We start from the raw sequence: 57,671 nt of genomic DNA, 5'->3' as shown, positions 1-57,671 counted from the left end.
TCAGCAATTCCTTTTTTAGATTCTCCCAGTTTGTGATAAAGTAGACCTCGGGTTGTTTTTAAATCTCTTCCACCCTTTATATTTCCTTTGTCATATTGAAAAGCTTTTTCGATATTTTCAAATGCTTTTTCATACTTGCCTTCATCACTCAATAACCTGGCAAGTGCCCAATATGCTTGGGCATGATCTGGTTTTTCTTTTATAATTTTCTCTAAATAATAGCGCGCTAAATCATACGACTTTCGTTTTTGCAACAATGTTGCAAAGTTGTATAAAATGCGATAATCAGTGGGCGCGTTCTTAATTGCTTTAAAATAATAATTATAGGCAAAACCTTCCATTTCGAGACTTGCATATACACTTCCCATTCGATCGTAAAGTTTACTTCGAAAGACTGCGGTTTTCTTTTGAGCAGAATCTGACTCTGTTACTTTTTTGTTTTTCGGATCTTTGTCGATGGCAAATTCAACCTTTTTTAAATCTTCAATTGCCAAAGTATTATTACCAAGACTCACTCCTAAAACACCTCGATTATACAAATCGTTAATACTCGTTGGATTAAAATTCGTTCTTGCATTAATATCCGTCAGCATTTTTAAGGCTTTTTTGACTGATTCTTCGCGGTCTTTATTAAACGGAAGTTTATGATCTGTTCTGCCCGTCATTTTTCCGTGTGCAAAATTCCAGGTTACAAGTTTTTCGCCTTGATAATTATACTGAAAACAATCACCGTCTTTTAATCCGTCTTTATCAAAATAGAAAACTTCGTTGATCTTTCCGCTTGGATAATAGGTTTTAGAACTGTCTTGCTTTTTATCTGCACCGAACCAAATTTCGACCGAAACTACTTTATCATCATAATAATAGCGCGTAACATTATCTGCGGCCTCTTTTTGTTTTTCCTGAGCCAGCAAGAAAAAAGGCCAAATGAGTACAACAAAAAAGATTTTTTTTGACATGTTTTGTTTCAATTGAATGCGAATTTACAAAAACCGATTTCGATCGTCTTTTTTAAACGAATAAGTTTTTCCGTCAAATTTCAGTTTTTGGAATTCTTTTTTGACTTTTAGGTCGCTTTTTTGCTGAATGTCGTTTTCTAAATCTTCTTCGGCCGCGTCTTCATAAGTATAGATTTTTGAAACTAATAAATCATAAAAACCGCTTGTTTGCGAGGCAGAAAGACTTATCCCGGTTTCTAAGGTTTCTATTTGATACGTTCCTCCTCCGTTTGAATCTCCGTTTGCGGAGCGAATTGGGTATTCGTATAAAACTTTCCTGATTCTGTTTCCATCAAAAGTGACAATAGTAAATTTTTCTTCAGAATACATTACAACTCTGCTGTTTGAATATACTTCTGTGCTAAAAGCTATGGCCGGAGTTTTGTCATTCAACTGTAATACATTATTCAAAATATATGTTTTTGCAACTCTTAAACCTTCATTTTCGTAATAACCGAGATTTTTATCGGTTTCTTCTGCCAGAATTTTTCCGTCTTCATTATTAACAAAAACGAATTTTCTTTCGTAGTAATTGCCTAAATCTTCTTCGCCCGACTTTGTTTTGTTTTTCTTAATAACACAAATCACAAAAAAGGTTGTTTCGTTGTTGTAGCGAATTGAACTTACATCTTCAATTTTAATATTGGAATATTTGATGTTTAGGTTTTCGGCGGTTTTTTTGAGCAGGCTCAAATTGAGTTCTTCGGAAGGAACAATGTCTTCACTTTTTCTAAAAAGAAGCTGTTCTGCTGGTTTTGGGTTTTCAGACTGAACGGCTAACGATGGGGCGTTTTCGTCAATGATCTGTTTTTCATTTTTTCCACAGGAATATAGAAATAGAAAAATGCCACTGAGAATTAAGTAGGTTTTAATTTTCATTGGTGTTGATTTTAAAATTAGGGGCTATCAAATATAAAATATTCTTAGTTAGCTTTTTAAATAAAATCAAAAATTTAATAAAATTGGTAAATTATTTATATTCTACTAACAATTCTCTTAATTCATTGCTTTTTAAAAACACAGCAAATCGTCCTGCCAAAAGCAGCATATCTCTTTCTTCTGGTCTGATTCGGAGTTTTGTTTCAATGTGTGAGGTGTATTCATACATTAACAGAGTTTCTCCGGCTGTAAATTCTGAAAATTTATCTTTTTGAAGTGTTGCAGCGATTATCTCACCGTCTTTGTTTTTTCTGAATGCGCTTTCACCGAATTTGTTTACAATATCTGTTTTAAATTCATTATATAATTTAAACCAGCCGGCAGCGTCGTCATTTGTGGTTTTTAATTCTGTTATCAGTTCTTCGTACTTTTCATCTTTTTGCATTTTTTGCAAATGATTTCGAATAGTAGTAAAACCTATAACCTGGTAGTTTTTTACCGGAATTTTATAGCGCTCAAAAGTGTTTTCTACGTCTCTGTCAAAAGTTATGTATCGGGTTTGAACAGTATAAAGTGAAGCAGTTTCAAAAAGGGAAAGCAGTCCAATTTTCGTATCGTTGATATATGGTGTTTTTTTACCTTGTCCGAGACAATCAATAAAAAGCGCTTTTTTGTTTTTATCATCAACAGTAGTATCGGCATGGAGCAACTCAACCAAAGTTTTATAACCTGTATTATCTGAAGCGCCTCCGTCAATAATACATAAAATTTTATCCTGATTTTTAATCCCGAATTTCACCTTTGGGAGAACGCCCGGAAAAGCAGAACTTGCCGTAATTCCGTAAGTTACCGGAAAATTGTAACCGTCGTTTATTTTGTTTTGATTCAAAACAAGATCAGCTTTATTGGGCGCAAGTGATTCATCTATAGCTAATCCTTTGATGATATGCGGCATAAACGGAATGCGTTCGCCGTTATTAAAAGCGGTTCCGTTGGCAACAAACATAGGCAGCGAAGGTTGTGATTTGCTTTCCTTTGGAACAAAAAAATCAGACAAAAGCATTTGAGTATCAAATTTATCTTTGTTGTAAGGATTCGTCACATCGTATTGCAAAATATCGGCATCAATGCGTTGTGACATCGATATTTTATCGCCTTTTTCATTTCGGCTGTTGTTTAAAAGCGATAAAATATTGGCCGATTTATCTACATAATCTTTGAAGGCATCGGCTTTTGAAAAGTAAAATTCGTTGAAGGAACAATTATCATGATGCAGTTTGTTTTTTAAAACGGTTAAATAATATCCCGCCGAAAAACAACCTCCAGAAACGGTTGAATAATAATCGATTTCATTTAAAAAATTGCGCTGGAGATAATTTTCGTCAATTTCTTCAAGTCCGAGAAGAACGCCCATACTAAAAAACTGTGCACGCGAGCCTCCGCCAGAAATCCCGATTCCGAGTGCAATATGCGGGTTTTGAAACTTTTGATCTCTTTCCTGAACCGATTTATAATCCGATAAAGAAACCGCAGGAATCGAACTGTAATTAATCTCTGAAAAAAGGTTGATTTTATTTTGGGAAAATCCTTTGTCTAAAAAAACAAGAAACAACATTACCAGCTGCAGTCTTTTAATTTTCATGCTAAATTCTTTTAATTAATATTGTTTATTCAACATTAAACAATCTGAGTATATACGAGAATTCGTAGAGAATATACGGAACTAAATTTAAACCAATTAATTCAGAAAGAAGTGTTTACGTGGAAAAAAGTTTATTCCACAAAGCTGCACGGAGATTTTTCGCAGAGATTCGCAAAGAATATTTAAAGTAGTGTGAATTAATCTCGCAAAGTCGCGAAGTCGCAGAGAAATAAAACTTTGCGACTTCGCGACTTTGCGAGATTAAAACATAAAACCTTAGCGAATCTCTGCGAATAAACTTTGTGAATCTTTGCGGCAGAAAAAACTACGCACGTTTAATCTCGTGCCCAACATATTCCTCCAGATCCGCAAACATTTCGTCTACAGAAAGGACTTCAAAATCGGGATGATTTTTTAAGAAATTGGCGTTTAGTTCGGCAAGGTTTTCTTCTAATTCAAAAAAAGTGTCATTGTTCAATGAATCACGAATTGGATTTACGCCTTCTAATTTCGCTTTCAGGAATTTTCCGAGCTTGATATTACTTATTAGTTTCACTTTTTTGCTTTGCTCCAGAAATAATTCTAAATGTTTTTCGGCACCAATTAGAGCCAGACCTTCTTCGATAAGTTCGTTTAATTCTTTGTTCCAGCCTGAATTGTAGACAAATTGCGAAAAATTCCCTTCTGTATATTGTGAATAGTAATAATCGAGATAATAACTCGTCAATGCATCTTCATGAATAAATTCGTCGTCTACACCTTCTTCTCGCATTAAATTGATTACCGAAATATTAGAGTGAATAACATCTTGCGGATTTTCACTTTTCATTGCTGTTTCAGAAACTATTATTCTACCGAATTCCTCCATTTGGGTTTTGTTTTGAGATTTGTTTTTGCTGAGATCAAGATCTTCGCCGTTCTTTTTTTCATTCATTTTAGCTGTTAAAGCCTTTAATCTTTTGGCCTGAGCTTCTTTTTCTTCTCGAAGCTTCGCCTTTTTTCTGTTCAGCAACTTAGTGTGCAAGGCCTTATTTTTGGTATTTTTTTCGGGTCCCTTTGCCATGATTTAGATTATTTAATTTTCAAAATAAAAAAAGCAGTAAATACAAATTTACTGCTTTTCTTAAAGACTATATTATTCTCTGGAATTTTTCAACACTAAAACTACTTTGATTTCGGGATAATGGCTGCATAGAATTCGATAAAATCAAATGGGAAAACCTTCGGCATGATAAATGTAATAATGTGATTTTTAACATTTAACCAAAAACCACCAAAACTATGAAAACCACTATTTGCAAAAGTTTACTTCTTTCTCTTTTAATTACCAATATCTGGTCAGTCGTTATGTTTTTTATTTATTATTTTGATAACCCCGTTCTTTTTAGTGGCTTTAAAACACTTTTTATCTACATATGGAGTTGCTGGATTAGCTCGGGATTGGGTCTATTGATTTTTTTACTTTCATTTTTAAGAATTTGGAAATCAAATCAATCAAAAGTTTTTCTGCTAATACTTATTGACTGGTTTAATATTTTCTTTTCAATATTGCTTGTCGTAACTGTTTGTTTCGAAATAATTAGACATGAAGCTATAACTGGGTTTTATCTTTTTACTAATTTTATTCTTTCAATTCTAATTTTCGCTCGTGCAAGAAGAATAATCAGAACAACTATATGAACTTCCCAAAAAACATAACTCTATTTTTCCTTTTAGGAATTCTCTCCATTTTAGCAGGAATAATTTATGCCATAATCCTGATAACAGGAAATTCGGCACAAGATGGTTTATTGGGAATTTATATTTTAATGGGTTTGATCCCTGTTTTTCTGGTTATATTGATTGATCGATTATTGGTTAGAAAGTTTGGAAATCAAAAAGTCAATAAAGCTCAATTCTCTTTTCTGTTATTTATTATACTTTTATGGATTGTTAGAGCTATTGCGAATTTGTTCGTTTAAATTATGAGGAAAACAGTTTTATTAATTACGATCGGGTGTCTTTTCTTCGGTTGCAAAAAAGAAGAAACAACAGAATTTCCATTTGACAGTTTGGTTTTATCTTCTTCAAATTTAGCTGAGATTAATTCAATAAAATTTACAAGGAGTGATACCGTGTATTTTCAAAGGACTTATCCTGATCCTCCACAAAATTTCTATGCAATAATTTCAAATGATAAAAAAATTGAACTAAACCAGTATCTTCAAAATCTAAACCTAAACAAATATAAGCCTCTATATTATGATGAAAATCTCGACGATGGTCAGGGTTATTTAATTCAGGTTAGAACTAAAGACACAAACAGATCGGTTTTTATATATGGTCAAGATGCTCCTAAAGAACTTTATAATTACATTGATTCGTTAATTGCTTTAAGAGAAGATTTGAATTTTATAACAACAAAACAAATTATTGACTTTGGTGATTTAAGTTCAATTCTTCCGATACCACCTCCACCTTTAAAAGAGAACTAACAAATATGACCCCAACCTTCTTCCCAACCCAGGAAAAATTTAGAGAATGGTTAGAAAAGCATTATCAAAAAGAAACCGAACTTATTGTTGGTTTCTATAGAGTGAGCTCCAAAAAACCATCTATGACCTGGTCAGAATCTGTAGATCAGGCACTTTGTTTTGGCTGGATTGACGGCATTCGAAGAGCTATTGACGAGGAAAGTTATACGATTAGATTTACGCCAAGAAAAAAGTCGAGTATTTGGAGTGTTATAAACATTAAAAAAGTCGAAGTGCTCACAAAAGCCGGATTGATGAAAGAAGCCGGAATAAAAGCTTTCGAACACAGATCTGAAGAAAGATCTAAAATTTACTCGCATGAAAATGAAGCGTATGTTCTCGACCCTGAGTTCGAAAAGCAATTTAAAGCTAATGAAACAGCTTGGGAATATTTCAACAATCAGGCGCCATCCTACAAAAAAGTAATAATTCACGTAATTATGAGCGCCAAACAAGAAAAAACCAAACTTGCAAGATTAGAAAAAGCAATAAAATTTAGCGCTGAAGGAAAGCGAATGTTGTAAAATAATGAAAGTCTATTTTACCAGCAGTTCAACCCGAAATTTTGAATCCTGAAGGTGAACTTCTTTTAATAAAACAACTATAAAAATGGGTATTTTTCCTGTAGGTTAATTACAATAATAAACCGTAATTTTATTGCCTCAAAAAAAATAAAAGAAATAAAGAATGGAAGGAAGAAAAGCATTAGAATATTACGTTTTAGATGTATTTTCAAACGAAAGTTACAAGGGGAATCCACTTTCTGTGGTTTTTACCGATGGTAATTTAAAATTAGAAACCTATAAGGATATTTCTAAAGAATTTGGCTATTCTGAAACCTCTTTCGTCTATTATTCTACAACCGAAAAAGCGCTGACTGTTCGTTCGTTTACTCCAACCGGAATTGAAATCGACGGCGCAGGACATAATTTATTAGGCGCTGTCTGCGGTGCTTTACTAAAAGGAATGCCCATTTTTGAAGAGCAAAACGAAAGTGAACCTTTTGTAATTATGAAACGTTCCCCAATTCCGTTAACGGTGAGTTTTGATCCTGTTACTTTTTATCCTGTTGTTCAAATGCATCAAAAATCGGCAGTTATCAAACAGGAAATTCCAACTTATAGAATTGCGGTAGCTCTCGGTTTAAAAATTGAAGACTTAGATGTGAATTCTTTTGTGCCAACAATAGTTAAAACAGAAGTTGCACACACAATGGTTCCCATAAAAAACAGTCGATTACTTAATAGCTGTGTTCCAGATAATCAACTCTTAATCGAAATCTCAAAAGAATATAATTTTGAAGGTTTTTATTGTTTCACCATTGCCGATGAAGGTCAGGAACATATAGTCGAAACGAGATTTTTTAACCCAATAATCGGGATATACGAAGATCCGGCAACGGGAACAGCTGCAGGCCCGTTAATTGGCTTTTTAACACAAAAGAAATTCACTAAATCTGAGAAAGAGTATAAAATTCTTCAAGGCGTAAAATTAAAACAAGCATCAATGATTGAAGTTATGAACCGTGAAGAAGATATTTTAGTAGGCGGTTCTTCGATTATTACGATGAAAGGGGAATTGTATATTTAAACTATCACATTTGATGGTATAGCTTCATATTATGGATAAGAAAAAACGAAAAGAACTATCAAAGCAACGTGAGAAAGAAGAACTAATCGAATTCAGACAAAGCCTTCCTATTAATGAAAATATATTCCCAAAGTTATTTGATTTTTTAGATGACGAATTAAAACATGGATGTGATCATAGTTCAGTGATTACAAAAACATTTTTACAAAAAACCGGAGTTTCAAATATAACTGAAGTCATTGAATGGTTATCCGAAAATGGTGGTTATTGCGATTGTGAAATTTTAGCAAATGTTGAAGATTCGTTTGATTATCTTAATCCGCCTAAAATTAATTCTATTGTTAAAAAAGATATTCAAAAACAAAAAATCAATAGTTTAAAAACTGATTTTGGTTTTTGTATCGAAAAAGTTCCTTCACCGTGGAATCTAATAGAAATAACCTCAACAAACAGCAAAGAATACCAATTTCAAATAGGAAAAAACAATAATTGCACAGTTAGTTTACAAACTCATTTCTCTTCTTTTCAATATGATAATGACGAACAGTGGATAAATCTCTGGATAAATGAAACTGAACTAAATTATAATCTTGAAGACTTAGCTATCGAACGTATTCAATTAGGTAATTATTCTGCAATTATTACAAAAAACAAAAATTGGACTCCAGTTAAAATTTGGTGCACAAACAGAGACAATCCACAATGGTTACTAAAAATGAATACTGAATTAAGCAGACATAAAGGTGACATTAAAGAATTAGAAAAACTATTGAATAACATTATATAAATAAAAAAAGCGACATTAAATGTCGCTTTTTTTATATCAATTCGATAATTCGAATTATTAGTTCGTTTTCATTGGCGGTAAATCAAACGCAACAGAATCATGTTCGAAATTGTTTCTGTGTCCTCCATCGCAAAATGGTTTGTTATTAGATAATCCGCAACGGCAAAGCCCAAGTGCAGATCTTCCTTGTAAACCGTAAAGTACTCCTTCTGGATCCATGATTTCAAAATCACCTTCTATTTTGATCGATCCGTTTTTATTGATGATTAATTTTGTCTTGCTCATAAACTTGTTTTTTTGTTTTTTTTCGGAAAGCAAAGATTGCGAAATAAATCTTGAAGATTTTACTGGTAATGCTAGTTTAAACTGGTTCTATTTTATTGAATTTTACCACAGAGAGTTTTCGCAGAGATTCGCGGAGTTTTTTATTTTTTGAATCTCGCAAAGTCGCAGAGACGCAAAGCTTTGTTTCACGAAGATTGCGCAGATTTAAGTAAAAATCATTTTAATCCTTTTAATCTGTGGCTAAAATTAAAAAACTTTGCGTCTCTGCGACTTTGCGAGATTATTTCGCCACAACAACAAAAATCTTTGCGAATCTCGGCGAAAACTCTCGGCGAATCTCGGCGTAATAACAAAATCTCAATTCTATTGCTTATTTTTGCACTCAATAAAATTGAGTTATGATACAAAATCCAAAGAGATATACTATTACTGCGGCATTGCCTTATACAAACGGACCAATCCATATTGGCCATTTGGCGGGGGTTTACGTGCCTGCAGATATATATTCGAGATATTTGCGTTTGCAAAATAAAGATGTTGCTTTTATCTGCGGAAGCGATGAACACGGTGTTGCAATTTCGATGAAAGCAAAAAAAGAAGGAATTACACCACAAGAAGTTATAGATAAATATGACGGAATTATTCGCAAATCATTTTCTGATTTCGGAATTTCATTTGATAATTATTCCAGAACTTCGGCAAAAGTCCATCATGATACAGCATCGGAATTCTTTAGGACTTTGTATGATAAAGGCGATTTTATTGAAGAAGTAACAGAACAATTGTACGATGCAAAAGCGAATCAGTTTTTAGCAGATCGTTTTGTGGTTGGAACTTGCCCAAGATGCGGTAATGATGGAGCTTATGGAGATCAATGTGAAAATTGCGGATCGACTTTGAATGCGACTGATTTAATTAATCCGAAATCGACAATTACCGGAGAAACTCCAATTTTAAAAGAAACAAAACACTGGTTTTTACCTTTAGACCGTTATTCTGATTTTTTAACAGAATGGATTTTAGTTGGACATAAAAACGACTGGAAACCGAACGTTTACGGACAAGTTAAATCATGGATCGACGGCGGACTTGAGCCTCGTGCCGTAACGCGTGACCTTGATTGGGGAATTGATGTTCCGGTTGAAGGTGCCGAAGGAAAAAAATTATATGTTTGGTTTGATGCGCCTATCGGATACATTTCGTCTACGAAAGAATGGGCGGCAGAAAAAGGAAAAGACTGGGAACCGTATTGGAAAGATAAAGACACGAAACTGGTTCACTTTATTGGGAAAGACAATATTGTTTTTCACTGTATCATTTTCCCTGCAATGCTTAAAGCCGAAGGAAGCTATATTTTACCAGATAACGTTCCGGCAAATGAGTTCCTGAATTTAGAAGGAAACAAACTTTCGACTTCTAAAAACTGGGCAGTTTGGCTGCACGAATATTTAGAAGATTTCCCAGAGAAACAAGATGTTTTGCGTTACGCATTAACATCAAACGCTCCCGAAACAAAAGATAACGATTTTACATGGAAAGATTTCCAAGCTAGAAATAACAATGAATTAGTTGCCATTTTTGGAAACTTCATTAATCGTGTTGTGGTTTTAACTAACAAATATTACGAAGGTGTTATTCCAACCCCAAATGAGTTTTCAGAAATTGACGAAGCAACTTTAGCAGAATTAAAAGCGTATCCGGCGGTTATTTCAAGTTCTGTTGAGCGTTACAGATTCCGTGAAGCTTTAGGTGAATTGATGAATGTTGCCCGTTTAGGAAACAAATATCTTGCTGATGAAGAGCCTTGGAAAGTAATGAAAGATGATCCGGAACGTGTAAAAACTCAAATGTATGTTGCACTTCAAATCGCTGCTGCATTAAGCGTTTTATCTGAACCTTTCTTGCCTTTTACAGCAAATAAACTTTCGAAAATTTTAAATATCAAAGATTTAAGTTGGAATTTGGAATTTGAAGATTGGAATTTATATCCTGAAGGACACAAAATTGGTGAAGCAGAATTGCTTTTCGCAAAAATAGAAGACGAAGAAATACAAAAACAAATAGATAAATTGGAAGCTACAAAAACCGCTAACCTTGCCGAAAACAAACAAGCTGAACCGCAAAAAGATTTAATTCAGTTTGATGATTTTGCCAAAATGGACATTCGTATCGGAACTATTCTGGAGGCCGAAAAAATGCCAAAAGCAAACAAACTTTTGGTTCTTAAAGTTGATACCGGAATTGACGTTCGTACAATTGTTTCGGGAATTGCTGAGAGTTTTTCTCCAGAAGAAATCATAGGAAAACGCGTTTCTGTTTTAGCTAATTTAGCACCAAGAGCTTTACGCGGAGTTGAAAGCCAAGGAATGATTTTGATGACAACAAATGCCGAAGGAAAATTGGTTTTTGTAAATCCTGATGCTGATGCGCCAAATGGAGCGACAGTAAATTAATTTAATTTATTTCAACAATAACTCAATGAAAGTTATCTACCTAAAATATGTGGCAGATAACTTTCTTTATTTAAATATCATTCAATAAATAATTATAATTTTGAGTACATCAAGTAATATTATGGATTTGAATTTTCTAAATACACCTCAAAATATCTCCGATTCATCCGAAAAAGAACTTTATAAAATTTCTAATGATCAAGAAATAGCAATTGAAAAGAGCCGAATAGAGATTGAAAATGGATGTTTTCATAAAAATGAAGATGTGATTTCTGAAATGCGAGAATGGTTAAAAAAGAAATAGTTTGGTCTTCTTTGCTGTGGTAAATTAAATTCTAAAATTATATATGAAAAAAACTATCCTTTTTATTTTATTTCTAACAATAACAAATTCACATGCACAGCAAAATATCTTTGGTGTTCCACAGAATTCAGCAACTACTCAAAGCAAAATGGATATTGCAAAAAAATATACAGATCAAGCTTACATTGCTTACGCAGATGGAAATATTGAAAAGTCAAAATATTTTATTGATCAATCTCAAAAAGATGGATTTAAAAGCGGTGATTTTTATTATTTACTTGGTGCATATATGTACAGAACAAATGAATTAAAAGCAGCAAAACGTTATTGGAATATTGCTTATAAAGAAGGCGGATGTTGGGAATGTAAGGAATATTTGGAAAAATTAAAAAACAAAGAACCTTTAGAAAATATACTATTAGCAAATGCAAAAAATTATGTCGAAAAATTAAATGCAAAAAATTAACAATACATAAGATATTATTTTTTGAAAGAAATAACTTTCTTTTTTGTTTGATTTTTTAAAACATTTTGTAAGTTTGTTCTGCAAAAAATACACTATAGGATTTATTTAGGAACTTTCTAATAAAAGTTAACATAAGCGAATCCCTCGTCATGATGTCCCTGAGGAAACAATGGGAAAACCTATCCCTATGGGGTATTTTTTGCACATCTAAAACGAGGGATTCGTGCGTTTAATATTTTCAGGTTTATGCAAAAAAGAGAAAATGAAAAAACAACAGAAACAGCTGTAATGACAGCAATGGCAAAATTCCTTTCAGACCTTTGGTCTGTAGATGATTTTAGAGATCAACACGAATGTTTGTCTGAAATTTTCGAGACAATTCTGTTAACTGAAATGGGCGATGATCAAGATCTGAGAATCAGAATGATAAACTCCATTCGAACCAGTAAAATGTTAGCAGAAACGCTCGGCTCTTTTTCTGATACGGAAATTAACAATGCCTGCAGGAAAATCATGAATGCATAATACCACACAAAAACAAATTTAATCCTCATTTTTAAGTTTAATAAAAATGTGTCGTTAGGCACAAAATATCGGTAGCCACTAATTTGAATATTTGTTGGCGTGCCGTAGGTACGCAATGGTTAATGTTGTTGCGTACCAACGGCACGCTGGATTTATTCCAATTTATTTTTTCTACCGATATTTTGTGCCTAACGGCACATTTTTCCTTGATTCGTTTTATTAAAAATGTGATCTTCGCCAAAAATAAATAATACTTATCCATGGTCAAAAAATTCCTATTTGTTTCTTTACTTTTAAATACTTTCATTTCCTTTTCACAAGATATTGTAAAAGAATTTGATTTTAAATTAGAAAAGAAGAGAGATTTTTTTCAGGTGGTTAACGAATCTGAAAAAGAAGTTATTCTGTTTTTAAATGATAAGGAAAAGGTTTCAGCAATTAGATTTGATAAAACTTTTTCGATCAAAGATTCATTGTCTGCGTCAAGACCGGAAAAAAAGTATGAAGAAATTATTGGATACACCCAAAATAAGGATAATTACTTTGTTTTTTGGGGATCTGAAGACAGAAAAGAAATTAACGCACAATCTTTTAATTTTACATCTAAAAAAACCGAAACAAAACCAATTCATTTAGAATTAAAAAAGGAAAAAATAGTTAAGGAACTTACGATTAACAATCGGTTTTACCTGATTACTATTGTAAAAAACACAGGTATTTTAAAATTTTATATCTCTGATAATAATGGAAATCTAAATGAAAAAACGCTAGACTTATCTCATTTAGAATTCAAAAACATATTTAATCATACTGAAAATTTATATACCGTTTTAACTGATGAATATTCAGAACCCAATTTTCAAACTATAGCCAATGACAGTCCGCCATCATTAGCACTGAGTTCTAAAAGATATAAAATTTACACCTATAATCCTGATGAAATTATTTTCACTATGGATAATAATACAAACGCAACACAGGTTTTAAGAATTAATATTCAGGATTTTACATCAAATCTAAAATCGATTGAACAGCAAAAAACAGCTAAGGGAGAATATGGTGCGATATCGTTTAGATCGAATTCTTTTTTAATTGACAATAAATCCTCCAGATAAAGACTAATTCGTACGTTTTGTTTTTTACGATTAGCGATCTAAATGGTAATAAGATTAATGAATATAAAGTTTTGCATGATGAGGAAATAGGATTTAAAAATTCTGATTTTTTTCAACAAAAGAATGGCTTATTGATACAAAACGATGGTTTTCTTATCAGCACAAAACCTATTAAAAATTCCGAACAGTTTCTTAGGAAAATTAATGACTCACCAAGCATATCATGTTATAATTTAAATGGTGTTTATTATACTATTATAGGAAGTTCTCAAGATATATCCCGCGGTGGCGGCGGAATGACGGGAATGGGAATGTCTACCGGAGGAATGGGCGCTGGAATGAGTTTTGTTCCATATCAAAGATGTTATACTGTAGAAAATCTAATTTCTTATAAAGATAAATTTGTGGTTTATACGAATTGCCTGTTCGATTCTAGTTTTAATCATCTCAATGGTGAAATGAGGGCTTCGGCTTTTGATAAGGCCAGAACTTTCGTAGAAGAGAACGAAGAAATCAAAGAAAGTGTTTCAATATTTACTACAAGTCTCTATAAAGATTTAATACTTTTTAAGTTGAATAGCACTTTGTACTTAGGAAATTACAGCAAGAAAAATAAAAAATATCAGATTTTTAGTTTCTCTGAATAATTAAATACGTATTCGGTTCAATTAAAATCTGAGCTTTCAAATCAACAATTTGAATAGCAAACCAAAATAATATGAAAATCACCAAACCACGATTGGCTTTAATCTGCGGAATACTTTGTATTTCTGTCTTTCCAATATTAATAAAACTAAAACTAGCGCCAGGATTAATTTCGGCTTTTTACCGAATGTTTTTTGCAGTTGTTTTGCTTTTGCCATATGTTGTTTTAAGTAAAAACTTTAAACTTCCAAGTTTGAAATTTGCACTTTTGGCGATGCTTTGCGGTGTTTTATTTTCTTCGGATGTTGCAGTTTGGAATATTGCTATTCAGGATTCGAGTGCAACTCAGGCTTCTTTGTTAACTAATTTATCTCCGGTTTGGGTTGGAATTGGTTCATTTTTGTTTCTGAAATCAAAACCAGCGACAAACTTTTGGATTGGAACAATTGTTTCTTTATTTGGAATGGTGACTTTAGTTGGATTTGAGTTTTTTATTGATCTCAATTTCAATCAGGCTTTTCTGTTTGCCGTTTTATCCGGAATCTTATATTCGATTTATCTTTTGGTGAGTAAAAATGTACTTTCTCAAGTAGATGTTTTATCGTTTATGACCATTAGCTTAACTGCATCAAGTATATATTTAGGAATTCTTTGTTATTCTTTAAACGAACCTTTTACAGGATTTTCAAATACAGGCTGGTTTGTCCTGATTCTTCAAGCCGTAATTTGTCAATTGTGCGCCTGGCTTTCTATTAGTTATGCAACGCAGCATATGCGCGCAACAAGAGTTTCATTAAGTTTATTGAGTCAGGCTGTAATTACCTCGATTTTGGCTTGGTTATTTTTAGAAGAAAAAATAACTTTACAAATGGTTTTCGGCGGAATCGTTTTACTTTTCGGAATCCGAATTACGTTTTATGATAAGACTATTTCTTTAAAGAGGCTGTTTTCTAAATAATTTGGCCCGCTGATTTTACGGATGAAACCGGTTTACGCAGATTGATTTTTAAATTTGTTGCTGAAAAGCTCTCCCGCAGATTGAGCAGATTGAGCAGATTTATTTTTTAAAAAATCTTTAAAATCATTTTAATCTGTGGCAAAAAAATTAGTGAAAATTAGTGCAATTCGTGGCAAAAGCTTTTCACGCAGATTTAGAAGATCAAAAGGATAAAAATCATTTTAATCTTTTTAATCTGTGGCAAAAAAATTCGTTGTAATTTGTGTAATTCGTGGCAAAAAAACCTGAAACAAAGAAAACCTGAAACTTGAAACAACAAAAAACCTGAAACAAAAACACCATGTTACATAAAAGCAAAATACCAAACTTAAAAGTAATCGCATTTGATGCCGATGATACTTTATTTGTAAACGAACCTTATTTTCAGGAAACAGAACACAAGTTTTGCGCTTTGATGGAAGATTATCTTTCACATCAGGGCATTTCGCAAGAATTATTTAAAATCGAAATTGCAAATTTACCTTTATACGGTTACGGAATTAAAGGTTATATTCTTTCAATGATTGAAGCGGCAATGAACATTTCAAACAATACAATTCCGGTTGAAGTGATCGAAAAGATAATTCAATACGGAAAAGAACTGCTTGAAAAACCAATTGAGCTTCTTGATGGAATCGAAGAAACACTGCAGGCTTTACACGGAAAATATAAGTTGGTAGTTGCGACAAAAGGCGATTTAAAAGATCAGCACAGCAAATTGCATCGTTCTGGTTTGGGTCATTATTTTCACCATATCGAAGTAATGTCAGACAAACAGGAAATCGATTACGAGAAACTACTTGGTCGTTTAGATATTCAGGCACATGAATTTTTGATGATCGGAAATTCATTAAAATCAGATATTCTGCCAGTTTTAGAAATTGGCGGTTATGCCGTTCATATTCCGTTTCACACCACTTGGGAACACGAAAAAATAAACCATAAAGTTGAACACGAACATTTTAGTTCATTCGAAAAGATTACAGAAGTAGTCCATAATTTAATAAAATGAAAACACTTTTAGACTTAGAAAACTGGAACAGAAAAGAGCATTTTGCACATTTTAAACAAATGGAAGAGCCGTTTTTTGGTGCAACTGTCGAAATTGACTGCACCAAAGCATATCAAACTGCCAAAGAACTTAAGGTTTCCTTTTTCATTTTCTACTTACATAAAACGTTGGTTGCAGTAAACACAATCGAAAATTTCAGGTACAGAATTGCTGATGGCAAAATATACATTAATGACCGCATCGATGTTTCGGCAACAATTGGCCGAGAAGACGGCACTTTCGGATTTTCATTAATTGAATACAATCCTGATTTTAAAATCTTCGAGAAAAATGCCCTTGAAGAAATCGAACGCATTCAAAACACAACCGGACTTTTCACAAGATCTTTTGATGATGATAATGTGATTCATTTTTCGGCAATACCGTGGTTGAATTTTACCTCACTTTCGCACGCCAGGAGTTATACATTTCCAGACAGCTGCCCTAAAGTTTCCTTTGGTAAAGTGATAACATCTGAGACCGGAAAACGCACCATTGCAATGTCTGTTCATGTACATCATGGCTTAATGGACGGCTTACACGTAGGTCAATTTGTAGATTTGCTTCAGGATCAGATGAATAAAAAATAATCCTTATCTTACTTTTTGTCTTATTTTAATACTTTAAAACCTTTTATTGGAATAGCTAAGCAGTATTAAATTCGTTGGTTTGGGGAAAATTTTAAAACTCAAATTACAATGAAAAAATCTGTAATTATTCTCGCATTTGCTTTAGGCTTAACAGGCGTAAATGCACAAACAGAAACAAATTCTTCGAACAATTACAATAAGTGGTCTATAGAATTTGCTGGTGGTGTAAACAAGCCTCAAAAACCATTTTCTGACGGTTACTTTACAAGTACCCCAAGTCCATGGGTTGGTGATTTAGGAGTACGTTACATGTTCAATAACAAATTTGGTTTGAAAGCTGATTTTGGTTATAACAGCTTCAAAGGTAAAAGCAACTCTTTAGATTTTGATTCAAAATACTACAGAGTAGATTTACAAGCTGTTGCGAACTTAGGGCGTATCATGAATTTTGAAACATGGACTAACACTATTGGTTTATTAGGACATGCTGGTTTTGGTTATTCTCAATTGAGAAATGACAATTTTAGAGGAGCAGACGAAATGGGTAACTTTATTGCTGGTGTAACTGGTCAAATAAAATTATCAAACAGACTTGCTTTAACCGGAGATTTCTCTACAATCTTTAACGCATCTCAGGATCGTTCTTTTGACGGAGCTTATCTTCCTGAAAACAGAGGTTACTCTGGATTAATTTTCAACGGTACAGTTGGATTAACTGTTTATTTAGGTAAAAACACTAAACATGCTGACTGGACTGTAGTTTCTGAAAATGTTGATCTTTCTGCGTATGACAACAAAATCGCTGATCTTGAAAACAGAATCAAAAACATGCCGGAAAAACCGGTTATCGTAGAAAAACCGGTTACAAACAATGTTGTTAATGACAGAGATGTTGTTAAAGATTTGATTAATGACAAGTATTACAGTGTATACTTTGATTTCAACAAAGCAACTCCTATTGAAAATTCAACTGCTGCAATTGATGTTGTTTTATCTTATTTAAGAAAAAACCCTTCAGCATCTCTTGATATTATTGGATATGCTGACCAAGTTGGAAAAGCAGACTACAATGAGAAATTATCAAATGCAAGAGCAGAAAACGTGAAAAAGATTCTAACTCAAGCTGGAATTGCTTCTTCAAGATTAAATGTTGTTGCTGCAGGATCTGATACTTCAATCCAAAAAGATTCAGACGAAGCTAGAAGATTAGCTAGAAGAGTTACTTTTAAAGTAAAATAATTCCTTTAAAAAGTAATAAATTCAAAAGCCCGAAAGTTAATTCTTTCGGGCTTTTTTGTTTTTTATTGTGTCAAAATATCTATTCCGCTTTCTATTCATAAATTATAATCACAATTATTTGATTAAATTTGGAATAATATTTGCCCGTAAAAACTCATGAAAAAACTTGTACTTTTTTTGCTTTTACTTTCTAAATCAGTATTGTTAAGTCAGACAGTATTGAATTCATTTCCGTTAAACTTAAACAATCCTCTGGAAGATGGTCAAATTTTAAATGTTGAAGATGTAAAAACGCACAATATTTATGTTTTTGCCGCCGATGATAAAAAGGTCAACATTTTAAAATATAACAAATCACTATTTCTCACCAATCAATTTACAGATTCTATAAAAAGTGTAGAAAAGAGATCACTAATTGGTTGCAGCATTAATGAAGATGGTAATCCCCTGCTTTATTGGAGTTCTCAGAATTTAAGAAATATCAGAATCGTTAAATATTTTTTGGAAACAAAAACTTCTCGATCTTTAAATTTCGATTTCCCGGAAGGCAATGAATATATTATAACGAGTTTTCAAAAAAACAATAATTTTTATGTTCTGGCTAAAGAAAAAAGCCAGCAGCATCTTCTGCTCTATGAATTTAAAAACGGAAACTGTGAAATAAAAATGTTTGACTTTTCAGGTTTTAAATTTCAAACCGAAAAAGGACAAAACTTAACTTTTAACTCTCTTATTCGATATTATCCCATTCAAAAAATGGAGTTAAATGATTTTAATCCTCTTGATAAGGCTTCAAACATAAACAAAATGTATGTTCTCGACGATCATATCATTTTGACATTTGACTATAGTTTTCAAAAAACACAGGTTTTCGATCTTAACATAAAAACACTTGAAATTACAGAGAAAAATTTTAATCAGCCTGCTTCTCTTAAAACATCTAAAACTTCCAATTCATTTTATAATCAAAATAAACTCTACCAAATTAAGGCCAACAGCGACGAGTTTTTATTTGATATAAAAGATTTCGAGTCAGGAAAAGTGATTAAAAACATTTCGGTTTCAAAAAATGATACTATCCGTTTTAAAAACTCGCCTTTGTTTCTTCAAACAAATAGTAATAAACCTCAGGAATTAAAAACTACGGCTAAATTCCTGAAACAATTAGCAGACTTAAGCGTTGGAGTTTCTGTTTTAGAAAACAGAAAAAACAGTTATTTGACATTTGGAGGTTATGTAGAATATATTGTTTCAAATTTTGAATACGGGCAAAATGATTTTTATGATGCCGGAAACTCCTATTATTCACAAAACAAAATGGTTTTCTTTGATTCTGTACTGAACGAAAACAATGATTTTTTGACTGCAGTAAAATCAGAACCTCTGGCAATTGATAATATTTTCTATTATTTAAGCACAAATAAAAATGTATTGCTTCAAAATATTATAAAATTAAAAGACTACTCCATTTTGAGCTATTACGATGATACTCAAAAGCAATTTATAATTCGTAAATTCACAGATGGTTTTATAAGAGAAGACAACGGAAACCCAATTATGAATAAGTCTATATTCTCGAAACCGGCATCTTTTGGGCAAATCAAAACCCATTAAATTTATAGATAATTAACCCAAATGTCTCAATGTTTTAGAGGTTTGAAAAAATGGTTTGGAATATTTTAGTTAATTTTACAAAAAAGACATCATTATGCTATCAAAAAATATTGAAACAGCTTTAAATAAGCAGATCCGCATAGAAGCAGAATCTTCGCAAACTTATCTTTCTATGGCTTGTTGGGCTGAAGTACACGGATTAGAAGGAATCTCTCAATTTATGTACACACAATCAGATGAAGAGCGTGCACATATGCTTAAATTAGTAAAATATGTGAACGAACGCGGAGGACATGCTCTCATCACAGATCTAAAAGCACCTAAAATAACCTATTCTACTTTTAAAGAAATGTTTGAGGAGCTTTATAATCATGAAATTTTTGTTTCGCAATCTATCAACGAATTAGTACACATAACTTTTGAAGAAAAAGATTATGCAACACATAATTTCTTACAATGGTATGTTTCTGAACAAATCGAAGAAGAAGCTACAGCTAAATCTATTTTAGATAAAATCAATTTGATTGGTGAAGATAAAGGCGGACTTTATTTGTTTGACCGTGATATTCAGCAATTAACAGTTACAAGTTCGATTGCCATCAACCCAAAATAAAAAAGTTAAAGTTTATTTAGAACATTTAAAAATAACTTTTTTCTTTTATATTTGTCTCTGTTTTTAATAATACAGAGGAAAATTGGGCAAGAAAGAGAAAGATAAGGACAAGAAAAAGGATAAAAAGAAAAAAAAGAACGCTGTTATCCTTGACAAGATCAAGAAGATTGAAAACTGTAAATCTTCTTGTTGTGAGAAATATAAAAAGAGTGAAAAGAAACGCTGCTCACGCTGTCCTATGTTTGATTTATTCAAAAAAACTGCTTAACGAAATATAGAAAACCCACCAGGAAATCTGGTGGGTTTTTAATTTTAATTATATTCGTCTTCTGATTTTAAAAAAGTCGCTATTGCATTATGAAAAACCAAATCATTATACCAAAATCAAGTCTTGATTTTTTATATCAACTGAAACAAAACAATAACAAACCCTGGTTTGAAGAGAATAAACCAAAGTATTTAATCGAATTAAATCACATTGAAACTTTTGCAGAAGCACTTCTACAAGAACTTTCAAAAACAGATGTTTTAGAAACTCAATCTGGAAAAAGAAGCGTTTATAGAATTTATCGCGACATTCGTTTCTCTAAAGATAAAACGCCTTTTAAAGCTTATTGGGGTGGAAGTTATAAACGAGCCACAAGCGCACGCCGAGGCGGATATTATTTTCATATCGAAAAAGGAAACACTTCATTAATCGGTGGTTTTTGGGGACCAAATGCTGCTGATCTAAAACGTATAAGAAGTGAGTTTGCTCACGATCCTGAAACATTCAAAAAAATATTAAACTCAAAATCTTTTAAAAGCACTTTTGGAGTTCTGCAAGGCGAACAGCTTAAAACAGCACCAAAAGGTTTTGACAAAGATCACGAAGCCATAGATTTACTTCGTTTCAAACAATATTTGATCATCAAACGATTTACAGATGAGGAAGTTTTGAGTCCGCAGTTTTTAGAACATGCTTTAGAAACTTTCAAAAACATGAGACCCTTTTTCGATTATATGAGTGAAGTCCTTTCGACAGATATAAATGGAGCTTCGGTTTTATAAATTTCAACACAAAAGTTAAACCCGACAGGTTTTTAAAACCTGTCGGGTTTGTTGTAAAGACAAGTTAGGAATAAACCTGTCGGGTTTCGCGGCGTTTAGGCAAGATTATCTATTTAAGCAGTAAAATCTCGTTTACAACAACTTCGGTAACATATCTTTTTTCTCCATTTTTGTCATCGTAACTTCTGTGCGTTAACTTTCCGTCAACTGCGACTTCTTTTCCCTTCACTACAAATTTCTCAATGATTTCGGCAGTTTTCCCCCAAGCTGTAACTCGGTGCCATTCGGTTTGTTCTACTTTTTCGCCTTTATCATTTTTGTAAATCTCGTTTGTTGCGATACTCAAATGAGCCAGTTTTCTTCCGTTTTCTAATGTTCTAATTTCAGGATCTTGTCCTACGTTACCAATAAGTTGTACTCTGTTTTTCATTGCATTCATGGCGTATACTATTTAAATGTTCATATAAAATTCGCTGATTAATTTCAACGAGGCAAAGGTGCGGTCGTTGTCCTGAAATATTCGGTTGCAAACTATTTACTTTCGGTTGTAAATATTTGTAAGCGTTTGTAAATGGAAGTTATTTTTGCTATATTTGAGAGAAATCGTACATATATGCAGAAAGAAATTAAAAAAGTTGAGTTACGAAACCTTGCGTTTGAAGATTACAAACAATTGAAAAATTCAATGGTTGAATCGTATCCAGAAATGGCGAACTCCTACTGGAGATCAAATGATATAAAAAAACTACTCTCAATATTTCCCGAAGGACAATTGGTAATCTTAGTCGACGGCGTTGTTGTAGGCTCGGCATTATCGTTAATTGTCGATGAAAAATTAGTCGATAAACGACACAATTACAGACAAATTGTTGGTGATTATACTTTCTCTACTCATAATCCTGACGGCGAAATTTTATACGGAATTGATGTTTTTATTCATCCCAACTATCGCGGACTACGTTTGGGCCGACGTCTTTATGATGCCAGAAAAGAACTTTGCGAACAATTAAACTTAAAAGCTATTGTTTTTGCAGGCAGAATCCCGAACTACAATCAATATTCTAAAAAATTTTCTCCTAGAACTTATATTGAAAAAGTAAAAGACAAAGAACTTCATGATCCTGTTCTATCTTTTCAGTTAAGTAATGATTTTCATGTTCTCCGCATCATCAAAAATTATTTGGAAGGAGACGAAGAATCAAAAGAGTTTGCAGTTCTTCTGGAATGGAACAACGTTTATTATGATGAAAGTCCGAAATTGATTAATTCTGAAAAAAGTATTATTCGATTGGGACTAATTCAATGGCAGATGCGTCAGCTTAATAATGTTGAAGCTCTTTTTGAACAGGCCGAATTTTTCATTGATGTCGTTTCCGGCTATGGAAGCGATTTTGCATTATTCCCGGAACTTTTTATCGCTCCTTTAATGGCCGATTACAATCATTTATCTGAAGCCGAGGCGATTCGGGAATTGGCAAGACATTCAGATCCTATTCGAAAACGTTTCCAGGAATTTGCTATTTCATACAACATTAACATTATCACAGGAAGTATGCCGCATCTCGAAAACGGTATTTTATACAATGTTGGCTTTTTATGTAAAAGAGACGGAACTTCTGAAATGTATTCTAAAATACATATAACGCCAAATGAAGTGCATCATTGGGGAATGAAAGGCGGATCTGAGTTTAAAACCTATGACACAGATTGCGGTAAAATTGGAATTTTAATTTGCTACGATGTCGAATTCCCTGAACTTTCAAGATTACTGGCCGATGAAGGAATGAATATTCTTTTTGTTCCATTTTTAACCGATACCCAAAATGCTTATACCCGAGTTAAGCATTGTTCACAGGCACGCGCAATTGAAAATGAATGTTACGTTGCCATTGCCGGCTGCGTTGGAAATCTTCCGAAGGTAAATAATATGGACATTCAATATGCACAGGCTTCGGTTTTTACACCTTCTGATTTTGCTTTTCCAAGTAACGGAATCAAAGCAGAAGCAACCCCAAATACTGAAATGACACTTATCGTTGACGTCGATTTAAATTTATTAAAACATCTTCATGAACATGGAAGTGTGCGAATTTTAAAAGACAGACGAACAGATTTATATCAAATTAATAAATTGTAATCGATGAGAACATGTCTTGAATGCTCGGAAAAACTTGTAGGCCGGGAAGATAAAAAGTTTTGTTCAGACAACTGTCGAAATGCCTACAACAATAAAATAAATAAAGACAGCAACAATTTCATGCGAAATGTAAACAACAAATTACGAAAAAATTACCGTATTTTGTCAGAGCTGAATGTTGACGGAAAATCAAAAGCAACTAGGGAGAAAATGATTAATAAAGGTTTTGATTTTGATTTCTTTACTAATATCTTGCAAACCAAAACAGGAAATACCTACTATTTCTTGTATGACCAAGGATATAGGTCTTTGGACAATGATTATTATATGCTTGTTAAAAAAGAAATTTAGTTATTCATCATGAGAAAAAACCCCACCTCGATTCTGGCAGTTGTCTTAATTCTAGCCATTTTAGGTATCATTTATGCCACAATGATGCCGCAATACATTTCAAAAAATGATGAAGCTCTGGCTGATTTTTCGACGGAACGAGCTTTGAATCAGGTTGAAATTATTGCGCAAAAACCGCATTATGTGGGTTCAACTAATCATGAATTGGTAGCCAATTATCTTAAACTGGAGCTAAACAGAATTGGATTAGAAACAAGCGTTCAGGAAGGTTTTACTCTTAACGATAAAGGGCTTTTAGTCAAATCTAAAAATATTCTTGCAAGAATTAAAGGAACAAATAGTTCAAAAGCACTTTTATTACTTTCTCATTATGACAGCGCGCCACATTCTTTTTCAAAAGGAGCAAGCGACGATGCATCTGGAGTTGCCACAATTCTGGAAGGAATCAGAGCTTTTTTATATGCTAAAGAACCTCAAAAAAATGATATCATTATTCTCTTTTCAGATGCTGAAGAATTAGGTTTAAACGGAGCTGCCCTTTTTGTAAACAAACATCCATGGGCAAAAGATGTAGGTCTGGTTTTAAACTTCGAAGCAAGAGGAACTTCCGGACCAAGTTATATGCTGATGGAAACCAACAAAGGAAACCAAGCACTTGTACAGGAATTTACAAAAGCAAAAGCATCTTATCCGGTATCAAACTCATTGATGTACAGCATTTATAAAATGCTTCCAAATGATACTGACTTAACCGTTTTTAGAGAACAGGGAAATATTCAGGGATTTAATTTCGCTTTTATCGACGGACATTACAATTATCACACACAGCAGGACGATGTTCAGCATTTAAATAAAATGACTCTTGCGCATCAAGGTTCTTATTTGATGCCATTATTACGATACTTCGCAAATGCTGATTTAAACCAAACGGCTTCAACAGAAGATTATGTTTATTTCAGCGCTCCTTTTTCTTTCATCAGTTATCCGTTTTCTTGGGTAATGCCAATGACTTTAATCGCTTTTGGTCTATTAGTACTTTTCATGTTTATCGGAAAAGCCAAAAGAATGATTACTTTAAGAGAAATATTCAAAGGTTTTGTTCCGCTTTTAGGATCTTTAATCATAGCTGGTTTAGTTACCTTTTTAGGATGGAAAATTATTTTAGAAATCTATCCGCAGTATTCTGATCTCTTAAACGGATTTACATATAACGGCCACGCTTATATTGGCGCATTTGTAACCTTAAGCATTGCCATTTGTTTCGCTTTTTACCATCATTTTTCTGATGCAAAAATTACGATGAACCACTTTGTAGCGCCTTTGTTACTTTGGATTATAATAAATGGATTTTTGGCGAATAGTTTAACCGGAGCCGGATTCTTAATTATTCCGGTTTATTTCGGAATTCTTTTATTCGGAATTTTTGTTTTTACACAGCATTACAGTTTAGGTGTAAATTTAATTTTCAGTATTCCGGCTTTAGCCATTATTGCACCGTTTATTGTAATGTTCCCAATTGGTTTAGGATTAAAAATACTTTTTGGAAGTGCTGTTTTAACCGTTCTTCTCTTCGGATTATTACTGCCAATATTCAATACTTTTGCTAAAAAAGGCGCATGGATTATGGTTTTCTTTGCAGCATCGATTGGATTTTTTATCTACGCAGGATATCATTCTGGATACGAACACGGAAAAGCAAAATCAAACAGCTTACTTTACGTTTATAATGCTAATACAAACTCAGCGCTTTGGGCAACTTATGATGTAAATCTGGACGACTGGACGAAATCCTATTTAGGTCAGAAAAACCAAAAAGCGGTAGGCTTAAACAGTCTTCCTATTGCAAGTAAATACAATTCTGCTTTTACATACAGTGCCATTGCTCCTGTTGTTGATATTCCAAAACCTACTATTTCTTTCTTAAAAGATAGTGTCATCGGTAATAACAGATACATCAAAATCCAGATAACGCCAAATAGAAAAGTAAACCGTTACGATATCTACGCCAACCCAAAAATGACGTTTTACAACTTTAAAGCAAACGGCGTTTCAACTTCTGGCGCAAAAACAAATCGTTTAGAGCGCGACGGAATGCGTGTTATCTGTTATTATGTTGTAGGCAACGAACCGCTGGTTATGGATTTCTACATCAATAAATCATCTATTTTTGATATGGATTTAATTGAAAGTTCATTCGACTTAATGACAAATCCTCTATTGAAAGTGAAGCCAAGAAGCGACTGGATGATGCCAACACCATTTGTTTTAAATGATGCTATTATGGTTCAGCAGAAAATCAAGAGATATACCGCTCCCGTAGCCCCGCCGGTACAGCCAGCGCCAGTTCAGGATAGTGCCGTAATCGCAAAAGACAGTTTAATAAAACCGGTTATAAAGCCTGAATAAACCATAAAAACCATTTACTATGGCAACAAATGTTTCTACAATATTTTTAAGTGCGCCAATAGAAAAAGTCTGGGATGCATTGACAAAACCAGAATTAGTTAAACAATGGCAATACGGAAGTGATTTAATTACGGATTGGATAATCGGAAATGAAATAAGGTTCAGGAATGAATGGGAAGGTCAGGTTTTTGAACAATGGGGAACGGTTTTAGAAGTTTCTCCAAATCAAAAAATAAAATATTCATTGTTTTTTCCAAGACCGGAATTAGAAGACAAACCGGAAAATTATTTCATAATGAGTTATGTTTTATCTGAAGAAAATCAAAAAGTAAAACTCGAAATAATTCAGGAAGACAATCGTCCGGGAGCAGTTCAGGAAGAACCTCAAGGTGAAGAAAATCCAATTCTACAGGCTCTTAAAACTGTTGTTGAAGCTTAAAATTAGGTTCAAAGAGACAGAGTAACAAAGGCGCAAAGGTTTCTCAACATATCTATAAAAAACAAAAAGCACTATTTTCATAGTGCTTTTTTAGGCATGTTGAGAAACCTTTGCGCCTTTGTACCTTTGCACCTTTGTCACTTTTAACACGCACATTCAATTTTCAAACCTGTTTTAATTCCTTTTGCACCTTCTGTTGCATAACCGTCAAACTTCCACCACTCGATTCCGCCAATTAGTTCTTTTACTTTAAATCCTAATTTTGTCATATTCAAAGCGCCTTTAGTCGAAGCGTTGCAGCCAATTCCGTCGCAATACGTAACATACAAAATATCTTTATCTAAATGTTTTGTTGTTTCTGCCGACATTTCGCGATGCGGAATATTAATCGCACCCGGAATATGTTCTGCTTCAAACCCAAAAGCTTTTCTGGCATCCAACACTATTACTTTTTCACCATTATTCAAAGCATCAAATAAATCAGACGGATCCATTTCAAATGCTAGTTTATGCTCATAAAATTTAATTTGCTCTTCCATGACAATGTAGTTTTAATGATTTTGTTTTTTCAAAAGTAGCAACTCATATAGTGCCATAAAAACGAAAAGAATTCATGAACCGCATTAGTTTTTTTCATGCAAAAGCCAGTCTAAAATTTTGTTCCTTTGTATATAAATCTCAAAAAATGGAAATACGCCACCTAAAATTGATAAAAGCAATTGTTGAAGAAGGAAGCATTACAAAAGCAATTGACAAACTTCATTTGACACAATCGGCTTTGAGTCATCAGCTCAAAGAAGCAGAATATCAATTGGGTACAGCCATTTTTTTAAGAACAAACAAAAAACTGGTTCTCACAAAAGCAGGCGAAAAAATCTATGATTTGGCTAATGAAATTCTGGATAAACTTTCGCAGGCGCAAACACAGATAAAACAAATGGTTTATGGCGAATATGGCGAAATCAGAATCAGCACCGAATGTTTTTCAAGTTACCATTGGTTGCCGCCGGTTTTAAAACAGTTTCATCTTTTATATCCCAATGTTGAACTTAAAATTGTAACCGAAGCAACTCATATTCCGTTGCAAAAACTTTTAGAAAACACGATTGACATTGCCATTGTAAGCGATACAATAAAAGACAATCATATAAAATATACTGAGCTTTTTCAGGACGAAGTTGTAATGGCCGTTTCAGAAAATCATCCGTGGGCAGATAAAAAATACGTCGTTGCCGAGGATTTTATCAACGAACACTTAATTATTCATTCCCTACCGATGGAAACGGTTACCATTCATCAGTTTGTTTTGGCTCCAGCCAAAATAACGCCGAAAAAGGTAACCCCGCTTCCGTTAACAGAAGCATCTCTTGAAATGGTAAAAGCCGATATGGGCGTTATGTCGATGGCAAAATGGGCATTACAGCCACATTTAAAGAATAATCCAATTAAAGCGGTAAAAGTGGGCAAAAACGGCTTAAAACGAAAACATTTCATCGCGACGAGAGCAAACGAAACGTATCCGGATTATTTTCAGCACTTTATTAATTTTCTACAAAACGAAATCAACCTGCAATGGAATATTCAATAAGAAATTGCGAAATAACCGATTTGCCTAAATTGGTCATTTTATGCCAAAAACATGCAGAATTTGAGAAAGCTGATTTTTCTCCGGAAGGAAAAGAAGAAAAATTAAAAGAAGCTATTTTCAGTAAAAAACCAAAACTGTTCTGTTTGGTTGTTGCGGTAAAAGAAACAATTGTGGGTTATGTTTCCTATACTTTTGGTTATTCAACCTGGGACGCCGCCACTTTTATGTACATGGATTGTTTGTTTCTGGAAGAAGAAGCCCGCAGTTTCGGAATTGGTGAAGTTTTAATTGAAAAGTTAAAAGAAATTGGAATCAAAAATAACTGCATAAACATTCAATGGCAAACTCCTGAATTTAATACTAGAGCTATTAAATTTTACAACAGAATTGGCGCAAAAGGAAAAGACAAAGTTAGATTTACGCTAAATTTGATTTAATCTCGCAAAGTCGCAAAGACCCAAAGTTTTTTATTTATCGCCACAGATTAAAAGGATTAAAATGATTTTAAAATCTGCTCAAATCTGCAGAATCTGCGTGAAACAAAAAACCTTTGAACCTTTGAACCTTTGTATCTTTGCCCCTTTGAACCTCAAAAAAGAAATGAAACAAATAAGTATATTAGGCTGCGGCTGGTTAGGACTGCCTTTAGCAAAAAGGCTAATCGAAAAAAGAAATTCGGTAAAAGGATCTACAACTTCTGAAAATAAACTTTCTATTTTAGAAAATGCTGGAATAAATCCGTTTTTGGTTATTGTTGAAAGCGAAAATGTATCTAAAAACATTACTGATTTTTTAGCCGAAAGCGAAATCCTGATTATTGACATTCCGCCAAAATTGCGAGCGGTTTCATCAGAGTCTAAGAAGGTTTTTGTTCAGAAAATCGAAAACCTAATTCCGTTTATAGAGAAATCAAGTATTTCAAAAGTCCTTTTTGTGAGTTCAACTTCGGTTTATGGAGATGAAAATGAATTGATAACGGAAGAAACAAGACCAAATCCCGATACCGAAAGCGGAAAACAATTGGTTTTAGCCGAAGCAATTCTTCAAAAAAATCAAAACTTCAAAACCACAATACTACGTTTCGGCGGATTAATTGGCGAAGACCGACATCCCGTTAAATTTTTAGCAGGAAAAGAAAACCTCGAAAATCCCGATGCTCCAATAAATTTAATTAATCAAAAAGACTGTATCGCAATTATTGAAGAAATCATAAACCAATCAAAATGGAATGAAGTTTTCAACGCCGCTGCGCCTTTTCATCCAAGTAGAGAGAAATATTACACTCAAAAAGCAAAAGAACAAAACTTAGTTTTACCAAAATTCAGTTCTGAAAAGTCAAATATCAAAAAGATTATTTCAAGCGAGAAAATCGAAAACATTTTAAATTATCAATTTAAGCTGAAGGATTATTAAACTGAAATGTCAGGCTGAGCGAAGTCGAAGCCCTTTTGTTTCCATAAACCTTCGACTTCGCTCAGGGTGACAATAGTGTAAACTTTGTGAGCTTAGTTAAACAATAAAAACTTAAATTACTTACATAACTTATATGGTTTAAAAAAAACTTTGCGAACTTTGCGAAACCTTCGCGTCTTTGCGGTAAAAAACTCAGTAGTAAAATATGGAAACATTATATGTTAATTCACCTTTAGGAATCACCAAAATAGTTGGAGATGAAGATGGTATTGCAGTAATTTCCGTTTCTGATGTTGGTACAAATGAGGTTTCAAAGAAAATTCCAAAAGTTTTAAAAGATGCCGTTTCTCAGCTTGAAGAATATTTCGAAGGAAAAAGAACTGATTTCGATTTAAAACTGAATCCGCAAGGAACAGAATTTCAACAAAAAGTCTGGAAAGCATTACTGGAAATTCCGTATGGAAAAACAGTAAGTTACATGGATCAAACCAAAAAACTGGGCGATATAAAAGCAATTCGTGCAGTAGCATCTGCAAATGGTAAAAATCCGCTTTGGATTGTCGTTCCCTGCCACAGAGTTATCGGTACAAATGGTTCTTTAACCGGTTACGCCGGCGGATTGTCCCGCAAAAAATGGCTTCTGGAACACGAAAGTCCTTCTGCACAACAGAGTTTGTTCTAAAAAGTGTTCGCCACGAATTTCACGAATTTTCACGAATTTTTTTCTTTAATAATTATGACTCAAAAAATTCCTTTATTTAAAGAAAATTCATTCAATTAATAAATTCGTGCCCGAAAAAAAATCAAATTATTGTACATTTATATCCACAAAGAATTAGTGAAAATTCGTGAAATTCGTGGCAAAAAAATATGATTGAAAAAATAAACCTTAATAACATTCTCTTTCTTGATATAGAAACCGTTCCGGAAGAAGAAAACTTCAATTCTCTTGACGAAGAAATGAAGTCTCTTTGGGATTTAAAAACGCAATATCAGCGAAAAGACGATTTTACACCAGAAGAATTTTATGATCGCGCCGGAATTTGGGCAGAATTCGGAAAAATTATTTGTATTTCGGTTGGTTATTTTACAATCAAAGGCGATGTTCGAAATTTTAGAGTAACTTCCTTTTTTGGAGAAGAAAAAAAGATTCTGAAAGACTTTAATAATCTGCTGAACAATCATTTCAATCAGCCGCAGCATCTTTTATGCGGACATAACGCTAAAGAATTTGATATTCCGTTTATCGCACGCCGTATGATTATCAATCAAATTGCAATTCCGGACAAACTGAATTTATTCGGTAAAAAACCTTGGGAAATTGCACATCTTGATACTTTAGAATTATGGAAGTTTGGCGATTATAAGCATTTTACTTCTTTAAAGCTTTTGACCAAGATTCTCGGAGTCCCATCGCCAAAAGGCGATATTGACGGAAGTCAGGTAGCGCACGTCTATTATGTTGAAAAAGACATAGACAGAATTATAACGTATTGTGAAAAAGATACAATTGCAGTAGCGCAGATTTTCCTTCGTTTACGCCGTGAAGATTTACTGATTGATGATGAAATTATTCATGTATAGTTTTTTTGAGATTCTAAGATACTAAGGCGCTGAGATTCTAAGATTTTGAGACGCAAAATTAAATGAACTTATATAACTTATATGGTTTAATAAATTTTTAAAAGATGACACATTCGGAAATTTCACATCATCGTCTTGTTTCGCAGAAGCTTTATAAAACAGACAAATATTCTCCTCAGGAAATTGTGCACCATTTTGGCGCAATGCAGGCTCAGGATTATGCAATGGCAAAATGGGCGATTGGTTCCCGTTGTGATGCATCTGAAAAAGAAATTGAAGAAGCTGTAAATTCGGCACAAATAATAAGAACTCATATTTTACGCCCAACCTGGCATTTTGTTGCTCACGAAGATATTTACTGGATGCTGGATCTTGCCGGACCACAAGTAAAAAGAATGACTATTTCCGGTGCTAAGAAATTTGGTTTTGATGATAAAAAACTAAATCAGACTAATAATGCTATCGAAAAGCTATTATCTGGAAACAATCATTTGACCCGAGATGAAATTATGCAGGAACTCGGTATTAAAAAAACTTCAAAAGAAGATTTTCTAAGTGCTGCGATTATGATGCATGCTGAACAAGATGGTTTGGTTTGCAACGGCAGAATGAAAGGAAAAAAAATCACCTACGCCTTACTTGAAGAACGTGTTCAAAAACCGAAAACCATATTGACAAAAGAAGAAGGTTTGGCAAAATTAGCCAAACGCTATTTTGAAAGTCACGGTCCGGCAACTTTGCTTGATTTTTCGTGGTGGTCAGGTTTTCCGCCTACTATTTGTCAAAAAACCATTGATGCAATTAAGTTGCAATTAGGATTTATTGAAATTAAAAATCAAATTTATTACTTTGTAAATCAAAATATTGAAAAGGTTAACTTCAAGGAAAGCATTCACTTTCTTCCCGCTTTTGATGAAATTTTGATTTCTTATAAAACCAGAGAAGCTTCTTTTTTATCTGAACATCAAAATAAAGTTTTTACCAATAATGGCATCTTTAAACCGATAATTCTTGAAAATGGAAAAGTGATTGGAATATGGAAACGAACATTTAAAAAAGATCACGCCAAAATCGAAACCAAGTTTTTTAATGAACCTGAAAATTCTAAAAAACAAATTCTGTTTGAAGGAATTAAAGCTTTTGAAAACTACTTAGAAACTAAAATTGTTATCGAATAATTTGAAATTTCACTAAAAGTCTGCACTTTCTTAGAAATACTTCTCCTTTCGGGAATAAAATCTTTGTGCATATTCTGCCTAAATAATTACATTTACAAAAAAATAGCATTATGGTATTAAGTAGATTTTGGTTAGTTATTTTTATTTCTTCGATTGTTTTTATTGTAGTCAGTTTATTTACTGCCAATACTTATACGATTGATTCTGTTTTAAATGGAAAGAAAGATGATCCTGTTTTGGTTTCTGAAAAATACATTCATGAACTTCCGGCTTTCATTAAAGACAGTATAAAAAAAGCGCCGGATCAAACTATGGTTATCAATCGTGATACGCTTAATGCCGACACGACTTATGTTTATAAAAGCAAAACGGTAAAAATATACAGCGGTCTTCAAAAATCTGATGGTTTACTGCCAACTTGTAAAAGCACTTTAGTTGATTTGATTCTACCGCTTATTGCCTATTTGGCTTTCTTCTGCGGATTAATGGAACTTTTAATCGTTTCAGGAGCTTCTGGAAATCTGGCTAAACTATTGAGTCCGGTTTTTGTAAAAGTGTTTCCAAGTATTCCTAAAAATCACCCTTCAATATCCTACATGACTTTGAACTTTGCTGCCAATTTCCTCGGATTAGATTCGGCAGCAACACCATTCGGATTAAAAGCCATGGAAAGTTTGCAGGAAATAAATCCCGATAAAGACAAAGCGAGCGATGCACAAATCATGTTTATGTGTCTTCACGCTTCGGGTTTAACTTTAATTGCAACTTCAATTATCGGATATCGTGCCGCTGCAAATGCAAGCAATCCTGCCGATGTTATGCTGCCTTGTATCATTACTTCTTTCATCGGAACTATTGCTGCGTTTTTAATTGTTGGAATTAAACAAAAAATCAATTTCAAAAGTGCTTCTCTTCTTATCGTCTTAATGGGATTAATTGCCGCCATTGTTGGTTTGTTGATGTATGTTAATCATTTGGACTTAATTGGAAAAAACTATTTTACTTCTAACCTTTCGGGATTAATTTTAATTGCCATTATTGCTTTTACTTTGATATTCTCTTTCAAAAACGAAAAGAAATTCAGCGAGGCTAACACAACTGTTTTTGACACTTTTGTTGTTGGTGCAAACAATGGTGTTAAAACCGGAGTTACTATTTTTCCTTATGTTTTAGGAATGTTGGTAGCTATTTCTTTATTCCGAAACAGTGGTTTATTTGAAATTATCAGTGACGGAATTGCTTTTGTTTTCTCAAATATGGGAGTAAGTAAAGAAATCACGAATGCGTTGCCTGTTGCCATGCTTCGTCCGTTTAGTTCTGCGGGTTCCCGCGGATTCTTAATCGATTCGATGAATACTTTTGGTGCCGATTCTTTAACGGCGAGACTGAGCAGTATTTTTCAATGCAGCGCCGAAAGTACTTTTTATGTAATTGCAGTTTATTTTGGTTCGGTTAATATCAAAAATACGCGTTATGCTTTAGGCACTATGCTTTTAGTGGATCTTATTTGTGTAATTACGGCAATTTTTGTGGCGACTTGGTTTTTTTAAAAATCAAAATATTCGATACGTTAACGGGATTAAAATCTGTTGAAACAAACAAATACCATGAAAATACAAGCCTTTGCCTTTATCCTTTTATTCGTTTTAATAAGTTGTCAGAAACCAAAGCCGGTAATTCAAACAAAAGACAAGGCTTCGGTAAATAAAAATGAAACTATTAATAAACAAGAAAATCGTTTAAAAATTGACACTATTTCTATTGCCGATATTGGAGAACAATCAACAGACAATTATATTTTGGCTTATCTTTTAGATGAAAAAATGGATAAAGACAGTATTGTAACGAGAAAATACCAACTTGATTTTTATCAGAATAAAATTAAAACTGTTTCATCAAAAATTACGATTAATTTATTCGAAAAAGGATCAGAATGGAGTGCTCATTACGGATTAGGAAATGAGAACGACAACAGTTCTCCTTTTATTCAAATTGATTTTGGATATCCAGCTTGTGGTTATACTCAAAACCATTATTTATATCATTTAAAAAATAACGATTTACAACTTGTTTACGAATGGTATACTATGTCTGACAGCGGTTGGGGAAGCTGGGTTGAATTTGAAAATTCAAAAGAAAATCCTAAAACTATCTATTGCAAAACGGTTGCTTTTGAACCTGATGATAATGACGAAAATATGGGAACTGTTACACATTCAGATTCTATTGCTTTTCACTTAAACGGAAATCACTGGGAAAAACAATTGCTTTCTGCAAAAGACCAAAACTATTTCGAAAAAAAAATGAGTTTTGATGAATTTCATCAGCAAGATTAAAATTTCTTCCTTTACAAACAAACTGGACTAAAGTCCAGCCCTACAATATTGTTTGAGCCGTTGGCTCTTTTTTCTTAGTTGTGCAAAAACAATTTATTTGTTGAGTTGCACTTCAATTCATTTCTATAACATTAAGTATAATAATGATGTCACATAAAGTTTCGCAAAGGACGATATCACATAAAGTTCCGAAGGAACGATTCATTTTGTAGAGCTGGACTTCAGTCCAGTTTAAATATAACATGACAAAAGGGTTTATGTATTTGTAAGAAAATTTATATATTTACAACGAATTTTTAATCGTTAATAATATAAAATGTCAAACACCTTTCATCAAGTTTATATACAAGCCGTTTTTGCAGTTAAATACAGAGAAGCACAAATTACAAATGATTGCAAATCTAAAATATTAAGCGTAATAGGAAATTTAATAAATGAAACTGGCTGCAAAACCATAATAGTAAACGGAACCGAAGATCATGTTCATTGTCTTCTGGCTCTTAAACCAACAATCTCAGTTTCGGATTTGATGAAAGCTGTAAAAGGAAAATCTTCAAAATATATCAATGATCATCAATTGACAAAATGCAAATTTGAATGGCAGGAAGGTTACGGTGTCTTTTCATATAGTAAATCTCACATTGATGCTGTCTATAAATATATTGAAAATCAAGAAGAGCATCATAAAAAGCAAAATTTCAAAGAGGAATATTCTTCTTTTTTAAACAAACACAATGCTAAATTTGATGAACGATATCTTTTTGAAAATTTAATATGATTCTATAATTACATCGTAACAATTTAAACTGGACTGAAGTCCAGCCCTACAATATGGATCGTTCCTTCGGAACTTTATGTGGAGTCATCTCCATCTTTGATGTTATATAAATACATTAAAATACACTCTACAAAATAAATTGTTCCTGAGGAACTAAAAAAAGAGCCAACGGCTCGAATCATATTGTAGGGCTGGACTTCAGTCCAGTTTAAAATATAAATACAAGCCCCTAATTCAAATTCTTTCTTAGGTAAATAATTTTTAACTTTGTAAAAAAACAAAGAAATGATTGATTTTATATACCAGGATCCTTACCCAATTTTAAAGGATGATACACAGTACCGCAAAATCACCTCTGATTTTGTAAAAGTGGAGCAATTTGGAGAACGCGAAATTTTAACCGTTGATCCAAAAGGTTTAGAATTACTGGCTGAAGAAGCCTTAACAGATGTTTCGTTCATGCTTAGAACGACACATTTACAAAAACTAAGAAACATTCTTGACGATCCTGAGGCAACAGACAATGATCGTTTTGTAGCTTACAATTTACTTCAAAATGCTTCGGTTGCTGCCGAAGGCCAATTACCAAGCTGTCAGGATACCGGAACAGCGATTGTAATGGCAAAAAAAGGGGAAAGCATCTTTACAGGTGTTGATGATGCTGAATGGTTAAGCCGTGGTATTTTCAATACGTACCAAAAACGTAATTTACGTTATTCTCAAATTGTACCAATTTCGATGTTTGAAGAGAAAAACTCAGGTTCAAATCTTCCGGCACAAATTGATATATATGCTAAAAAAGGAACTTCATACGATTTCCTATTTATGGCAAAAGGTGGTGGTTCTGCAAATAAAACTTACTTGTATCAACAAACCAAATCGTTATTAAACGATAAATCTATGGATGCTTTTGTGAGAGCAAAAATCAAAGATTTAGGAACTTCGGCTTGTCCCCCTTATCACTTGGCTTTGGTTATTGGTGGAACTTCAGCGGAAGCAAACTTAAGTGCCGTTAAAAAAGCGTCTGCAGGATATTATGATCACTTGCCGACTTCTGGAAATATGGCGGGTCAGGCATTTCGTGATTTAGAATGGGAGGCACGAGTTCAAAAAATCTGTCAGGAAAGTGAAATTGGAGCTCAGTTTGGAGGAAAATATTTCACACATGACGTTCGTGTAATTCGTTTACCGCGTCACGCCGCTTCATGTCCGGTTGGATTAGGAGTTTCTTGTTCTGCCGATAGAAATATCAAAGGAAAAATCACTAAAGACGGAATCTTCGTTGAACAATTGGAAGTAAATCCAAAACAATTTTTACCAGAAACAGCTCCGCATTTAGAAGCTCCGGTTGAAGTTGATTTAGATCAGCCAATGGCAGATATTTTGGCTAAACTATCTCAATACCCTATTAAAACACGTTTAAAACTAAACGGAACTGTAATTGTTGCCCGTGATATTGCACACGCAAAAATTAAAGAATTACTGGATGCCGGAAAACCAATGCCGGAATATTTTAAAAACCATCCGGTATATTATGCAGGACCGGCAAAAACTCCGGAAGGAATGGCTTCAGGAAGTTTTGGGCCAACAACTGCGGGACGTATGGACGTTTATGTGGATGAATTCCAAAAACATGGCGGAAGTATGATTATGCTTGCCAAAGGAAACCGTACGAAACAAGTTACGGATGCCTGCAACAAATACGGCGGATTCTATCTAGGTTCTATTGGAGGTCCGGCTGCTATTTTAGCGCAAGACAATATCTTAAAAGTTGAAGTTGTTGATTTTGAAGAATTAGGAATGGAAGCCGTTCGAAAAATCACCGTAAAAGATTTCCCTGCTTTTATTATCACGGATGATAAAGGAAATGATTTCTTTGAAAATTTATAGGTTTTTGCCACAAAGGCGCTAAGACACAAAGATTTTTTAAAATAAAACCGCCTCAATGGGCGGTTTTATTTTATATTTTACTCAAAAAAATCCTTGTGTCTTAGCGCCTTTGTGGCATTAAAAAACTTAAGCGCTTTTATCTTCTTTTTCAAAAGCTATGAAATGGGAGAGCTCACCTTTTAAATTATAAATTGGAGCTGCATCCATGCTGCATTTATAGCTTCTGCCGTCTTTTTTATAGTTTTGAATGGTTTTCTTAAAAGGTTCTTTTAGTTTTATTGCTTCCTGAATTTCTTTTAAAACAGTTTTACAAGTCTCCGGGCCTTGAAACATTTTAGGTGTTTTGCCTAAAATTTCATCTTCTTTATATCCCGTCATTCTTTTGATTCTGTTGGATGCAAAGACAATTTTTAAATCTAAATCAGTAATGAGCACTACTTCGTCTTTGATTCTTTCCTCGATTTTAAGGTTTTTATCGTTCCAGGTAAATTGAGTTGAGATTTTATTTACCTTTTTCATATCGGCAAAAACGGCCTTCAATTCATTTAAATACTCATAATGAAGATCTAAGGCCAAAATAGGCAACCAAGTCCGGTTTGCTGTATCATCAGAGCTATTCTTTTTCATATTAAATGAATTTTAGAAATCTTTTCTCTCAAACTTACTACTAAAGTTACAAAATAAATTACGGGAAAACCTCATTTAGTAAAATTTTACTAAAACTTTTGTAAAATTAGAATGCAAACTTTAGCTGTACAACAACGGCTTTTTTTTCTTCGTTATTTAAATTGTTGAGCGAAATTCCGAGCAAACGAACAGAATCTTTCATTTTTTCCTGATATAGCAATTCTTCCACAATTTCCATAATCAAGCTTTTATCTGAAATAAAATAAGGCAGTGTTTTACTTCTTGTCTGCTGGGTAAAGTCGCTGTATTTGATTTTAAGCGTAACTGTTTTACCGGAAATATTATGTTTTTTTAATCTTTTTTCTAATGAAACCGCAATTCTTTCCAATTGTTCGAGCATAAAGATTTCTGAAGATAAATTGACATCAAAAGTATGTTCTGCAGCGACAGATTTTGTAATTCGGTGTGATTTCACTTCGCTGTTATGAATTCCCCGAACTACTTTATAATAAAAAGTGCCTGATTTCCCAAAGTGTTTCTCCAGAAATTCCAGCGATTTACCTTTGAGATCCAGTCCGGTAAAAATGCCGAGCTGATACATTTTTTCAGTTGTAACTTTTCCAACTCCATAGAACTTTCGAATAGGCAATTCTTCTAAAAAAGGTATAATTTCATCTGGATTTACCGTTTTTTGTCCGTTTGGTTTATTGACATCGCTGGCAATTTTGGCTACAAACTTATTTACAGATATTCCTGCTGAAGCCGTAAGTCCAACTTCATTTAAAATTCGGAGTCTGATTTCTTTTGCCAATAAACTGGCACTTGGATTTCCTTTTTTATTTTGAGTTACATCGAGATAAGCTTCATCCAGCGAAAGCGGTTCAACTAAATCTGTGTATTCGTGAAAGATTTTATGGATTTTAGAAGAAATCTCTTTGTACCGATCAAATCTTGGTCGGACAAAAATAATTTCGGGACAATATTTTTTTGCTAAAACGCCGCTTATTGCACTGCGAACACCAAATTTTCTGGCTTCGTAACTTGCGGCCGAAACTACTCCTCTATTTTCTGAACCGCCAACAGCAACAGGTTTTCCGCGCAAAGCAGGATTATCCATCTGCTCTACCGAAGCATAAAAAGCATCCATATCAATATGGATAATTTTTCGATATGTTGGCACATCTGACATTATGCAAATTTAAACAGTAAAAGCAATAAAAAGAACGGCACTATAGTTATAAATAGTATCAATTTTTAAAGATTAACAACTAAATGATTCCAAACGAATCATTTTAATTATTTTTGTAGTTTACTCGAAATATTAAACAATGCGAACATTTGTTATAGGCGACATACACGGAGGATTACTCGCACTTGAGCAAGTGTTGAAAAGAGCCGAAGTTACTACACAAGATACTCTTATATTTTTAGGTGATTATGTTGACGGCTGGAGCCAGTCGGCAGAAGTTATCGACTTTCTTATAGAATTTAAAAAAACGCAAAACTGTATTTTCATTAGGGGAAATCATGATCAGCTGGCTCTTGATTGGCTGGAGAACAGACATGAAGATTTAGATGAAGAAATGTGGTACAAACATGGCGGAAAAGCTACTGTTGAAGGATATTCTAAAATTTCGCCTGAACGAAAAAAAGAACATATCGCTTTTTTTGAATCGCTGAAAGATTATTATCTGGATGATGAAAACCGACTTTTTGTTCATGCGGGATTTACGAATTTAAATGGTGTTGTCTGGGAATACTTTCCGAAATTATTTTATTGGGACAGAACACTTTGGGAATCGGCATTGGCATTAGACCCGAATTTAAAACCTGATGATTTATATTACCCGAAGCGTTTTACTGTTTACAAAGAAATTTATATTGGACATACTCCCGTTACCAGAATTGGAGAAACGGTGCCCATAAATAAAGCATGCGTTTGGAATGTAGATACGGGCGCTGCTTTTAAAGGTCCTTTAACGATTATGAATGTGGATACCAAGGAGTTCTGGCAAAGCGAACCGTTAAATGAATTGTATTCTAACGAAAAAGGTAGGAATTGATATATAAAAATTTAAATTTGCACAGCAAAATAATTAATATTTAAGTTATGAAAAAAGTTATCACATTATTATTTTTGGTATCATTCGGATTTATTCATGCACAGAAAGCTTTTACTGGAAAAGGTGACATGAGAGTAAACGTAGGTGCTAATCTACAAGATGGAGGTTCAGGAATTCAGGGATCTATTGATTTTGGTTTAGGAGAAAATTTCTCTTTCGGATTTGTTTCAAGTTATTTACTTGGTGTAGATAATTACAATGGTTTCTACCACAACAATCCAACTCCATACAACGATTACAAACCAGAGTTTAAAGATCGTTTTGATGCAAAAGCAAGAATTAATGCTAATTTAAGCAGCGTTATTGGTGTTGAACAATTAGATGTTTATCCTGGTTTAAATTTAGGTTTACATAATTTTGGCGGGCACATTGGCGGACGTTATTTCTTTACTGACGGATTTGGTGTGTTTTCAGAACTTGCTTTTCCAATTGCAAAATACGGAAGTAATAATGACGTATTCGATCATTTAAACAATCAGGTTACTTTTAGTTTAGGAGCTTCTTTCAATTTGAACTAAGTTTTAAACACAAAGATTTACGCTAAGTTTGCGGTTTTAATCTCGCAAAGACGCGGAGTCGCAAAGTTTTATAAAAAAACCGCTCAATTGAGCGGTTTTTCTTTTTTATATTAAGATGACTTCAGCTTATTTGCTAAGCAAAATAGTCCAGTCAGCTCCGCTGTAAATTTTATGTTTTGCTGAGAAACTGCCTTGATTTACTGCCAATGAAAAATTCAAAAGGCTGTTAAAATACGTAACATCTGTTCCTACCGGAACTTCTCCAAAAGTATTTACCAGTTTTAATTTTCCTTCGTAAGCTTTTTTAGTTCCGTTGAAAATCTGGATTTTAACGAAATCTCCCGCTTTCAAACCAAGATTAGCAAAAGTCTTTTTATCAATATTTGTCCAAACGTTTCCGTATTGAATATCCAGAATTGGAATTCCGCCTTTTATAACGCCGTTTTCAAATACTGGTTTTTGGTAATCAATTTTAACTACCTCACTTGGTAATTTTGGTCCAACTTCTTCAAAAGTAATTGTTTTTGATGCTAAACGTGCTCCCGTAAAAGCATATACATCACGTCCGTGAAACGTATACGATTCATTTGAGTTTTGACGGCGGTTTTTTACCTCATCAATTTCACGAACTTCCTGAATCCCTAATTGTTCTGCAATTAAAGTCAAAGTTCCGTTATCCGGAGTTACAAAATAATGTCCTGATTTTGTCAATAAAACTACAGAATGTCTTGCAGTACCAACTCCCGGATCACAAACCGAAACAAAAACAGTTCCCGTTGGGTAATATTGAGCTGTCTGCGATAAACGATATGCTGCTTCCCAAATATTAAAAGCCGGAATTTCGTGCGTTAAATCAAATATTTTCAAATCGGTCGAAACACCCATTGCAACACCTTTCATGGCAGAAACTGCTCCATCTTTCAAACCAAAATCTGATTGAAAAACCAATACATTGTTTTGCGAAAAACCATTAAATGTAATAGTAAGCAAAAAAAGTAATACTCTTAATTTCATTTTTTCTCTTTTTAAATTTATGCAAAGATATTTCATTAAAACTAAAAATTGATATGCTTATCTTAGAAAAAATAAGATTATATAAATTGATTTTAGTTTTTTACAAGTACATTTGCATTTTATTCTTTATCCTATATAAGTAGTAGGTAATTTATTTTTTGCCTTTCTTTTATTACAAAACCATTTTATTATGAGAAAAAAACTAAAACTTATTATAACACTCATTCTCACTTTATCGAGTAGTTTGTTTTTTGCCCAAAATCACGAAATCAGCGGAACCATTACAACTGAAACGGGAATTCCTTTAGAATTTGCTACGATTCTTGTAAAAGGTTCTAAAACAAGTACGACAAGCGATGCGCTGGGAAAATTCAAGATATCATCTGCAGCAAATAACCCAACACTTATTGTATCGCTATTTGGCTATCAAACCAGAGAAATTGTGGCAAAAGATCATTTTGTAGATATTCAGCTAGTTTTAGAAAATAATAGTTTAGATGAAATTGTGGTTGTTGGAAGCAGAAACCCAAAGAAAAGCAAATTGGAAACAGCGGTTCCTGTTGATGTTGTGAATCTTGCAAAAATTAGAAATACAACACCGCAGACTACAACAAATGATATTTTAACGTATTTGATTCCGTCTTTTAATTCAAACAGACAATCTTCTGCTGACGGAACAGAACATATCGATCCCGCATCTTTAAGAGGTTTGGGTCCAGATCAGGTTTTGGTTTTAATTAATGGAAAAAGAAGACATACAACTTCTTTGGTAAATTATCAAAATACTGTTGGAAATGGTTCTGTTGGTACCGATTTGAGTGCGATTCCTGCTTCGGCAATTAAACGAATTGAGGTTTTGCGTGATGGAGCTGCGGCACAATATGGATCTGATGCTATTGCGGGTGTAATAAATTTGGTTTTGAAAGATAATGCGGGTTTAGAAGCAAATGCTACTTATGGCTCAACATCGAGAGATGACGGACAAACTACTAATTTAAACCTGAATTACGGAACCAAAATTGGAAACAAAGGCGGTTTTATCAATTTTACAGGTGAATTTAATGACCGTCAAAAAACGAATCGTTCTCAAAATCATAATCTTATTATTTTTGATCAATCGGCACAAGGAAACTTCTTTGCTTATGAATATGCAGATGATCCGGCTCAATCTCGCCAAATTGATGATAATTTATTAGCTCAAAACGGTTTGAAACGTGATGATTTCAATTTTCAAATTGGTGATGCAAAAATCCAGAATATTCAGGGTTTCTTTAATGCTTCAATTCCGTTAAACGATCAAATTGAGTTTTATGCTTCTGGCGGTGTGAGCCACAGAAAAGGAACGGGCTACGGATTCAGACGTTTACCAAGTGAAACCGAAAGTGTTGTGGCTTCAATTTTTCCATTTGGTTTTCAGCCTGAATTGAACTCGGTTGTAACAGATCTTTCGTCTTCTTTTGGTTTCAAATTTAAATTTGGTGAATGGAAACTGGATTTGAGCAATACTATTGGTGAAAACAAATTTGTTTATGATGTTTCAAACACAAACAACTTTTCTTTAGGCGATGCAAGCCCAACAGAATTTAAAGCGGGAAATCATTCTTTTCTTCAAAATACGGTAAATGCGGATATTTCAAGATTGTATAAAGATATTTTCAGCGGATTGAATGTTGCTTTTGGTGCTGAATACCGATATGAAAAATATAAAATTGTTCCCGGCGAAGAGGCTTCTTATATCAATGGCGGCGCACAATCTTTTCCTGGATTTTCTCCTTTGAATGAAGTGGACGAAGACAGAAACAGTGTAGGCGTTTATGCTGATGTTGAAGCGGATATTACGGATAAATTTTTAGTTGGTATTGCCGGCCGTTATGAAGATTATACTGATTTTGGAAATACGATTAATGGAAAATTATCTTTGAGATATAAAATTCTGGACAATCTTTTTGTTCGTGGAGCTATTAGTTCCGGTTTTAGAGCGCCGTCTTTGCATCAGCAATATTTTAATAATATCGCAACGGATGTTGTTGACGGGGAACTTTTGAATTCGGGTATTTTTAGAAATGATAGTCCACTAGCGCAACAACTTGGAATTCCGAAATTAAAAGAAGAAACTTCAAGAAACTATAGTTTTGGTGTTGTTTTTTCTCCAACAAAACAATTGCATATTACGGCTGATTATTACCATATTAGAATTGATAACAGAATCATCTTGACCGGAAATTTAGGAAATGATGCGTATGGAGAACCTGTTCCGGAACTTCGTGATTTATTTGCTCAATATGGCGCACAAACGGGCCGTTTCTTTACAAATGCAATTAATACTACTACAGACGGTCTTGATGTGGTTATTGATTATGATTTAAATGCCGGACGTGGTAAATTGAATCTTTCGTTATTGTATAATTACAACAATAATCAGGTTGATAATCAATTGAACAATATTCCGTCGATATTTATTGGTCAGGAAGATGTGTATTACGGTCCGCAGGAAAGAAGTTTGATCGAATCGAATACGCCAAAGCATAAAGGAACTTTTGCTGTAAATTACAATATCGACAAATGGAACTTTTTATTGAGAAATACTTATTTTGGTGAGGTTGTTCGTGATGGTTTCCCTTTTGGAGGAATCCAAAGACACAACGGAAAAGTGGTTACCGATTTGACGATTGCTTACAAAATAACACCAAAACTTCAGTTTGCTTTGGGTGCAAACAATTTATTTGATGTTTTCCCGGATAAACAAATCTATGAGAATAGTTATTTCGGAGTGTTTAAATATGCACCGGTTCAAATGGGAACTACGGGAGCTTACTATTTCGGAAGAATGAGTTTTAGTTTGTAGAATTTTAATGCAGAGTGCGCTAAGGTTTTTCGCAAAGTTCGCAGGGATTTTTATTTCTGAATGAAAGAATCTCGCAAAGTCGCAGAGTCGCAAAGTTTTTATTAAATTGCCTCCTGCTTTAGCTGGAGGAAGGATAAGATTACACAAAAGGGCTTTAGCCAAACAAATTACTGTTTGGCTAAAGCCCTTTTACTTTGCTTACTTTACATCCAGCTAAAGCTGGACGCTATTGAATCTAAACAATAAACTTTGCGACTCTGCGACTTTGCGAGATTCTTTCATAAAGCTAAAAAAAACCTCTGCGAACTTTGCGAAAAACCTTTGCACCCTCTGCGTTAAAAAAGAAAAAAGCCCCGCAAAATGCGAGGCCTCTTATCTACTAATTCGGGTTTTTATTTTTTAGCAAATTTCTTCACGATTTTCTTATCACCATTATTTAATTCGATAAGATAAATTCCTGTGCTTAATTTACTTACATCAATTGCTCCTGCAACTTGTCCTGAACCAAGCTGCTGCCCTAATGTATTTAAGATTTTATATGAATATCCATTTTCTTCTGAAATTGAAACGTTTAATTCGCTTTCAACCGGATTTGGATATACTGCAAAACCAGCTGGCGCAGCAGTTTCAACTAATCCTGCTGTGATTTCTTCTGCAACTGTTCCAGAAGCTGTAATGTTTATAGAGTAATCTTCAACTTGTCCGTAAGAGAAACTTTCACAAGCCGTTGGAACTCCGTTGTATTTCAGAGAAACTCTTAATCTTGTTGTTCCTAAAGCTGCTGTAGCAGGAATTGTGATTGTTGCTGTTACCGGAGTTGTTTTTGATGCTGTTTTTGTCCACACCGTTTCTCCAGAATCTGAGAAATCACCATCTTGGTTATAATCGATGAATACTCCGTATCCTTCATTATAAACTGTCGATGTCCATGTTGGTGTAATTGTAATAGTGTAGGCAGATCCTCTTGCTGCATTTGTAGAAATAGCAGTAAAGTTTTCGTAACCTGTTGTTGCTGTTGAAGTATTATTAATCGTTCCGAAAACAACTTTACCAATTCTTTCATCAGTTGCGTCATTTCCTTGAGATGAGCAATATGATACAGAAGTTGTTGTTGTCGTTACGTTTACTGTATTACTCGCTGCAGAAATATTTCCGGCAGCATCTTTAGCTTTTACGCTAAAAGTATAAGCTGTTGAAGGAGTTAATCCAGTTACTGTATATGAAGTTGTAGTTGAAGAACCTTTAAGTGTTGCTCCTTGATAAATATCATATCCTGTAACGGCAACATTGTCTGTAGAAGCTGTCCAAGTTAAGTTTGTAGTAGTTCCTGTTGTTCCAGAAGCTGCTAAACTAGTTGGTACAGATGGTGCAATTGTATCAGAACCTCCTCCAGAATATGCGGCACCAACTCCTACTGCGTAAAACGCATTTGTTGTTGCAATAACTTCTGCAGAACCTGCTCCGTATAAATCAATAGCCGATTGTATTCCGTAAGTTCTTGCGTTAGCATAAGTTGAGTTTGCTCCCAAATAGAAATCTTCTAAACGAAAAGCAATTTTTTCTGCTTTATCAAGAGTGATTCCTGTTACATTGTAAGCGTTTCCAAGATCATTTGTTCCTGATTTACCTACTGAAAGAATGTAAAACCAATGATTTAAAACACCAGAATTTGTGTGTACTCCACATTGATCGTTATTGTTTGTTGGTGTACAGTTTACGTTTACCCAATACGTTCCTCCATAAGTATCCGGCTGTCCTTCTGCATTTGGATCACTCATAGAACGTAAAGCAACGTGTCCGCTTCTTCTTTCAATATCTTCACCAACTAACCAAATTGATTTTGTTGGTGCTGAATGGTATTCAATACAAGCTGCCCAAATATCAGAGAAAGCTTCGTTCATTGCTCCTGATTCTTTTTGGTAAGCTAAGTTTGCAGTATAAGTACATACCGCGTGACCAATTTCGTGGCCAGCAACGTCTAGTGAAGTTAAAATATCAAATCCTCCGGTACCGCTTCCATCGCCGTAAGTCATAACGCTTCCATTCCAGAAAGCATTATTATTGCTTGAATATCCAGCAGCAATTAAATTATAGTGCACGTAGCTTTTAATTTTTGCACCTGCATTGTCAAAACTGTTTCTTCCATGAACAGCTGACCAATAATCATACGTCATTTCAGCTCCCCAATGTGCATCAAGTGCTCCATTGTCTTTGTTGGTGTTGTTATATTCTATCCAGTTATTATCTGCATCAGAAAAGTTTGTTGTTGGATAAGTTGCTGTTCTCGCAGAATTATAAGTTTGGATTCCTAAACCACGAGTTCCATCCAGTAAGATATAAGATGAACCGTTTAACGTAGTTTGAATGGTCTGCGTTCCGCTGTAACGTGTTGCTGCATTTGCTGCAACGAATGCCATTTTTGAAGCTGTTTCATTCTTTTTAGCTACATCTGAAGTTTTACTTCCATGAACATTATCGTTCAAGTGTTTTATAGTAGCATTATAAAACAATGCTTTTCCAGTTTCGGCATCAATGTAAAGATCACCGCGGCTTAATGGTTTTGTCGCATAAATGTCAAATTTATAAGCTAAACGAACTTTGTCGCTTCCTCTTTTTTGACCTTGCTGTTCCATGTCTGGAAGCAGAACCAATTCTCCTTTTGGTTTTTCATAACCCAGTTCGCGGGCATCTTGCGGTTTGTCCCAAAGGTATTCGGTTGCACGGGTGTAACCCAATGCTTTATTAAAAGCATCTTGTGCAGAAAGTGACGGAGCCAGTTTCACGTTTTCGATGTTATAAAATTCACCGTTCATCGAAACTAATTTTCCATCTTTTGAATGTAAAGTATAATTAGCAAATTCTACTTTAATTCCTTGTTCATACAATTGAAATTTTTCATGTGTGTAACCTTGTTTATCTGATTCTGTTTTAATTTTTGTGAAGGATTGAGAATCTTTTAAACCTAATTGTTCTTTAAAAACCTTTTGTGATTCTGAACTTTTATAACTTGAAAGTTCATTAAACTTAATTAAGTTGGGCTGTCCGTTTTCTGAAACGCTTTTCTCCTCTACACGTTTGTCGTCTTTTTGGACTTGTGAAAAGGCAGAAAAAGAAAAACTAAGAACAATTGCGGTCACAATAATCTTTGGTAATTTTTTTTTCATAATAAGTGGGGGTTTTAGTTTGGTTAAAAATAATTTTTGAAATCAATTAAAGTAAGTAAATACTTAAATTTGAGATAAAAGTATTTTAATTTTGTTAGATAATCGATGAAATTTGCCGTTAATCGATAAAATGCAACATTTTTTACGTAAATTCAACTTTTATATAACAAAGCATAAGAATTAAGCAGCAAATATGTGCGAAAATTAATATATCAATTATTTTTAATGTACTGAAATACAGATAAAACAGTTGAAATAGAGCCAAAAAGAAATAAAAAAAACCGCCCAAAAGGCGGTTTTTTATTCTTTATATGCACAAATTAATTATGTTCTGGAAAATTTTCTTTTTAATCTAACAATAAATTCTTTCAATGTAATTTCATCATCTCTATTGGAATCATCTTCTACTAATTCTGAAATATCCTTTTTTCTATAAGGAAGAAATAAGAAGAAAATTGAACTATCCGAATTATTTGTCGTTGCACTTGGAAACATAGTCAATAAGTAATAGAATACCAAAAGTCTAACAAATACAAAAATCTTTCGAAAACCTTTATTTAAATCATATTTATTGTTTTCTATGATAGCTTTAACAGTAAAATAAATCAGCTGAATTATGAAAACAGGTATAAGAAAATCATATAAATATATTAGGCTGTAACTATTAATTAAAAACATTAACAACACTATTATAATCGAAATGGTCATATTTGCTATAAAAAAATAGCTTCCCCATTTAATATCTATCTCAAACTTTTCCAAATGTGTGTTTTTTAGTTCACCACAAATCTAAATAAAAGATTACTTCTTGTTTGCTCTAAAATTATAAAAAAAGAGAATCTTCATGGTTGAAGATTCTCTTTTATATAAATTAATTGGAAGATTAAAATCAGATGTCCATTTCTGGAATTTCACCTTCAATTATCAAATCTGCTTCGGTTGAAGCAACAATGTGCTCAACTGAAATACCTGGCGCTCGTTCTAAGAGCTTAAAACCCTTTTCTGTTACTTCGAGAACTGCAAGTTCTGTTACAATCTTTTTAACGCATCCTACGCCTGTTAGTGGCAAAGTACATTTTTTTAAGATTTTAGATTCTCCCGCTTTATTCACGTGCATCATCGCAACTATTATATTTTCGGCGGAAGCCACCAAATCCATTGCGCCTCCCATTCCTTTAACCATTTTTCCCGGAATCTTCCAGTTGGCAATATCTCCGTTTTCAGAAACTTCCATTGCACCTAAAATAGTTAAATCTACTTTTTGGCTTCGGATCATTCCGAAACTAAAAGCCGAATCAAAGAAACTGGCTCCGGGCAATGTTGTAATGGTTTGTTTTCCTGCATTGATAATATCAGCGTCTTCTTCTCCAGCAAAAGGAAAAGGTCCCATTCCCAAAACTCCGTTTTCGCTTTGAAATTCAACGGCAATATCTTCTCTGACATAATTGGCAACCAAAGTTGGAATTCCTATCCCAAGGTTTACAAAATATCGGTCTTTTACTTCTTTTGCGATTCTCTTCGCTATATCTTCTTTACTAAGTGCCATATTTTTTTATGTGTCAATTAGAAAATTTGATAATTAGATAATTCAAAAACAATTATCCAATTGTCGCATTATCTCAATTATCTAATTCTTTACTCTCACAGTTCTTTGCTCAATTCTCTTTTCAAATTTTTCTCCCTGAAAGATACGCTGTACCATAATTCCCGGAATATGAATTTGATTTGGATCTAAAGTTCCAACGGGAACAAGTTCTTCAACTTCCGCAATTGTGATTTTTCCGGCACCAGCCATACAAGCATTAAAGTTTCTGGCTGTTCCTTTAAAAATTAGATTTCCGGCTTCGTCACCTTTCCAAGCTTTTACAATCGCAAAGTCGGCTTTGAAAGCTTCTTCCATAATGTGCATTTTTCCGTTGAATTCGCGGACTTCTTTTCCTTCTGCGACTTCAGTTCCGTAACCGGCTGGAGTAAAAAAAGCAGGAATTCCGGCTTGAGCCGCGCGGCATCTTTCTGCTAAAGTTCCCTGCGGTGTTAATTCAACTTCCAATTCTCCCGAAAGCATCTGACGTTCGAACTCTGCATTTTCGCCTACATAAGAGGAGATCATTTTTTTGATTTGTTTCTTTTGCAAAAGCAGTCCTAAACCAAAATCATCTACACCTGCATTGTTTGAAATACAAGTTAAATCTGAAATTTGAGTGTTTACCAATGCTGCAATCGTATTTTCCGGAATTCCGCATAAACCAAATCCGCCAAACATAACTGTCATTCCGGTTTCAATTCCTGCAATAGCATCCTGAACATTCTTAACTTTTTTTGTTATCATAACAAACTGTCTTTATTACCGTATATTTTTGATAAAAATAAGATTTTTAGATTGAATTATAACGATTTCGTAAAAAATAAAATTTAAAAATAGATGTTAGCTGCAATTAATTATAAACACATCGAAATATATCTCGTAGAGATTAAATATTGGTAGAAAATTTGTTGGTCGCAGTGTTTTCTGTTCCGTAGGAACTATACGTGAAGTTTATCAAAAATTTTAAAAGATGTAGTCCCTACGGGACACCTGCGAAATCTTCATTACTGCTTACTACCGATATTTAACTCCTAACGGAGTATTGACAATATGCTTTTTAATGGTTTAAAAATAAAACCAGTAATATTTTAAAAAAAAATATCCTTTTGTAATCTTTCACATCTGGAAAGTACAAAAGGATATTTTTTATAGTAAACTGAATTTAAGTTTATAACTCAAACTCGTCTGTATTTTGTTCTGTCTGCGTTGTGTCTTTTACAACAGCTGGTCTTTGGTAACAATCTACTTTTATAGAAAGATTTGCCGGACGCTCAAATTCTGATTTTGAGATTTGAAGGTTTTCATCTTTATAACAAAGTTTCATGAAATAAGCCCAAACTGGTAAAGCTGCCGTTGCACCTTGTCCGTAAGTTAAGCTTTTGAAACGTGCCGAACGATCTTCACATCCAACCCAAACTCCAGTTACTAAGTTTGGAACCATTCCCATAAACCAACCATCTGACTGGTTTTGTGTTGTTCCTGTTTTACCAGCAATAGGGTTTTTGAACATGTATGGATATCCTGTCCAACGGTTATCTCCGCTTCCTCCGCCCTGCGTACGTAAACGTGCTCCAGAACCGGTTTCGGTTACACCTTCTAATAATTTGATTACTGCAAAAGCGATATCTTTATTTAAAACGTCGTGAGATTCCGGAATTGGTTCATAAATAACCTCACCGCTTTTATTTTCAATTCGGCTTAAAAACTGAGGTTTTACATACACTCCCTGATTTGCAAATGTGCTGTATGCAGCAACCATATCTTCAACTGTAATATCTACAGCTCCTAATGCGATTGAAGGCTGTACCGGAATTTCAGTTTTTACACCTAATTTTCTAGTTAAATCTACAACAGCTTCCGGACCAGTTCTGTCAATTAATTTAGCAGAAACGGTATTGATAGAGTTTGCTAAACCTTGTTTCAAGGTTACCATTCCGCGGTATCTGTTGTCAGAGTTTCTTGGTTCCCAATCTTCTGTTACGTGGTGGCGTCCTTTATGAATCATAAACGGTCCATCAAGAATAGAGTCGCAAGGAGACATATTTAATTCTTCGATAGCGGTTGCATAAACGAAAGGTTTAAATGTAGAACCTACTTGTCTTGCTCCCTGACCTACGTGATCGTATTGGAAATATTTGTAATTGATTCCTCCAACCCAAGCTTTAATGTTACCTGTTTGAGGTTCCATTGCCATTAATCCTGATTGTAAAAAGTGTTTGTAATAACGAATAGAATCTAAGGGCGTCATTATTGTATCACGCTCTCCTTTCCATGTAAATACACGCATTCTTGTTTTTACTTTGAAAGACGCAATGATATCGTCTTCGCTTTTATCTGCATCTTTCATTTGGGCCCAGCGGTCAGAATTTTTCATAGCCTGCATCATGATTCTGTCTGTCTCTGCTTGGGTAATATTTACGAAAGGCGCATTTTTATTGGTTTTCATTTCAATAAAAAATTGCTGCTGTAAATTTTTCATGTGTTCAGAAACAGCTTCTTCTGCATAAGACTGCATTCTAGAATCGATGGTGGTGTAAATTTTCAAACCATCTTTGTAAATATCGTAATCAGATCCGTCTGGTTTTTTATTTTCAGTAACCCATTTTTTCATGTAATCACGAAGATATTCTCTAAAATAAGTAGCTGTTCCTTCACGGTGGCTTTCCAGTTTGAATTTCAAAGCAATTGGTAAAGCCTGTAATCTTTCTTTTTCAGACTCCGTAATCATTTTTGCTTTTGCCATCTGCGAAAGCACAACATTACGACGATTTTTTACTCCTTCAGGATTTCTAACCGGATTGTATAATCCTGAGTTTTTGAACATTCCAACTAAAATAGCTGATTCGTCCATTGTTAAATCTTTTGGATCTTTTGAGAAATAAGTCTGTGCTGCAGAACTTACTCCAACAGAATAATTTCCGAAATCATATACGTTACAGTACATGGCAAGGATTTCATTCTTAGTATATTGTCTTTCCAGACGAATGGCTATAATCCATTCTTTTATTTTTTGTACAATTCTAAAAGGAAGAAACTTAGAACCTTCTCCGTGAAATAATTGTTTTGCAAGCTGTTGTGTTAATGTACTCGCTCCACCGTTTGTTCCTAAACTAGAGACTGCTCTTAAAGTTCCACGCCCGTCAATTCCTGAATGTTCGTAGAAACGAGCATCTTCGGTAGCGACTAAAGCTTCAACTAAGCTTTTTGGTAAATCAGAGTATTTAAGCTGAGATCTGTTTGTTTTGAAATATTTACCAATTACAACTCCATCTGAAGAAATAATCTCGGTAGCCAAATTAGAATCCGGGTTTTCTAAGTCTTCAAAAGAAGGCATTGAGCCAAATAATCCCCAAGAGGCAAATAAAAAGAAAGCCAGAACGCCTAAAAGTGAATAGGCAAAAATTCTCCAGAATTTCTTTTTGTAGTAATTAATATCCTTTACGGTATTGGTTTGATTGTTTTTTTTAGCAGCCATAACTATTTTTCTAATCTTTTTGTTCTATTCTAAAACCTACGTCTGTAATACCATCTAAAGCCTCGACTCCGGGAATTTTACCTGATTCCCTAACGGCTTGTTTGATATGAACTTTGTATTTTCCTTTAAACGTTACATTGTCTTTGTAAAAAAGCTTACTTTCTTTTATATCAGTAAAACCATTTCCCATCAATGTTCCGTCTGGGTTTGCCATTTGGTATTCTAAAGTATCCACTTTTGTGAAACCGCTTGGTGTTTCAATAGCCACAATTAAAAATAAATTATTGAAAGGATAATTGTTGTTATCTCTCAAATTTACAAACAAATTGTACTTTTTGGTTGAATCTAAAACTGGCAGGTCAAAGGTTACAATACTGTCTTTGTGCCAGGCACTTCCAACAGATTTGTACTCGTCGAATACTCTTTTTTTATCGCACGAAAAAAGAAGTACCGCCGCCAAAAGAAGAATCACACTATTTTTTATTCTCATTTTTTGTGATAATTATAGGTTTTCTAGGTTCAGCTGGTTTATTTTCATTTGAAGCTGGCTTGTTCGAATTATTGTTTTTATTCGGATTCGGCTTGTTCTTATGATTTGGTTTATTTGGGTTGTTTTGTTTGTTCTGCTGCTGATTCGGATTTGGATTTCCTCCCGCAGGTTTATTATTTTGATTATGTGCTTGTTTTGGTTTTTCAGGTGTTGCAACAGCTGCCGTTTCAGCATTTTGCTTTTTCTTGCGGTTTGGTTTTTTCTTTCTTTTTGGCTGATCGAAACGGGTTAAACTTTCCTGACCCATTGCGTTATTAAAGTCTTTTTCAGGCTCTGAAGTAACTTCGATTGCAAAATCTTCTAAAGAAGAAACTTTATTTTTTTGTTTGTTTTCGGCAATAATTTCTTTTACCTGATCAATTTTTAAAACGTGCCAGTTTGCAAAATTATTAGTGTAAGCAAACCACATTAATCCTTTAAAAATATCTTGTTTTTGGCAGACAGCATCTCCTTTTTCGGTTACTAATTTTGTATCGTAATCCGGAAAATCCTTCAATGCGTCCATGTAAGTATCTAACTCATAGTTCAAACAGCATTTTAGTTTACCACATTGTCCGGCTAATTTCTGCGGATTTAGTGATAATTGCTGATAACGAGCTGCTGATGTATTGACACTTCTAAAATCGGTAAGCCATGTTGAACAGCAAAGTTCTCTTCCGCAAGAACCAATTCCGCCCAGACGAGCCGCTTCCTGACGGAAACCAACTTGTTTCATCTCGACTCTGGTACTGAATTCTTTTGCGAAATCTTTGATTAAAAGTCTAAAATCGACTCTGTCATTTGCGGTGTAATAAAAAGTTGCTTTTGATCCGTCTCCCTGAAATTCAATATCAGATATTTTCATTTCCAGTTTATGCTGAATCGCTAATTCACGGGCGCGAACTTTCATTGGTTCTTCACGATCACGTGCTACAGACCAAATGTCGATGTCTTTTTGAGATGCTTTTCTGTAAATTTTAGGAATTTCGTTACTCTCCGGATTTACTCCTTTTTTCTTCATTTGAATTTTAACCAATTCGCCTGTCAAAGTAACAATACCTATATCGTGTCCTGGTGAAGCAACAGTTGCTACAATATCACCAATACTTAACGTTAATTTTTCTGAATTTCTAAAGAATTCCTTACGCCCGTTTTTAAAACGAACCTCAACACAATCAAAAATCGCCTCTCCATTAGACGGGCTCATGTTAGAAAGCCAGTCAAAAACCGTCAATTTATTGCAGCTATCGGTGCCGCAAGTCCCATTATTTTTACAACCTTTTGGTGCGCCACCATCTGAGGTTGAACAACTTGTACATGCCATAATTATATATGTAGTGCCGCTAAAGCGCAGCTTAAGTTCATAAACGTTTGATCGGTAAAGATAGTATTTTTTTTATTTGGCTATTTATACATTAATTCTAAAGGGGTGTTAAAAGACTAAACAACTGATTATTAAGTGAAAATATTGTAATTGAATTGCGTATAGTACTTTGATTGTTTTGTTTTGAAATATTTAACTTACAATTTTATAAATTTTAAAACGTTATTCTTACTCCAATAAAAATTTAGGAATAACTTTGCACGCTTGTCAAAATTGTATTACGATTGAGACAAAATTATGCAAACCAATATTTAAAATAATGATTGATTATTCAAACATGAAAACATATTTATTATTTATAGCAATGCTTCCTTTCATTAATTTGACAGCTCAAGTTAATGATAATAAAAAGGATACATTGTTTTTTAGCGTAGATAAGTATTATACTGTATCTCCCTCGATTGAATTAAAATTATCAAATGAGAATTACAACAAGAAACTGGCGTTCGAAAAAATGCAGTTTAGACAGACAAATACAGATGGTTATGTTTTTTTTAGCGGTGATTCTGTTGCAGCAAAAAACATTAAACCCAAAAATATAATCTCCATAAAAGATTATATTGAAAACAGAAAGTTTTATCATGACGGAAAATCTAATAAAATTGTGGACAAATGGAAATTAAAAGATTCTTTAACTGATAAATATGTGATTTTTTTTGATGATTGCAATCAACTAATACAGGCTAAAAGTTTAGAATATATCTCTTATTATCCTATACAGAAAGATTCGAAAATTATTGAGAATAAAAGAAAGGATACTCTTTTTTTTAAATTAGATAATAAATACATCTATGAATCTTATCCGGCAGTTAACCCTAAACGGTATTTATTAAAAGACAGCGGGACTTCTAAAAATGGGACTTTTTTCTTTGAAGAATTTGACGAGCAAACCAGGCCCAGATTCAAATCTAAAAAATCACTTGATTTAGAAAGCTTTATACATTCAACCCGATTTTATAATGCAGAAAAGCAAATAATAGAAGATCGAAATCTTTCCAACTATTTTAGCAATTATATCATTTTTCTAGACAAAGAGGTCGAAAACAAACATGATTATATTCAGATTAAGCCTTCTGTAACAATAGAATAATTCTGGAGATCAAGCAATTTTAAAGAGAAACATTCAGGATTAAAATAAATATTAAAAAACCCATATTTGTAAATAACAAAATATGGGTTTTAATTTTTCTATACTATTTTCCTAAGTTTCTTTGACTGTAATAATCTTAACCGGACAGGCTTTTGCCGCCAATTCGCAGCTTTCTACAATTGTATGATTAGGAGACTTTAATGTAAAAAAGCCTTTTGCATTTATAGAATGAATCAAAACCGATTTCCCGTCTTTTTTTGACATCTGAAAATGTACCGGATTCATTTCGACACAGTAATTACACCCAATGCATTTATCTCTTTGTAAAGTAACAATAACCATTATGCTTCAACAATTTTATATAATTTGTCCGACATTCTGATTCTGAACGGAAGTTTAAAAGTACAATCGTCACCTTTTGTTGCTTTTTCAGCTTCAAGATCGTTTACAAACATTTCGTCGATAATCATTTCCTGAGCACCAGTACTTGGACCTGTAACCAAAATTTTATCTCCAATTTTAATATCGTAAGCTTCAATTTTAAACTGACCAACATTGGCTTTTGGAAAATAATGTGTTCCTTTTCCAACATAAACTTTCTTTTGTGTTGCTGCAGATCCTGGAATAGCACTCCATTCGCCTAATTCCTGACCCAGATAATATCCTGACCAGAATCCGCGATTGTAAACGGTTTCTAAAGCCTGCATCCAGACTGCGATTTTTTCTTTTGAGAAAGTGCCTTCGTAATACGCATCAATGGCTTCACGATATGTTTTGATAACTGTTGCTACATATTCCGGCGCACGGCCACGGCCTTCGATTTTTAAAACCTGAATCCCAGAATCTATAACCTGATCTAAAAAATCAAGCGTACACAAGTCTTTTGGCGACATCATGTATTCGTTATCGAGTTCAATTTCAAAACCGGTTTCCTGATCGATAACAGTATATTTTTTTCGACAGTTTTGTTTGCATGCTCCACGATTTGCCGATGAATTGTGTGAATGCAGACTCAAATAACATTTTCCTGAAACTGCCATACACAAAGCACCGTGACCAAAAATTTCAATTTCAATCAAATTTCCGTTTGGGCCTTTTATCTGTTCTTTTTCGATTTGAGCTGTAATGTTCCTTACTTGACGCAAGCTTAACTCTCGGCTTAAAACCATAGTATCTGCAAATAAACTGTAAAATTTTATGGTTTCGATATTGGTTACATTCAGCTGTGTTGAAATATGAACTTCCATTCCTATTGATCGCGCCATAGCAATTACAGCTTGATCAGATGCAATTACGGCTGTAATGTTTGCCTCTTTGGCTTTGTTCAATAATGTTTTTACAACTGATAAATCATGATCGTAAATAATTGTGTTTAAAGTAAGATAGCTTCGAACGTTTTTTGCTTCGCAGCGATTCGCTATTTCTTTTAAATCATCAATGGTAAAATTCACCGTTGATCGCGCACGCATGTTGAGTTGTTCTACTCCAAAATAAATAGAATCCGCACCATTATCTAGTGCAGCCTGAAGTGACTCAAAGCTCCCTGCGGGAGCCATGAGTTCAATTTTGTTAGTAAGTGTCATTTTTATTGTATTTTTTTTGCTAATGGCTGAAACCATTGGCAATGATTATAGCGTGGTATTTTTTATTCTTTTTCAAGATAACCGAACTCAACTTTAGAAGATGTCTCCTCGTTGTCGATATTCATTGTATTCCTGCGGTTGAAACCGCAGGCTATGTTTTTCTTTTGCGTATATTATTTCAATATAGCCCGTGGTTTCAACCACGGGAAACGCATTGTTACGCATTTTATACTCGTTAACAATTGAAATCGTTGGCAATGATTATAGCGTGGTATTAT

At 33.8% G+C, this 57,671-nt stretch carries 55 protein-coding genes (1 of these 55 running past the window's edge); 36 read left to right on the top strand and 19 right to left on the bottom strand.

The genetic code is table 11. The features are described 5' to 3' along the window. From ACODSB_RS15355 to ACODSB_RS15340, 4 genes are all read right to left on the bottom strand, one after another. Nucleotides 1-959, bottom strand: the 5' portion of a protein-coding gene (locus ACODSB_RS15355) for a tetratricopeptide repeat protein (protein WP_488937690.1). The gene continues 436 nt to the left of window position 1, outside the view; only the first 959 of its 1,395 coding nucleotides appear in the window; its start codon is at nucleotides 957-959; its stop codon lies beyond the left edge, outside the window. A 24-nt stretch (nucleotides 960-983) separates the two neighbouring features. Beyond that, a complete protein-coding gene (locus ACODSB_RS15350) occupies nucleotides 984-1,877 on the bottom strand; it encodes a hypothetical protein (protein WP_053473070.1) in 894 nt (297 codons plus the stop codon). Nucleotides 1,878-1,968: 91 nt separating this feature from the next. After that, nucleotides 1,969-3,519: a patatin-like phospholipase family protein gene (locus ACODSB_RS15345; RefSeq protein WP_488937689.1), complete on the bottom strand. Its 1,551-nt coding sequence runs from the start codon at nucleotides 3,517-3,519 to the stop codon at nucleotides 1,969-1,971. Between the two features lie 325 nt (nucleotides 3,520-3,844). Then, the gene (locus ACODSB_RS15340; protein WP_488937688.1) at nucleotides 3,845-4,582 is read right to left on the bottom strand and encodes a DMP19 family protein; all 738 of its coding nucleotides are present in this window, start codon (nucleotides 4,580-4,582) and stop codon (nucleotides 3,845-3,847) included. 613 nt (nucleotides 4,583-5,195) lie between these two features. On the opposite strand from ACODSB_RS15340, the gene ACODSB_RS15335 reads away from it, so the two are divergent. From ACODSB_RS15335 to ACODSB_RS15315, 5 genes are all read left to right on the top strand, one after another. Beyond that, nucleotides 5,196-5,480, top strand: a complete 285-nt coding sequence (locus ACODSB_RS15335; protein WP_488937687.1) for a hypothetical protein — start codon at nucleotides 5,196-5,198, stop codon at nucleotides 5,478-5,480. A 3-nt stretch (nucleotides 5,481-5,483) separates the two neighbouring features. Beyond that, nucleotides 5,484-5,993 carry a hypothetical protein gene (locus tag ACODSB_RS15330; protein ID WP_488937686.1) on the top strand — a complete coding sequence of 170 codons (510 nt, stop codon included), beginning with the start codon at nucleotides 5,484-5,486 and terminating at the stop codon, nucleotides 5,991-5,993. A 5-nt stretch (nucleotides 5,994-5,998) separates the two neighbouring features. Then, nucleotides 5,999-6,556 carry a YdeI/OmpD-associated family protein gene (locus tag ACODSB_RS15325; RefSeq protein ID WP_488937685.1) on the top strand — a complete coding sequence of 186 codons (558 nt, stop codon included), beginning with the start codon at nucleotides 5,999-6,001 and terminating at the stop codon, nucleotides 6,554-6,556. 163 nt (nucleotides 6,557-6,719) lie between these two features. Then, the gene (locus ACODSB_RS15320) at nucleotides 6,720-7,622 is read left to right on the top strand and encodes a PhzF family phenazine biosynthesis protein (RefSeq protein WP_488937684.1); all 903 of its coding nucleotides are present in this window, start codon (nucleotides 6,720-6,722) and stop codon (nucleotides 7,620-7,622) included. A gap of 31 nt (nucleotides 7,623-7,653) precedes the next feature. Further along, nucleotides 7,654-8,409 carry a DUF2695 domain-containing protein gene (locus tag ACODSB_RS15315; RefSeq protein ID WP_488937683.1) on the top strand — a complete coding sequence of 252 codons (756 nt, stop codon included), beginning with the start codon at nucleotides 7,654-7,656 and terminating at the stop codon, nucleotides 8,407-8,409. 57 nt (nucleotides 8,410-8,466) lie between these two features. On the opposite strand, the gene ACODSB_RS15310 is transcribed toward ACODSB_RS15315, so the two are convergent. Continuing rightward, the gene (locus ACODSB_RS15310) at nucleotides 8,467-8,694 is read right to left on the bottom strand and encodes a CDGSH iron-sulfur domain-containing protein (protein WP_035632488.1); all 228 of its coding nucleotides are present in this window, start codon (nucleotides 8,692-8,694) and stop codon (nucleotides 8,467-8,469) included. Nucleotides 8,695-9,092: 398 nt separating this feature from the next. On the opposite strand from ACODSB_RS15310, the gene metG reads away from it, so the two are divergent. From metG to ACODSB_RS15245, 13 genes are all read left to right on the top strand, one after another. Then, entirely contained in the window at nucleotides 9,093-11,147 is a 2,055-nt protein-coding gene (metG, locus tag ACODSB_RS15305) for a methionine--tRNA ligase (RefSeq protein WP_053473080.1), read from the top strand. 100 nt (nucleotides 11,148-11,247) lie between these two features. Then, nucleotides 11,248-11,451, top strand: a complete 204-nt coding sequence (locus ACODSB_RS15300; RefSeq protein WP_488937682.1) for a hypothetical protein — start codon at nucleotides 11,248-11,250, stop codon at nucleotides 11,449-11,451. Nucleotides 11,452-11,494: 43 nt separating this feature from the next. Further along, nucleotides 11,495-11,917 (top strand): hypothetical protein, encoded by a 423-nt coding sequence (locus tag ACODSB_RS15295; RefSeq protein ID WP_256636414.1) that lies wholly within the window; start codon nucleotides 11,495-11,497, stop codon nucleotides 11,915-11,917. 246 nt (nucleotides 11,918-12,163) lie between these two features. Next, nucleotides 12,164-12,442 carry a hypothetical protein gene (locus ACODSB_RS15290; RefSeq protein ID WP_488937681.1) on the top strand — a complete coding sequence of 93 codons (279 nt, stop codon included), beginning with the start codon at nucleotides 12,164-12,166 and terminating at the stop codon, nucleotides 12,440-12,442. A gap of 260 nt (nucleotides 12,443-12,702) precedes the next feature. Continuing rightward, nucleotides 12,703-13,557, top strand: coding sequence for a hypothetical protein (locus ACODSB_RS15285; protein WP_488937680.1), 855 nt, complete (start codon nucleotides 12,703-12,705; stop codon nucleotides 13,555-13,557). A gap of 131 nt (nucleotides 13,558-13,688) precedes the next feature. Then, the gene (locus tag ACODSB_RS15280; protein WP_488937679.1) at nucleotides 13,689-14,204 is read left to right on the top strand and encodes a hypothetical protein; all 516 of its coding nucleotides are present in this window, start codon (nucleotides 13,689-13,691) and stop codon (nucleotides 14,202-14,204) included. Nucleotides 14,205-14,275: 71 nt separating this feature from the next. Then, on the top strand, nucleotides 14,276-15,160 hold the full coding sequence (locus tag ACODSB_RS15275) for a DMT family transporter (protein WP_488937678.1): 885 nt from the start codon (nucleotides 14,276-14,278) through the stop codon (nucleotides 15,158-15,160). A 340-nt stretch (nucleotides 15,161-15,500) separates the two neighbouring features. Further along, the gene (locus ACODSB_RS15270; protein WP_180856122.1) at nucleotides 15,501-16,211 is read left to right on the top strand and encodes an HAD family hydrolase; all 711 of its coding nucleotides are present in this window, start codon (nucleotides 15,501-15,503) and stop codon (nucleotides 16,209-16,211) included. Further along, nucleotides 16,208-16,840, top strand: a complete 633-nt coding sequence (locus tag ACODSB_RS15265) for a CatA-like O-acetyltransferase (protein ID WP_488937677.1) — start codon at nucleotides 16,208-16,210, stop codon at nucleotides 16,838-16,840. The genes ACODSB_RS15270 and ACODSB_RS15265 overlap by 4 nt, the downstream gene beginning before the upstream one ends. A 108-nt stretch (nucleotides 16,841-16,948) precedes the next feature. After that, the gene (locus ACODSB_RS15260) at nucleotides 16,949-18,079 is read left to right on the top strand and encodes an OmpA family protein (RefSeq protein WP_488937676.1); all 1,131 of its coding nucleotides are present in this window, start codon (nucleotides 16,949-16,951) and stop codon (nucleotides 18,077-18,079) included. Between the two features lie 156 nt (nucleotides 18,080-18,235). Beyond that, nucleotides 18,236-19,693: a hypothetical protein gene (locus ACODSB_RS15255; protein ID WP_488937675.1), complete on the top strand. Its 1,458-nt coding sequence runs from the start codon at nucleotides 18,236-18,238 to the stop codon at nucleotides 19,691-19,693. Nucleotides 19,694-19,787: 94 nt separating this feature from the next. Continuing rightward, nucleotides 19,788-20,306: a ferritin gene (locus tag ACODSB_RS15250; RefSeq protein ID WP_053473090.1), complete on the top strand. Its 519-nt coding sequence runs from the start codon at nucleotides 19,788-19,790 to the stop codon at nucleotides 20,304-20,306. A 357-nt stretch (nucleotides 20,307-20,663) separates the two neighbouring features. Next, nucleotides 20,664-21,356, top strand: coding sequence for a DUF2461 domain-containing protein (locus ACODSB_RS15245; protein ID WP_488937674.1), 693 nt, complete (start codon nucleotides 20,664-20,666; stop codon nucleotides 21,354-21,356). Between the two features lie 109 nt (nucleotides 21,357-21,465). Here ACODSB_RS15245 and ACODSB_RS15240 read toward each other — a convergent pair whose 3' ends face one another. Continuing rightward, nucleotides 21,466-21,795, bottom strand: a complete 330-nt coding sequence (locus ACODSB_RS15240; RefSeq protein WP_154785089.1) for a single-stranded DNA-binding protein — start codon at nucleotides 21,793-21,795, stop codon at nucleotides 21,466-21,468. 174 nt (nucleotides 21,796-21,969) lie between these two features. On the opposite strand from ACODSB_RS15240, the gene ACODSB_RS15235 reads away from it, so the two are divergent. The 4 genes from ACODSB_RS15235 to ACODSB_RS15220 are packed head-to-tail and all read left to right on the top strand — an operon-like array spanning nucleotide 21,970 to nucleotide 26,689. Next, nucleotides 21,970-23,493 (top strand): carbon-nitrogen hydrolase family protein, encoded by a 1,524-nt coding sequence (locus ACODSB_RS15235; RefSeq protein WP_488937673.1) that lies wholly within the window; start codon nucleotides 21,970-21,972, stop codon nucleotides 23,491-23,493. Nucleotides 23,494-23,496: 3 nt separating this feature from the next. Next, on the top strand, nucleotides 23,497-23,844 hold the full coding sequence (locus ACODSB_RS15230) for a hypothetical protein (RefSeq protein ID WP_053473094.1): 348 nt from the start codon (nucleotides 23,497-23,499) through the stop codon (nucleotides 23,842-23,844). A 9-nt stretch (nucleotides 23,845-23,853) separates the two neighbouring features. Then, nucleotides 23,854-26,250 (top strand): M28 family peptidase, encoded by a 2,397-nt coding sequence (locus tag ACODSB_RS15225; RefSeq protein ID WP_488937672.1) that lies wholly within the window; start codon nucleotides 23,854-23,856, stop codon nucleotides 26,248-26,250. Between the two features lie 19 nt (nucleotides 26,251-26,269). Further along, nucleotides 26,270-26,689 (top strand): SRPBCC family protein, encoded by a 420-nt coding sequence (locus ACODSB_RS15220; RefSeq protein ID WP_488937671.1) that lies wholly within the window; start codon nucleotides 26,270-26,272, stop codon nucleotides 26,687-26,689. Between the two features lie 143 nt (nucleotides 26,690-26,832). Here ACODSB_RS15220 and ACODSB_RS15215 read toward each other — a convergent pair whose 3' ends face one another. Further along, nucleotides 26,833-27,228: a rhodanese-like domain-containing protein gene (locus ACODSB_RS15215; RefSeq protein ID WP_488937670.1), complete on the bottom strand. Its 396-nt coding sequence runs from the start codon at nucleotides 27,226-27,228 to the stop codon at nucleotides 26,833-26,835. 146 nt (nucleotides 27,229-27,374) lie between these two features. Here ACODSB_RS15215 and ACODSB_RS15210 point away from each other — a divergent pair, with 146 nt between their 5' ends. The 10 genes from ACODSB_RS15210 to ACODSB_RS15165 all read left to right on the top strand — a co-directional run bounded on the left by ACODSB_RS15210 (nucleotide 27,375) and on the right by ACODSB_RS15165 (nucleotide 37,456). Then, nucleotides 27,375-28,277 (top strand): LysR family transcriptional regulator, encoded by a 903-nt coding sequence (locus tag ACODSB_RS15210; RefSeq protein ID WP_488937669.1) that lies wholly within the window; start codon nucleotides 27,375-27,377, stop codon nucleotides 28,275-28,277. Continuing rightward, nucleotides 28,262-28,714: a GNAT family N-acetyltransferase gene (locus ACODSB_RS15205; RefSeq protein ID WP_488937668.1), complete on the top strand. Its 453-nt coding sequence runs from the start codon at nucleotides 28,262-28,264 to the stop codon at nucleotides 28,712-28,714. The genes ACODSB_RS15210 and ACODSB_RS15205 overlap by 16 nt, the downstream gene beginning before the upstream one ends. 163 nt (nucleotides 28,715-28,877) lie before the next feature. Continuing rightward, on the top strand, nucleotides 28,878-29,690 hold the full coding sequence (locus ACODSB_RS15200) for an NAD-dependent epimerase/dehydratase family protein (protein WP_488937667.1): 813 nt from the start codon (nucleotides 28,878-28,880) through the stop codon (nucleotides 29,688-29,690). Nucleotides 29,691-29,895: 205 nt separating this feature from the next. After that, entirely contained in the window at nucleotides 29,896-30,372 is a 477-nt protein-coding gene (locus tag ACODSB_RS15195) for a methylated-DNA--[protein]-cysteine S-methyltransferase (protein WP_488937666.1), read from the top strand. Nucleotides 30,373-30,560: 188 nt separating this feature from the next. Continuing rightward, nucleotides 30,561-31,274 carry a 3'-5' exonuclease gene (locus ACODSB_RS15190; RefSeq protein WP_053473101.1) on the top strand — a complete coding sequence of 238 codons (714 nt, stop codon included), beginning with the start codon at nucleotides 30,561-30,563 and terminating at the stop codon, nucleotides 31,272-31,274. A gap of 104 nt (nucleotides 31,275-31,378) precedes the next feature. Further along, nucleotides 31,379-32,452 carry a winged helix DNA-binding domain-containing protein gene (locus ACODSB_RS15185; protein ID WP_488937665.1) on the top strand — a complete coding sequence of 358 codons (1,074 nt, stop codon included), beginning with the start codon at nucleotides 31,379-31,381 and terminating at the stop codon, nucleotides 32,450-32,452. Nucleotides 32,453-32,562: 110 nt separating this feature from the next. Continuing rightward, nucleotides 32,563-34,002, top strand: a complete 1,440-nt coding sequence (locus tag ACODSB_RS15180; RefSeq protein WP_488937664.1) for a nucleoside recognition domain-containing protein — start codon at nucleotides 32,563-32,565, stop codon at nucleotides 34,000-34,002. Nucleotides 34,003-34,059: 57 nt separating this feature from the next. Next, entirely contained in the window at nucleotides 34,060-34,788 is a 729-nt protein-coding gene (locus ACODSB_RS15175) for a hypothetical protein (protein WP_488937663.1), read from the top strand. 316 nt (nucleotides 34,789-35,104) lie between these two features. Next, nucleotides 35,105-35,566, top strand: coding sequence for an IS200/IS605 family transposase (gene tnpA, locus ACODSB_RS15170; RefSeq protein WP_488937662.1), 462 nt, complete (start codon nucleotides 35,105-35,107; stop codon nucleotides 35,564-35,566). Nucleotides 35,567-35,851: 285 nt separating this feature from the next. Then, nucleotides 35,852-37,456: a fumarate hydratase gene (locus tag ACODSB_RS15165; RefSeq protein WP_053473106.1), complete on the top strand. Its 1,605-nt coding sequence runs from the start codon at nucleotides 35,852-35,854 to the stop codon at nucleotides 37,454-37,456. A 126-nt stretch (nucleotides 37,457-37,582) separates the two neighbouring features. On the opposite strand, the gene ACODSB_RS15160 is transcribed toward ACODSB_RS15165, so the two are convergent. Beyond that, the gene (locus tag ACODSB_RS15160) at nucleotides 37,583-38,083 is read right to left on the bottom strand and encodes a PAS domain-containing protein (protein WP_488937661.1); all 501 of its coding nucleotides are present in this window, start codon (nucleotides 38,081-38,083) and stop codon (nucleotides 37,583-37,585) included. A 106-nt stretch (nucleotides 38,084-38,189) separates the two neighbouring features. Then, a complete protein-coding gene (dinB, locus tag ACODSB_RS15155) occupies nucleotides 38,190-39,272 on the bottom strand; it encodes a DNA polymerase IV (protein WP_256636433.1) in 1,083 nt (360 codons plus the stop codon). A 139-nt stretch (nucleotides 39,273-39,411) separates the two neighbouring features. On the opposite strand from dinB, the gene ACODSB_RS15150 reads away from it, so the two are divergent. Next, entirely contained in the window at nucleotides 39,412-40,146 is a 735-nt protein-coding gene (locus tag ACODSB_RS15150; RefSeq protein WP_053473109.1) for a metallophosphoesterase family protein, read from the top strand. A gap of 47 nt (nucleotides 40,147-40,193) precedes the next feature. Next, on the top strand, nucleotides 40,194-40,724 hold the full coding sequence (locus ACODSB_RS15145; RefSeq protein ID WP_256636434.1) for a DUF6646 family protein: 531 nt from the start codon (nucleotides 40,194-40,196) through the stop codon (nucleotides 40,722-40,724). Nucleotides 40,725-40,850: 126 nt separating this feature from the next. On the opposite strand, the gene ACODSB_RS15140 is transcribed toward ACODSB_RS15145, so the two are convergent. Next, nucleotides 40,851-41,738: an SAM hydrolase/SAM-dependent halogenase family protein gene (locus ACODSB_RS15140; protein WP_488937660.1), complete on the bottom strand. Its 888-nt coding sequence runs from the start codon at nucleotides 41,736-41,738 to the stop codon at nucleotides 40,851-40,853. A gap of 190 nt (nucleotides 41,739-41,928) precedes the next feature. Here ACODSB_RS15140 and ACODSB_RS15135 point away from each other — a divergent pair, with 190 nt between their 5' ends. Beyond that, on the top strand, nucleotides 41,929-44,583 hold the full coding sequence (locus tag ACODSB_RS15135) for a TonB-dependent receptor (RefSeq protein WP_488937659.1): 2,655 nt from the start codon (nucleotides 41,929-41,931) through the stop codon (nucleotides 44,581-44,583). Between the two features lie 392 nt (nucleotides 44,584-44,975). Here the strand turns inward: ACODSB_RS15135 and ACODSB_RS15130 are convergent, their stop codons facing one another. The 7 genes from ACODSB_RS15130 to ACODSB_RS15100 form a co-directional block, all read right to left on the bottom strand. Beyond that, nucleotides 44,976-47,747 (bottom strand): M4 family metallopeptidase, encoded by a 2,772-nt coding sequence (locus ACODSB_RS15130; RefSeq protein ID WP_488937658.1) that lies wholly within the window; start codon nucleotides 47,745-47,747, stop codon nucleotides 44,976-44,978. Nucleotides 47,748-48,071: 324 nt separating this feature from the next. Further along, complete coding sequence (locus tag ACODSB_RS15125) at nucleotides 48,072-48,509, bottom strand: hypothetical protein (protein WP_488937657.1); 438 nt, start codon at nucleotides 48,507-48,509, stop codon at nucleotides 48,072-48,074. 127 nt (nucleotides 48,510-48,636) lie between these two features. Continuing rightward, complete coding sequence (locus ACODSB_RS15120; protein ID WP_488937656.1) at nucleotides 48,637-49,293, bottom strand: 3-oxoacid CoA-transferase subunit B; 657 nt, start codon at nucleotides 49,291-49,293, stop codon at nucleotides 48,637-48,639. A gap of 81 nt (nucleotides 49,294-49,374) precedes the next feature. Further along, nucleotides 49,375-50,076 (bottom strand): CoA transferase subunit A, encoded by a 702-nt coding sequence (locus ACODSB_RS15115; protein WP_488937655.1) that lies wholly within the window; start codon nucleotides 50,074-50,076, stop codon nucleotides 49,375-49,377. Nucleotides 50,077-50,500: 424 nt separating this feature from the next. Continuing rightward, complete coding sequence (locus ACODSB_RS15110) at nucleotides 50,501-52,807, bottom strand: penicillin-binding protein 1A (protein ID WP_180856154.1); 2,307 nt, start codon at nucleotides 52,805-52,807, stop codon at nucleotides 50,501-50,503. 10 nt (nucleotides 52,808-52,817) lie between these two features. Then, nucleotides 52,818-53,297, bottom strand: coding sequence for a gliding motility lipoprotein GldH (locus ACODSB_RS15105; protein ID WP_488937654.1), 480 nt, complete (start codon nucleotides 53,295-53,297; stop codon nucleotides 52,818-52,820). Beyond that, nucleotides 53,281-54,660, bottom strand: a complete 1,380-nt coding sequence (locus tag ACODSB_RS15100; RefSeq protein WP_488937653.1) for a PSP1 domain-containing protein — start codon at nucleotides 54,658-54,660, stop codon at nucleotides 53,281-53,283. The genes ACODSB_RS15105 and ACODSB_RS15100 overlap by 17 nt, the downstream gene beginning before the upstream one ends. Nucleotides 54,661-54,997: 337 nt before the next feature. On the opposite strand from ACODSB_RS15100, the gene ACODSB_RS15095 reads away from it, so the two are divergent. Next, complete coding sequence (locus ACODSB_RS15095; protein WP_488937652.1) at nucleotides 54,998-55,810, top strand: hypothetical protein; 813 nt, start codon at nucleotides 54,998-55,000, stop codon at nucleotides 55,808-55,810. Between the two features lie 111 nt (nucleotides 55,811-55,921). Here the strand turns inward: ACODSB_RS15095 and ACODSB_RS15090 are convergent, their stop codons facing one another. Both ACODSB_RS15090 and ACODSB_RS15085 read right to left on the bottom strand, forming a co-directional pair. Then, on the bottom strand, nucleotides 55,922-56,152 hold the full coding sequence (locus tag ACODSB_RS15090; protein ID WP_488937651.1) for a ferredoxin: 231 nt from the start codon (nucleotides 56,150-56,152) through the stop codon (nucleotides 55,922-55,924). Then, complete coding sequence (locus ACODSB_RS15085) at nucleotides 56,152-57,393, bottom strand: peptidase U32 family protein (protein WP_488937650.1); 1,242 nt, start codon at nucleotides 57,391-57,393, stop codon at nucleotides 56,152-56,154. The genes ACODSB_RS15090 and ACODSB_RS15085 overlap by 1 nt, the downstream gene beginning before the upstream one ends. Nucleotides 57,394-57,671: the final 278 nt, after the last annotated feature.

This window comes from Flavobacterium sp. FG68 (genome assembly GCF_057808895.1).
Note: the sequence above shows the minus strand (reverse complement) of the source record. Positions and strands in the feature narration are given on the sequence as shown.

Bases quoted from the DNA above. Each gene is read 5' to 3' on its own strand.
- ACODSB_RS15230 (WP_053473094.1), top strand. From the start codon at position 23,497: ATGAGAACATGTCTTGAATGCTCGGAAAAACTTGTAGGCCGGGAAGAT.
- ACODSB_RS15235 (WP_488937673.1), top strand. From the start codon at position 21,970: ATGCAGAAAGAAATTAAAAAAGTTGAGTTACGAAACCTTGCGTTTGAA.
- ACODSB_RS15335 (WP_488937687.1), top strand. From the start codon at position 5,196: ATGAACTTCCCAAAAAACATAACTCTATTTTTCCTTTTAGGAATTCTC.
- ACODSB_RS15115 (WP_488937655.1), bottom strand. From the start codon at position 50,076: ATGATAACAAAAAAAGTTAAGAATGTTCAGGATGCTATTGCAGGAATT.
- ACODSB_RS15325 (WP_488937685.1), top strand. From the start codon at position 5,999: ATGACCCCAACCTTCTTCCCAACCCAGGAAAAATTTAGAGAATGGTTA.
- ACODSB_RS15275 (WP_488937678.1), top strand. From the start codon at position 14,276: ATGAAAATCACCAAACCACGATTGGCTTTAATCTGCGGAATACTTTGT.
- ACODSB_RS15270 (WP_180856122.1), top strand. From the start codon at position 15,501: ATGTTACATAAAAGCAAAATACCAAACTTAAAAGTAATCGCATTTGAT.
- ACODSB_RS15220 (WP_488937671.1), top strand. From the start codon at position 26,270: ATGGCAACAAATGTTTCTACAATATTTTTAAGTGCGCCAATAGAAAAA.
- ACODSB_RS15200 (WP_488937667.1), top strand. From the start codon at position 28,878: ATGAAACAAATAAGTATATTAGGCTGCGGCTGGTTAGGACTGCCTTTA.
- ACODSB_RS15240 (WP_154785089.1), bottom strand. From the start codon at position 21,795: ATGAATGCAATGAAAAACAGAGTACAACTTATTGGTAACGTAGGACAA.
- ACODSB_RS15345 (WP_488937689.1), bottom strand. From the start codon at position 3,519: ATGAAAATTAAAAGACTGCAGCTGGTAATGTTGTTTCTTGTTTTTTTA.
- ACODSB_RS15350 (WP_053473070.1), bottom strand. From the start codon at position 1,877: ATGAAAATTAAAACCTACTTAATTCTCAGTGGCATTTTTCTATTTCTA.
- ACODSB_RS15255 (WP_488937675.1), top strand. From the start codon at position 18,236: ATGAAAAAACTTGTACTTTTTTTGCTTTTACTTTCTAAATCAGTATTG.
- ACODSB_RS15120 (WP_488937656.1), bottom strand. From the start codon at position 49,293: ATGGCACTTAGTAAAGAAGATATAGCGAAGAGAATCGCAAAAGAAGTA.
- ACODSB_RS15315 (WP_488937683.1), top strand. From the start codon at position 7,654: ATGGATAAGAAAAAACGAAAAGAACTATCAAAGCAACGTGAGAAAGAA.
- ACODSB_RS15310 (WP_035632488.1), bottom strand. From the start codon at position 8,694: ATGAGCAAGACAAAATTAATCATCAATAAAAACGGATCGATCAAAATA.
- ACODSB_RS15100 (WP_488937653.1), bottom strand. From the start codon at position 54,660: ATGGCATGTACAAGTTGTTCAACCTCAGATGGTGGCGCACCAAAAGGT.
- tnpA (WP_488937662.1), top strand. From the start codon at position 35,105: ATGTCAAACACCTTTCATCAAGTTTATATACAAGCCGTTTTTGCAGTT.
- ACODSB_RS15340 (WP_488937688.1), bottom strand. From the start codon at position 4,582: ATGGCAAAGGGACCCGAAAAAAATACCAAAAATAAGGCCTTGCACACT.
- ACODSB_RS15145 (WP_256636434.1), top strand. From the start codon at position 40,194: ATGAAAAAAGTTATCACATTATTATTTTTGGTATCATTCGGATTTATT.
- ACODSB_RS15110 (WP_180856154.1), bottom strand. From the start codon at position 52,807: ATGGCTGCTAAAAAAAACAATCAAACCAATACCGTAAAGGATATTAAT.
- ACODSB_RS15210 (WP_488937669.1), top strand. From the start codon at position 27,375: ATGGAAATACGCCACCTAAAATTGATAAAAGCAATTGTTGAAGAAGGA.
- ACODSB_RS15165 (WP_053473106.1), top strand. From the start codon at position 35,852: ATGATTGATTTTATATACCAGGATCCTTACCCAATTTTAAAGGATGAT.
- ACODSB_RS15180 (WP_488937664.1), top strand. From the start codon at position 32,563: ATGGTATTAAGTAGATTTTGGTTAGTTATTTTTATTTCTTCGATTGTT.
- ACODSB_RS15150 (WP_053473109.1), top strand. From the start codon at position 39,412: ATGCGAACATTTGTTATAGGCGACATACACGGAGGATTACTCGCACTT.
- ACODSB_RS15185 (WP_488937665.1), top strand. From the start codon at position 31,379: ATGACACATTCGGAAATTTCACATCATCGTCTTGTTTCGCAGAAGCTT.
- ACODSB_RS15190 (WP_053473101.1), top strand. From the start codon at position 30,561: ATGATTGAAAAAATAAACCTTAATAACATTCTCTTTCTTGATATAGAA.
- ACODSB_RS15090 (WP_488937651.1), bottom strand. From the start codon at position 56,152: ATGGTTATTGTTACTTTACAAAGAGATAAATGCATTGGGTGTAATTAC.
- ACODSB_RS15135 (WP_488937659.1), top strand. From the start codon at position 41,929: ATGAGAAAAAAACTAAAACTTATTATAACACTCATTCTCACTTTATCG.
- ACODSB_RS15330 (WP_488937686.1), top strand. From the start codon at position 5,484: ATGAGGAAAACAGTTTTATTAATTACGATCGGGTGTCTTTTCTTCGGT.
- ACODSB_RS15215 (WP_488937670.1), bottom strand. From the start codon at position 27,228: ATGGAAGAGCAAATTAAATTTTATGAGCATAAACTAGCATTTGAAATG.
- ACODSB_RS15260 (WP_488937676.1), top strand. From the start codon at position 16,949: ATGAAAAAATCTGTAATTATTCTCGCATTTGCTTTAGGCTTAACAGGC.
- ACODSB_RS15320 (WP_488937684.1), top strand. From the start codon at position 6,720: ATGGAAGGAAGAAAAGCATTAGAATATTACGTTTTAGATGTATTTTCA.
- ACODSB_RS15195 (WP_488937666.1), top strand. From the start codon at position 29,896: ATGGAAACATTATATGTTAATTCACCTTTAGGAATCACCAAAATAGTT.
- ACODSB_RS15140 (WP_488937660.1), bottom strand. From the start codon at position 41,738: ATGAAATTAAGAGTATTACTTTTTTTGCTTACTATTACATTTAATGGT.
- ACODSB_RS15205 (WP_488937668.1), top strand. From the start codon at position 28,262: ATGGAATATTCAATAAGAAATTGCGAAATAACCGATTTGCCTAAATTG.
- ACODSB_RS15095 (WP_488937652.1), top strand. From the start codon at position 54,998: ATGAAAACATATTTATTATTTATAGCAATGCTTCCTTTCATTAATTTG.
- ACODSB_RS15105 (WP_488937654.1), bottom strand. From the start codon at position 53,297: ATGAGAATAAAAAATAGTGTGATTCTTCTTTTGGCGGCGGTACTTCTT.
- ACODSB_RS15290 (WP_488937681.1), top strand. From the start codon at position 12,164: ATGCAAAAAAGAGAAAATGAAAAAACAACAGAAACAGCTGTAATGACA.
- ACODSB_RS15130 (WP_488937658.1), bottom strand. From the start codon at position 47,747: ATGAAAAAAAAATTACCAAAGATTATTGTGACCGCAATTGTTCTTAGT.
- ACODSB_RS15245 (WP_488937674.1), top strand. From the start codon at position 20,664: ATGAAAAACCAAATCATTATACCAAAATCAAGTCTTGATTTTTTATAT.
- ACODSB_RS15225 (WP_488937672.1), top strand. From the start codon at position 23,854: ATGAGAAAAAACCCCACCTCGATTCTGGCAGTTGTCTTAATTCTAGCC.
- ACODSB_RS15285 (WP_488937680.1), top strand. From the start codon at position 12,703: ATGGTCAAAAAATTCCTATTTGTTTCTTTACTTTTAAATACTTTCATT.
- ACODSB_RS15085 (WP_488937650.1), bottom strand. From the start codon at position 57,393: ATGACACTTACTAACAAAATTGAACTCATGGCTCCCGCAGGGAGCTTT.
- ACODSB_RS15265 (WP_488937677.1), top strand. From the start codon at position 16,208: ATGAAAACACTTTTAGACTTAGAAAACTGGAACAGAAAAGAGCATTTT.
- dinB (WP_256636433.1), bottom strand. From the start codon at position 39,272: ATGTCAGATGTGCCAACATATCGAAAAATTATCCATATTGATATGGAT.
- ACODSB_RS15295 (WP_256636414.1), top strand. From the start codon at position 11,495: ATGAAAAAAACTATCCTTTTTATTTTATTTCTAACAATAACAAATTCA.
- ACODSB_RS15250 (WP_053473090.1), top strand. From the start codon at position 19,788: ATGCTATCAAAAAATATTGAAACAGCTTTAAATAAGCAGATCCGCATA.
- metG (WP_053473080.1), top strand. From the start codon at position 9,093: ATGATACAAAATCCAAAGAGATATACTATTACTGCGGCATTGCCTTAT.
- ACODSB_RS15175 (WP_488937663.1), top strand. From the start codon at position 34,060: ATGAAAATACAAGCCTTTGCCTTTATCCTTTTATTCGTTTTAATAAGT.
- ACODSB_RS15160 (WP_488937661.1), bottom strand. From the start codon at position 38,083: ATGAAAAAGAATAGCTCTGATGATACAGCAAACCGGACTTGGTTGCCT.